This window comes from Streptomyces sp. 184 (genome assembly GCF_045781775.1).
Classification (GTDB): Bacteria; Actinomycetota; Actinomycetes; order Streptomycetales; family Streptomycetaceae; genus Streptomyces.
In genome coordinates this window covers 5,217,389-5,273,933 of the sequence record NZ_CP123230.1, presented here as the reverse complement: position 1 = coordinate 5,273,933, position 56,545 = coordinate 5,217,389, and the positions used below count along the sequence as shown (strand labels likewise).

Genomic DNA, 56,545 nt, shown 5'->3' with positions numbered 1-56,545 from the left:
GACAGCGACACCCCGAAGGCCGAGAGCGCGGCGTCGGTGGAGCTGAAGCTCCCCGGCAACGGGCAGCTCTTCGAGTTCGGCGACGCCGTCCCGTTCGAGATCGAGGTCACCGACCCCGAGGGCGGTGAGGTCGACTGCTCGAAGGTGACGCTCGACTACCTGCTGGGCCACGACTCGCACGCCCACCACCTCGCCTCCGCCTCGGGCTGCTCCGGCACCCTCCAGACCCCCCAGGACGGCGGGCACGACGTGAGCGCCAACATCTTCGGCGTCTTCACCGCCAAGTACACCGGCGCGGACGGCACCCCCGTCACCGACCAGCACCTCGCGCAGCCCCGGCACCGGCAGGCCGAGCACTTCAAGACCACCGAGGGCGTCGAGGTCGAGTCGGCCGAGACGGCGGAGGGCGGCTCGCGGGCCGGCGCGATCGACGACGGCGACTGGATCGCGTTCGACCCGTACCTGATCGAGGACGGCGACTTCACCGCCGGCGTGGCCGCCGAGGCCGCGGGCGGGACCATCGAGGTACGCGCCGACGCGCCGGACGGCGCGCTGCTCGGCACCGTCGAGGTGCCGGCGACCGGCGGCGCGGACACGTACCAGGACGTGACCGCCACCCTGGCCGACGCACCGGCGGAGACCACCACGCTCCACCTGGTCTTCACCGGCGCGAGCGACGCACCCTTCACCGTCGACTCCTTCACCCTCGGCTCCGGAGGCGAACAGTGACCGACACCAGGCGGCGGGCCCGGCGGCTGGCCATCCCGGCCGCGGCATGCATGCTGCTGGGCGCCGTGGCGGCGCTGCCGGCGACCGGCGCGACGGCGGCCCCGGCCCCGGAGCCGCGGGCCGCGGCGGACGCGGAAGCAGCCCCCTTCGACGTGCTGGTCTTCTCCAAGACGGCCGGCTTCCGGCACGACTCGATCGACGAGGGCGTCGCGGCGCTCACCCAACTGGGCACCGAGAACGACTTCACCGTCACCGCCACGGAGGACGCCGGCGCGTTCACCGCGGAGAACCTGTCGCAGTACGAGACTGTCGTCTTCCTGCACACCACGGGCGACGTGCTCGACGCGACCCAGCAGACGGCGTTCGAGGGCTACATCCAGGGCGGCGGCGGCTACATGGGCATCCACGCCGCCGCCGACACCGAGTACGACTGGCCGTTCTACGGCGAGCTGGTCGGCGCCTGGTTCGCCTCGCACCCCGCGATCCAGCAGGCCACGGTGAACGTCGAGGACCACGCCCACGACGCCACCGCGCACCTGGACGACCAGTGGGTCCGCAACGACGAGTGGTACGACTACCGGGCCAACGCGCGCGACACCGCGCACGTGCTCGCCACGCTCGACGAGGCGACCTACAACGGCGGGCAGATGGGCGAGGACCACCCCATCGCCTGGTGCCAGGAGTACGAGGGCGGCCGGTCGTTCTACACCGGCGGCGGCCACACCGCCGAGTCGTACGCCGAGCCGGACTTCGTACGCCACCTCCTGGGCGGCGTGCGCTGGTCGGCCGGCGCGATCGAGGCCGACTGCGGATGAGGCGCCGGGGCCCGCGCCCCGGCTGCCCCGAGACCCGTCGTCACCGCGAGGGGCGGTGACGACGGACCGGCCCCCGGGCCGGAGCGGCGAACGGGCGGCACGCCGAAGCCACCCCGCCGCCGAACCCAGGTGCCCGGCCACTCCCGGCCGGGCACCTGGTCCGTTCTCCGCCGGGCCGCCGCGCCCGCCCCGGCGGCCGTGCGGGCCGACGGCGCGCCGCGGCGCTAGGGCCTGTCGTCCAGCAACTCGCCCTCCAGCAGGCCCATCGTGAACTGGTCGTACCAGCGCCCGTCCCGCCGGAACACGGACCGCAGCCGGCCCTCCTCCACGAAGCCCGCCTTCTTGTAGACGCTGATCGCCGCGTGGTTCTCGGTCACCACCGTCAGCGAGATCTTGTGCAGCCGCATGTCCTCGAAGCCGAAGCGGCACATCGCCCGCAGCGCGTCCGTGGCGTAGCCGCGGCCCCAGTAGTCCTTCTCGCCGAGGTAGAGGTCCAGCTCGGCCAGGCCCGTCTCCGGTTCGGCGTCGCGCAGCCGGACGAGGCCGATCAGTGCGCCGTCGGCCAGCACCTCGACCGCGTAGAGCACGTCGTCGTACGCGTTCGGCGCGCGCTCCTCCAGCCGCCGGCGGACCCGGGCCAGCGACGCCGCGTAGCCGTCGTCCATCCAGCGCATCACGTCGGGGTCGTGGTTCCACCGCCACAGCGCGTCCGCCTCCGCGGGCTCGAACGCGCGCAGCTTCACCAGCTTTCCGAGGACCATCACGGTCGCGAGCCCTCCGGGGCGTCCTGGATCCGGCGCCAGGGCCGGTCGGCCTCCAGGGCGAAGGCCAGCTCCAGCAGCGTGCGTTCGTCGCCGTGCGCCGCCGAGAGCATCACGCCGACCGGTACGCCGCCCGCCGCGGCCGGCTCGGTGGCGGGGGCGGGCAGGGAGACGGCGGGGCTGCCGTTGATGTTGTTGATCGGGGTGAAGGCCACGTACGCCCGCAGCCGGTTCAGCAGCTCCTCGTACGGGACGTTGGGGGAGAGGTGCCCGAGCCGCGGGGTGGTGTGCGCGAGGACGGGGGAGAGCAGCACGTCGTAGCGGGTGAGGGCCGCGTCGTACGCGTCGTCCGCCGCGCGCCGCAGGCGGCGCAGGACTGCCGGGGTGGTGTGCATCCGGCGCAGGTACGTCGCCCGCAGGCCCTTGCTGAGCCCGTCCATCCGGCGGCCGTCGAAGTGCCGGTCGTACATGAACCGGCCGCCGGCGCCGGCGAGGAAGGCGAGCATGCCCCAGTAGGAGATGAAGTCCTGCTCGAAGCGGCCGTCGAGGGGCAGCGCGTACGGCTCGACGGTGTGCCCCTGGCCCTCCAGCGCGGTGGCGACGGCGGCGACGGCCGCGCGCGTGGCGGCGTCGGTCGTCGCGCCGGTCGGCGACTCGGCCACCAGGCCGATGCGCAGCCGGCGCGAGCCCGGGCCCTCGACCAGGCCGAGCGGGGGCATGCGCGGGTTGCGCCAGTGCCGTTCGACGGCGGCGAGGAACGCGGCGGTGTCGCGCACGGACCGGCTCAGGACGCCGTCGCCGACCATGTCGATGGGCAGCCGGCGGCCCGTCTCGTTGGGGACGACCCGGCCGCGGGTCGGCTTGAGGCCGACGAGCCCGCAGCAGGCGGCGGGGATGCGGATGGAGCCGCCGCCGTCGTTGGCGTGGGCGATCGGCACGGCGCCGGAGGCGACGAGCGCGGCGCTGCCGCCGGAGGAGCCGCCGGGGGAGTAGGAGAGGTGCCAGGGGTTGCGGACCGGCTCGTCGTTCTCGTACTCCGTGGTGGCGTTGAAGCCGAACTCCGGCAGCCGGGTCTTGCCGAGGAACGTCATGCCGGTGCTGAGGAACTGCCGTGTGAACGGCGCGTGCCGGGGCGCGGTGCGGGGGGTGAAGGCGGCGCTGCCGTGGCCGGTGGGCAGGCCGCCGTAGTCGGTGTTGTCCTTCAGCATCGTGGGCACGCCGGCGAGCGGGCCGGCGGCCGTGTCGTCCGTCTCGTACGAGTCGTAGGCCGGGACGGCGACGGCGTGCAGCTCGGGGTCGACGAGGCGGATGCGCTCGACGGCGGCGCGGGCCAGCTCCCCGGCGGTGACCTCGCCGTCGCAGACGAGGGCGGCGAGGGCGACGGCGTCATGCGCGCCGAGGGCGTCGTCGCGGAAGGCGTGGACGGGCGCGCGGTCCGGCGCACCGCCCGCGGGTGCGCCGCCCGGTGTGCCGCTCCCGGGCGCCGCGGCGGCGCGGGCCGGGACTTGCCGCCGGAGCCGGCCCGCGGGGCGGCGGGGCCGCGCTTGCGCGGGGCGGAACCGTTCTGCCTGTTCCGGGTGACGTCGTCGGTCATGGCCTGCCTCCCGGCTGGGTCGACGCTTCCACGGCGGTGGCCATCCGGTCCACCGCCTCGGTCAACACCTCCGGCGAGGTGGCGAAGTTGAGCCGCGCGTGGCCCGCGCCGCCCGTGCCGAACTGGATCCCCGACGCGAGCGCCACGCGCCCGCGGTCCAGGAACACCGCGGCGGGGTCGTCCCCGAGCCCCAGTGCGCGGCAGTCCAGCCAGGCCAGGAACGTACCGTCCGGGACGCGGTACTCCACGCCGGGCAGCCGCTCCGCCAGCAGCCGCCCGAGCAGCCGGCGGTTCCCGTCCAGCCCGGCGAGCAGCGCGTCGAGCCACGGGCCGCCGTGCCGGAGCGCCGCCACGTGCGCGATCGCCCCGAGGTGGCTGGCCCCGTGCGAGACCTCCTCGGGCAGCAGCGCCAGCTCACCGGCCGACTCCTCGCCCGCGACGGCCAGCGCCGCCTTGAGCCCCGCGAGGTTCCACGCCTTCGACGCCGACAGCAGCGCGAAGCCCCGGCCCGCGCCGGGCACGGTCAGATACGGCACGTGCCGGGCGCCGGTGCCCGGCGGCACCAGCGGGGCGTGGATCTCGTCGGCGACGACCCGGACCCCGTGCTCCTCGGCGAGCGCGGCGACCCGCGCCAGCTCGGCGGCGGTGTGCACGGTGCCGGTCGGGTTGTGCGGGCTGCACAGCAGGTACGCCGCGCGGTGCCCGCCCGAACGGGCCGCGGCGAACGCCGCCGCCAGGGCGTCGGTGTCGAGGCGCCGGTCCTCGCCGAGCGGGGCCTCGACGATCCGGCGGCCGAGGTTCTCGGTGAAGGCGTAGAACGGCGGGTAGACGGGGGAGTTGACGACGACGGCGTCGTCCGGGCCCGTGACCAGCTTCAGCACCTCGACGATGCCGAGCATCACGTCCGGCACGATGGCCATCCGCTCGACCGGCACCCGCCAGTCCCAGCGCCGCTTCGCGAACTCCGCCAGCGCCTCCGCGTACGGCCCGACGGTCGCGTACCCCGTGTCGCCCAGGTCGATGGCGCTCCGCACCGCCTCGGCGACGGGCTCGGCGAGCGACGTGTCCATCTCGGCGACCCACAGCGGCAGCACGTCGGGCGGATACGCCCGCCACTTCATCGACGTCCGCCGGCGCAACTCCGCGAGCGTCGGCCCCCGCAGCGGATCGGCCACCGGGCCGCCCGGCACGCCGGCGGTCATCGGCACCCGCCGGCCGGGCGGGTCGGGACGGGGCGGGCGAGAGGGCTGCGCGATCGGGCCATGTCCGCCATGGTAGGTCGGCCCACCGACACCGGACCTGCGAATTCACGCCTCGCGACGCGAGAGTTACCGACCGGTCGGGGAAGGGGCCGCGAGGCCGGGTCGAGCCGCCGCACCGGGCCGGAGCCGAGGGAGGTGCGCGCCGCGGTCACCGGCCGCGCCATCCACGGCGAACAAGGCGTGGAGGGGGTGAACGGGACCCGCGCAGGGGGCGTATCCGTAAAGGCCAGAACCGTTCCCCGCCCGTGCGGCCCCCACCGCACGGCGGGGTCCGGGCAGGAGCGGCTTCGAACGGAGTACTCATGAGCTTACGCAGACGGATCACGACCGTCGTGGTCGCGGTGGGGGCGTTGATCGCGATCAGCGCGGCCACCCCGGCCACCGCGGGCGGCGGGTCCGGGCAGACCCTGGGCGCGGGCGACTCCCGGTGCACCGACCAGGTGAGGTCGGACACCGGCGCGCGGCTGACCGGGCACCTCACCAACGGCACCGGCGAGTGGACCGTCCGGCGGGCCGGCACGGCCGGCGGCCCGGAGACGGTGGTCTTCCGCGGCCCGGCCGGTTCCGACTCCGGGCAGCAGACGCCGATCGACACGACGGTCGCCGCGACCGGAGGGGAGGACTTCTTCTACCGGGCGTGCATCGTCGTCGACCGGATCCAGAAGTACGGACACTTCAGCATCACCCACTACCGCATGTCGCTCACTTCCGGCAGTCCCCGCGCGGTGGACGACATCGGCCCGGACACGGCGACGCTCTCCTCGTCCGCCCAGGCGTGCGGGGACGAGACGTTCGTCGAGCCCGGTGACACCATCCGGCTGGAGGGCACGTCCAGCGGCCCGACCCAGTGGTTCGTCTCCGTCACGGGGAGCACGGACAACTACGAGGGCAACTGGGCCGTGCTCATCGAGGACGTCGAGGACATCGACCGGACGGTGGCCCTCGACCCGGAGATCACCGCCGTGACGGCGTGCGGCGGGAGCCGCGTCGCGGAGGGCGGAAAGGTCTCGCTGGCGTTCGAGATGTCCCTCGTCTAGCACGCCGGGAAGGCCCGCCCCCTCCGCACCCCGGGGGTGGCCTCCGCGAGGCGGCCACCCCTTCGCGTGCTTCCCGCGCGGCCGTGTGCCGTCCCGCGTACGGGCGGACTAGCCCTCCGCCACCTGCTCCAGCCACCCCAGGTGCGCCCCGTCGAACGGCGCCGTGCCCGCCGCCACCGCCGCCATCAGCCACTGCGCCGAGGCCGTCGCCCGCGCCACCGTCTCCTCCGAGTAGCCGTAGCGCAGCCGGTGTTCGGCGAACTCGTCCTCGTCCAGCAGCCGCGGCTCGCGCTGCCCGCGCCAACGGGCGACGTCGAGGTCCAGGTCGACCATCGTGACCTCGGCGGCCGAGCGCCAGCGCGGCGGAGTGGTGATGTCCGCGTAGAGGTCCGTGCGCCGCGGCGGGGCGTTGAACTCGGCGGTCCACCAGGCGTCCCGGGGGAAGAGCGCCACGTGCGCGCACTCGACCGTCACGGGCGGCCCCGTGCCCTTGCGCGTCGTGCCGCCGGCCGGCTGCCCGAGCCACACGCCGTGCTCGTCCTCGCCGAGGCGGCGCATGGTCGTGTTCCAGTGCAGGGTGCCGTCGTACTTGCGGTAGATCACGCGTACCAGGTCGGCCATTGCGGGATCATAGCCCCGCCCGCGCCCCGCCTTGCGGCGCCCCGGCGTCAGCCCGACGGCTGCCCGCTGAGCTGGGCGAACTGCAAGCGCAGCCCGTCCACCAGCGCCCGCAGCCCGGTCTCGAAGGCGCCCTCGTCCACCTCCTGGCGGTGCTCCGCCAGCAGGTGCGCCCGGCCCAGGTGCGGGTAGTCCTCCGGGTCGTACGCCGCGGGGTCGGCCACGAAGCCGCCCGCGAACGAGCCCAGCGCGGAGCCGGCCACGTAGTACCGCATCAGGGCGCCGACCCGGGTGGCCTGGGCGGGCGGCCAGCCGGCCTCGACCATGCCGCCGAACACGGCGTCCGCCAGCCGCAGCGCCGCCGGTCTGCGGCCGGGGCCCTGGGCGAGCACGGGCACGATGTTCGGGTGCGCGGCCAGCGCTCCCCGGTACGACCTGGCCCAGGCCAGCAGCGCCTCGGGCCACGGCGAGCCGTCCGCGAACATCGACAGGTCGACTTCCGCGACGACGGCGTCCACGGCGGCGTCCAGCAGCTCGTCCTTGGTCGTGAAGTGGTTGTACAGCGACGGCCCGCTGACCCCCAGCTCGGCGGCGAGCCGCCGGGTGGAGACGGCCTGGAGCCCTTCGGCGTCGACGAGGGCGAGCGCCGCCGTGACGATGCGCGCACGGCTCAGCAGGGGCTTGCGGGGGCGGGCCATGGCGCACATTTTAGAGCGCGCGACGCAGAAACTAGCGGCGCTAACCGCGAGGTCACGGCCGGGCCCGCGGGCCCGCCGCGGCCGGGCGCCGGGTGCCGCACCCGGTCCGTACGGCCCTAAGCGCTTGCTCAGCGTCGGGGGTAGGGTGTTCTCCGCGGCACCCGGGAGAGCGGAGAGCGAGCATGCAGGACGTCCAGGACCCCGCGGCCTGGGGCGACGTCGAGCCGGAGGCGGCGCAGCGGCTGCTCACCGCGGGGGTCGAAGCCTTCGCCGAGCGCGGCTACCACGCCACCACCACCCGCGACATCGCCGGCCGTGCCGGGATGAGCCCTGCCGCGCTGTACATCCATTTCAAGACCAAGGAAGAGCTGCTCTTCCGCATCAGCCGGGTCGGCCACGAGCGGGCCCGCGCGATCATCGCCGCGGCGGCGGAGTCAGACGGCCCGGCGCGGGAGCGGCTGGCGCGCGCCGTACGGGCCTTCGCGCGCTGGCACGCGGAGCACCACACCACGGCGCGCGTCGTGCAGTACGAACTGGCGGCGCTCGGCGAGGAGCACTACGCGGAGATCGTCGCGCTGCGGCGGGACATCGACCGGCTGGTGCGCGGGGTCATCGAGGACGGCGTACGGGACGGCGATTTCGCGGTGGACGACGTGCCGGGGACGGCGCTGGCGGTGCTGTCGCTGTGCGTGGACGTGGCCCGGTGGTTCAGCGCGGCGGGCAGCAGACCGCCGGACGAGCTGGGGGCGCTGTACGCGGACCTGGTCGGCCGGATGGTCGCGGCCCCGGCCCCGGCTCAGCCCCCGGACGTGCCGGGTGCCCGGCCGTAGGACGGCCCGGCGGGGGAGCGGTCAGAAGTAGTAGCGGACCACCGACTCCGCGACGCACACGGGCTTCTCGCCGCCCTCGCGCTCGACCGTGTACCGCACGGCGAGCTGCACGCCGTCCGCGACCTCGGTGACGTCCACGATCGTCCCCGACGCCCGCAGCCGGGAGTCCACGGGGACGGGCGCGGGGAAACGCACCTTGTTCGTGCCGTAGTTGACGCCCATGCGGACGCCCGCGACGTCGATGAGCTGCGGGCCGAAGAGCGGCAGCAGCGAGAGCGTGAGGTAGCCGTGGGCGATGGTGCCGCCGAACGGGCCGCCGGCGGCCCGCTCCGGGTCGACGTGGATCCACTGGTGGTCGCCGGTGGCCTCCGCGAACAGGTCGATGCGCCGCTGGTCGACCTCGAACCAGTCCGTGTGCCCCAACTCCTCGCCCACCGCGCCCTTCAGCTCCTCGACCGAGGTGAACGTGCGGGGCTCTGCCATGGCGTGCCTCCCGGGGCGGACGAGGGTGCGTCGGGAACGTCTAAGCGACTGCTTAGCATGGTCGCGGTACGGGCCCCTGTCAACGGCGCCGCACCCGCGTCGCCGTCACGGCGCCCCGGCGCCTCCGGGGTCGGAGCGCAGCACGGCGGCGGCCGCGACCAGCGCGGCGTTCCCGGCGGCGGGCGAGCCGTCCGGGAGCACGAGCGTGTCCTCCAGCCCGATACGGGTCGACAGGCCCAGCCTGGCCGCGAGCCGCAGCACCGGCCAGGCGCCGCCGTCCTCGCCGTGCAGCAGCACGGGCCGGGCGGGTGCTCCTGCCAGGGCGGCGAGCAGGTCGCGGGCGGTGCCGGGCGCGGAGTCGGGGTCGGGATCGGTGACCTCGGCGAGGACGCGGAGCACCCGCGGGGCGAGCGGGGAGGCGAGCAGGAGCGCCGCCGCGCCCGTACCCGACCAGATGCCGGCCTCCACGCCGACGCCGCGCTCCAGCAGCGCGGCGGCCACCTGGTCGGCGCCGGGCTCGTGCCAGTTGACCGAGGCGTGGTCCGGCAGCACGGTCCAGGAGCGGACGCGGGCGACCCGGACCGCGGGGTCGGGCTCCGCCCAGGCGCCGGTCGTCACCCCCACCGGCACCCCGGGCACGGCCCGCCGCACCGCGGTCACGGCGGCGGCGACGTCGGCCGCCACGACCGAGTCGGCCCCGGCGGGCGACTTGGGGTGCAGATGGACGTCCCGGGCCCCGGCCGCACACGCCGCCACCGCGGCGTCGGCCAGCGCCTGCGGCGTCACGGGCACCCCGCGGTGGTCGGCCGCGCTCCGCGGTCCGTTGAGGCAGACCTGCAACAACATCCAGCCACCGTAATCGCCGCCACTGACACCGTCCCGGGGCCGCGCCGGGAGCCGCGTCGCGCGGCGGTGCCCCGGCCCCGCAGTCCTCGGCCCGCCCGGTCCGTACCCTGCCAACGGCCCGCCCGCCGCGGCACCCTGGGCTTTCCCCCGCGCATACCGACCGGTTAGTCTGCCAGGGTCAGCAACCGTGGGGAGGCGGGCGCCGTGGGCAGCGTGCGGGACGCGCGAGCAGTGGTCACCGGAGGCGGCGCCGGCATCGGCGCCGCGCTGGCACGGCGGCTCGCCGCCGAGGGCGCCCGGGTCGCCGTCAACGACCTCGACGCCGCGAAGGCCCGTGCCGTCGCCGCCGAGATCGGCGGCGTCGCGCTGCCCGGCGACGCCTCCGGCGTCGTACCCGCCGCCCGCGGGGCCCTCGGCGGCGGCATCGACCTCTTCTGCGCCAACGCCGGCGTCGGCACCGGCGGCGGTCCCGAGGCCGCGGACGACGAGTGGGCCACCGCCTGGGACGTCAACGTCATGGCCCATGTGCGCGCCGCGCGCGAGCTGGTGCCGGAGTGGCTGGAGCGCGGCGAGGGCCGGTTCGTGGCCACCGTCTCGGCCGCCGGCCTGCTGTCGATGGTCGGCGCCGCCCCGTACAGCGTCACCAAGCACGCCGCGCTCGCCTTCGCCGAGTGGCTGTCCCTGACGTACCGCCACCGCGGCATCGCCGTGCACGCGGTCTGCCCCCAGGGCGTACGCACCGACCTGCTCCGCGCCACCGGCCCCGCCGGGGACCTCGTCCTCGCCCCCGGCGCCATCGAGCCGGAACAGGTCGCCGACGCCGTCGTGGCGGGCATCGCCGAGGAGCGCTTCCTGATCCTGCCGCACCCCGAGGTCGCCGGCTACAGCGCGGTCCGCGCCACCGAACCGGACCGCTGGCTGGCCGGAATGAACCGCCTCCAGCGGACACTGGAGGACGGACGGGGATGACGCGGGTGTCCCGCGGGCCTTCCGGTACGGCGGGACGGGCCGGGCCGCCCGGGCGACACTGTAGGGCAGGACGACGAAGGGGCGAGGACATGGCGACGACGACGGACGGGGAGAGCGGGACGGTGCCCGAGCGGCTGCTCGCCGCCGCCACGAGACTCTTCGCGGAGCGGGGTTTCGACCGCACCTCGGTACAGGAGTTGGTCGAGGCCGCGGGGGTCACCAAGGGGGCGCTCTACCACTACTTCGGTTCCAAGGACGACCTGCTGCACGAGATCTACGCCCGCCTGCTGCGGGTCCAGCAGGAGCGCCTCGACCATTACGCGGCGCTGGACGCCCCGGTCGAGCGGCGGCTGCGGGAGGCGGCGGCGGACGTCGTCGTCACCACCGTCGCCAACCACGAGGACGCGCTCATCTTCTTCCGCTCGATGCACATGCTGAGCCCGGAGAAGTTCAAGGAGGTACGGGCCGAGCGGCGCCGCTACCACGAGCGCTTCCGCAGCCTGATCGAGGAGGGCCAGGCCGCGGGCGTGTTCTCCACCGCGACCCCGGCCGACCTGGTGGTGGACTACCACTTCGGCGCGCTGCACCACCTGGGCAGTTGGTACCGCCCGGACGGGCCGATGTCGGCGCAGGAGGTCGGCGACCACCTGGCGGAGCTGCTGATGCGCGCCCTGCGCCCGTAGCGCCGGAAAGCCCCGGCCCGTACGGCATCCGCCGGTACGCGCCGTGGGGCCGCCCGCGCTCACGCGCCCGGCGCGTACTTCCGCAACTCGCGCCGGGCCAGCGACCGCTGGTGCACCTCGTCGGGACCGTCCGCCAGCCGCAGCGTGCGCGCCCCCGCCCACAGCTCGGCCAGCGGCGTGTCCTGGCTGACGCCCGCGGCACCGTGCAACTGCACCGCGCGGTCCAGGATGCCGACGACCTCCCGCGGCACGGCGATCTTGATGGCCTGGATCTCCGTGTGCGCGCCGCGGTTGCCGACGGTGTCCATCAGCCACGCGGTCTTCAGCACCAGCAGCCGCAACTGCTCCACCGCCACCCGCGCGTCCGCGATCCACGTCTGCACCACGCCCTGGCGCGCCAGCTCCTTGCCGAACGCCGAACGCTCCACCGCCCGGCGGCACATCAGCTCGATCGCCCGCTCCGCCATGCCGATCAGCCGCATGCAGTGGTGGATCCGGCCGGGGCCCAGCCGCGCCTGCGCGATGGCGAAGCCGCCGCCCTCCTCGCCGACCAGGTTCGCCGCCGGGACCCGTACGTCGTCGAGCACGATCTCGGCGTGGCCGCCGTGCAGATGGTCCTCGAAGCCGTAGACCCGCATGGCGCGGCGGACCGTGAGGCCGGGGGTGTCGCGCGGGACGAGGACCATGGACTGCTGGCGGCGCAGGTCGCTCCCGTCCGGGTCGGTCTTGCCCATGACGATGAACACGGCGCAGTCCGGGTTCATCGCCCCGGAGATGTACCACTTGCGGCCGTTGACGACGTACGAGGTGCCGTCCCGCTCGATCCGGGTCTCGATGTTCGTGGCGTCGGAGGAGGCGACGGCCGGCTCGGTCATCGCGAACGCCGAGCGGATCCGGCCCTCCAGCAGCGGCTCCAGCCACCGCGCGCGCTGCTCCGCGGTGCCGAACTCGGCCAGCAGCTCCATGTTCCCGGTGTCCGGGGCGCCGCAGTTGAGCGCCAGCGGCGCCAGGTGGGGGCTGCGGCCGGTGATCTCGGCCAGCGGCGCGTACTGGAGGTTGGTCAGGCCCGCGCCGTACGTGTCGTCGGGCAGGAAGAGGTTCCACAGCCCGCGCCGGCGGGCCTCGGCGCGCAGTTCGTGCACGACCGGCGGGTGCACCCACGGGTCGCCCTGCTCGGCGAGCTGCGCGGCGGCGACCGCCTCGGCGGGGTGGACGTGCCCGTCCATGAAGGCGAGCAGGCGCTCGCGCAGCTCCTCGGTGCGTGCGTCGGGTGCGAAGTCCATGGCCGGTCAGCCCTCCTGGAGCGTGGTGAGGCCGCCCGCGATGAAGCGGGGCACCAGCTCGCCGATGCGGTCGAAGCCGGTGCCGACGGTCCGGCCGAGCGTGAAGCGGTAGTGGATGCCCTCCAGGATCACGGCGAGCTTGAAGTACGCGAAGGCCGTGTACCACGAGACGCGGGAGACGTCCCGGCCGGAGCGCTCCGCGTACCGGGCGGTGATCTCGGCGGCGGTCGGGTGGCCCGGGGCGTCGGCGGTGGTGGGGATGGGGGAGTCGGGGGTGTCCACGGGGGCGCTGTACATGGCGAGCAGGCCGAGGTCCGCGAGCGGGTCGCCGAGCGTCGACATCTCCCAGTCGAGGACGGCGGTCACGGTGTCGCCGTCGTCCACGAGGACGTTGTCGAGGCGGTAGTCGCCGTGGACGACGGCGGGCGGGGCGGCGGGCGGCAGGTCGCGGGCCAGGGCGTCGTGCAGCTCGTCGATGCCGGGCAGCTCGCGGCTGCGGGAGGCGTCGAGCTGCTTGCCCCAGCGGCGCAACTGCCGCTCCAGGAAGCCGTCGGGGCGGCCGAAGTCGCCGAGGCCGACGGCGCCGGGGTCGACGGCGTGCAGGCGGACCAGGGTGTCGACGAGGTCGTGGACCACGGCGCGGATGCGCTCGGGGCCCAGCGGCGCCAGTTGCCCGGCCGTGCGGTACGCCGTCCCGGGGGCGGACTCCATGACGTAGAAGGGGGCGCCGAGCACGGAGTCGTCCTCGCAGAGCAGCAGCGTGCGCGGCACCGGGACGGGGGTGGGGTGCAGGGCGGTGAGGACGCGGTACTCGCGGGGCATGTCGTGCGCGGTGGCCAGCACGTGGCCGAGCGGGGGACGGCGGACGACCCAGTGGCCGCTGCCGTCGGTGACGTCGTACGTGAGGTTGGACCGGCCGCCCTCGATGAGCCGGGCGCCGAGCCCGCCGCCGACGAGCCCCGGGAGCCGTGCGTCGAGATGGCGGCGCAGGGCGTCGAGGTCGAGGCCGGGCGGCTGGTCGTCGCTCATACGGGGTCCCTCCGGGGGCGGCGGCGGTCGGCGGGCCCGGAGGCACGGACCCGGGCCCCCATAATGCCGACCGGTCGGTATGCCGTCCAGACCCGGGCGGCCCCTTGCCGCCCCGCTCCCGGCATGCCCACCCGTACGCACCCGCCGCGGGCGCTACGCATGGCAGGGCATCATCTCGCCGCCGTTCACCGCCGCCATGTCCGCGAAGTACTCCGCCGCGTCCAGCGGGTGCCCCTCCGGCTCGCCGGCCAGCTCGCTGTACGCCCGGTGCAGGTTCGCCACCAGGCGCTCCGGCTCCCGCAGCCCCGCGAACGCCTCCGGGTCCGCCGCCCGCGCCGTCTCCAGCGGCGTCCGGCCCGCCGCCCGGCCCTCCGCGGCCAGCGCGCCGACGTACCGCAGATACCGTTCCACGGTGTCGAACACCCCCGGGTCCGTCACCGGCCCGTGCCCCGGCACCACCGTCTCCGCGCCCAGCGACCGCAGCCGCTCCAGCGCCCGCAGCGACCCGGCGAGCGAGCCGAACGCGACGAACGGCGTCCCGCCGCACAGCGCTATGTCCCCCGCGAACACGATCCGCTGCTCCGGCAGCCACACCACCGTGTCGCCGACCGTGTGCGCGGGCCCCGGGTGCAGCAGCCGGATCTCCGTGCCGCCCGCGGTCAGCGTCATCGACTCCGTGTACGTCATGTCCGGCGCCGTCAGCCGCACGTCCCCGTACTCCACCTCCGGCCACACCAGCTCCAGATGGCGCCCCGACGCGAGCGCCTGCTGCCGGCACGCCGCGTGCCCGACGACGGTGGCGGGGGCGAAGACGCTGTTGCCGTACGTGTGGTCCCCGTGGTGGTGGGTGTTGACCACGAGCGCCGGGTCGGGCGCCCCGCTGGCGAGCACCGCCTCGCGCAGCAGCCGGGCCCGGGGCTCGGTGGCGGCGGTGTCGACGAGCAGCGTGGTCGTGCCGTCGCTGACGAAGCCCGCGTTGCTCAGGCACCAGCCGCCGTCCGGCTGGACGTAGGCGTGCACGCCGGTGGCGAGCTGCACGCTGTACGGCGTGCGGGCGGCGTCGACCGCGCGGTCCACGATCTGCGCCGGCGTGCCGTCGATGCCGACCGCCGCCCCGTGCTCGTCGGGCGCCAGCGGTTCGAGCGCCGCGAACTGCGCGTCGAGCACGTCATGCGGCACGAACAGCTCCTTGCGCTCCGCCAGCCGCTCGCCGACCAGCTCCCGCGAGCCGTCCAGGTGCAGGAAGTACAGCCCCGGCACGGCCGCCGCGAGCCGGTCGCGGTCCCGGCGGCGCAGGGCGGGGCGGCTGACGACGCCGCCGCTCGCGGCCCGCCTGCGCAGCCAGCCGGCGACGGCCTCGTCGGACGGCTCGCCGAACGCCTCGGCGCGGCCGGCCTCGCGGCCGACGTCGGCGCCGTCCGCGTACGGCACGTTCAACCGCTCCGCCAGCTCCCGGCCCACCGTGGTCTTGCCGCAGCCGGACACGCCCATGACGACGATCAGTGGCACGGTGACGGGCATGCGCGTGTCCCCCTAGAGAAAGGCTCCTGCCTGCGCTGTCGTACTCCTGCGAGCTTAGGACCAGCCGCCGGTACGGGAGCGGCGCGGCGGCGGCCCCGCGGCGTGCGGGCGGCGGCCCGCGGCGTCAGAAGAGCAGCACGGCCGCGGACGTCGCCGACGCCACCACGCACAGGCCCGCGCCCAGCGCGAGCCCCGGCGCCATCGCCGCCGGTACGTTGGCGGCCAGTTGCTCTATCCGCCGCTGACCCGCCGCCAGGAACACCAGCCACGTGCACAGCGCCAGCGACAGCCCGGCGTACCCGCCCGGCGAGCCGCCCTGCACCACCAGCCGCCGTATCTCCAGCACCACCACGACCGCGAACGCCAGTGTCGTACGCCGCCACGCGAAGCGCGTCCGCTCCGGCTGCGCCGCGGGGTCCCGGGCGTCGCTCACCGCCTCGTCCCGACCAGCACCGCCACGATCAGCGCCACCGCCGCCACCGCCGTGCCCACGGCGAGCAGCCCGGGGAAGCGGGACTCCGGCAGGTCCTCGCCGCGGCGCATCGCGCGCTCGCAGCGGATCCAGTGGTTGACGGCCCGGACCGCGCAGACCGCGCCGCCCGCGAGCAGCACGGCGGCGATGGTGGTGCGGGTGGGCCCGTTCATCTCGTCGAGGAACTGGTCCGCGGCGATGCCGCCGCCGACGAGCGCCAGCGCGGTCCGTACCCACGCGAGGAAGGTCCGCTCGTTGGCGAGGGAGAAACGGTAGTCCGGCGTCCTGCCCTCGCCGCGCAGCCGCCGGGGCGAGAACCACAGCCGCACGGCGGACGGACGCTCGGGGTCGCTCACGGCCTCGACCCTAACCGAACGCGTCCGCGCACCCCGCGGCCGACCCGCCCCGCCCGCGGCGTGCGGAAAGTGCCCCGCGTCCGGCGGTTGACGCGCGGCGGCGCAGTCAACAGGATCTGAACCGACCGGTAACCTTCGGAGGGGCGGCAGCCATGGTCTACGACGCCGACGTCATCGTGATCGGAGCCGGGCTCGCCGGGCTAGCCGCGACCGCGGAGCTGGCCGACGCCGGCCGCAAGGTCATCCTGCTGGACCAGGAGCCCGAGCAGTCCCTCGGCGGCCAGGCGCACTGGTCCTTCGGCGGCCTGTTCTTCGTCGACTCGCCCGAGCAGCGCCGCCTGCGCATCCGCGACAGCCGCGAGCTGGCCTGGCAGGACTGGCTCGGCACCGCCGGTTTCGACCGCGACGAGGACCACTGGCCGCGCAAGTGGGCCGAGGCGTACGTCGACTTCGCCGCCGGCGAGAAGCGCGCCTGGCTGCGGTCCATGGACATGTCGTTCTTCCCGGTCGTCGGCTGGGCCGAGCGCGGCGGCTACGACGCGGAGGGCCACGGCAACTCCGTACCCCGCTTCCACATCACCTGGGGCACCGGACCCGGCGTCGTCGCCCCCTTCGAGCGGCGCGTGCGCGAGGCCGCCGAACTCGGCCGCGTCGACCTGCGCTTCCGCCACCGCGTCACCGGCCTGGCCCGCAGCGCGGGCGCCGTCGACACCGTCACCGGGGAGATCCTGGAGCCCAGCGACGCCGCCCGCGGCACCGCCAGCGGCCGGGAGGTGGCCGACACCTTCGAGCTGCGCGCCCAGGCGGTGGTCGTCACCTCCGGCGGCATCGGCGGCAACCACGACCTCGTACGCGCCCACTGGCCCGAGCGCCTCGGCACCCCGCCCGAGAAGCTGCTCTCCGGCGTCCCCGCGCACGTCGACGGGCTGCTGCTCGACGTCGCCGGCGCCGCCGGCGGCCGGCTGATCAACCGCGACCGGATGTGGCACTACACCGAGGGCATCGAGAACTGGAGCCCCATCTGGGCCCGGCACGGCATCCGCATCCTGCCCGGCCCCTCGTCGCTGTGGCTGGACGCGACCGGCCGTCGGCTGCCCGTGCCGCTGTTCCCCGGCTTCGACACGCTCGGCACGCTGGCGCACATCATGAAGTCCGGCCACGGCTACACCTGGTTCGTCCTCAGCCAGAAGGTCATCGAGAAGGAGTTCACGCTCTCCGGCAGCGAGCAGAACCCGGACCTGACCGGCAAGAGCGTGCGCGACGTGCTGGGCCGGGCGCGCTCCGGGGCGCCCGGGCCCGTGCAGGCGTTCATGGACCACGGCGCCGACTTCATCGTCGAACGCGACCTCGGCACCCTGGTGCGCCGGATGAACGAACTGACCGGCGACAAGCTCATCGACGAGGAGGCGCTGCGCCGCACGCTCACCGCCCGCGACCGCGAGATCGACAACGCCTACACCAAGGACATGCAGATCACCGCGGTGCGCGGCGCCCGCAACTTCCTGGGCGACAAGCTCATCAGGGCCGCGTCCCCGCACCGCTTCCTGGACCCGAAGAACGGCCCGCTGATCGCCGTACGGCTGAACATCCTCACCCGCAAGTCCCTCGGCGGGCTGGAGACGGACCTGGCGTCGCGGGTGCTCGCCGACGGCGGGGAGCCGCTGCCGGGGGTGTACGCGGCCGGGGAGGCCGCCGGCTTCGGCGGCGGCGGCGTCCACGGGTACCGCTCGCTGGAGGGCACGTTCCTCGGCGGGTGCCTCTTCTCCGGCCGCACCGCGGGCCGCGCGGCGGCGAAGGCGGTGGGCTGAGCGGTGGGCTGAACGGTGGGCTGAACGGTGGGCTGAGGGGCGCACCGGACGGCGGCGGTACGCGGCGGGCGGTGCCGCCTACGGGTCCGTGCCCGGGGCCGGCGCCGGATCCGGTACGGCGCCGGGCGCCCTGGCCTTCGTCTCCGAGCGCCGCCCGCGCAGCAGTCCCGCCCCGCCGATGAGCCCCGTCGCCAGCAGCGTCACCAGCCCGAACGACACCGTCAGCGACGTCGCGTCCGCGACCTGCCCGATCGCCGCCGGGGCGATCAGCCCCGAGGCGTACATGATCGTCGCCACGCCCGCGATCGCCTGGCTCGGCGCGTTGGCGGACCGCGCCGCCGCCGCGAAGACCACCGGGACGACGACCGCTATGCCCAGGCCCAGCAGCCCGAACCCGGCCATCGCCTGCGCCGGGGCGGCGGAGGTGACGATCAGCACGCCGCCGAGCGTGGCCAGCACCCCGCCCGCGCGCACCGTGCGCACCGGGCCGAGGCGTTCCACGACCGCGTCGCCCACCAGCCGGGCCACCGCCATCGTCAGCGCGAAGCCCGTGGTGCACGCGGCGGCGAGGCCGGGGGAGGAGCCCATCTCGTCGCGCAGGTAGACCGCGGACCAGTCCAGGCTGGCGCCCTCGGCGAAGACCGCGCAGAACCCGACCGCGCCGATGAGCAGCGCCGAGCGCGGCGGCAGCGCGAAGTGGGGCGGCGGCTCCTCGTCGGTGTGCGCGGCGGGCGCGAGCACCCAGCGGCAGACGACGGCCGAGAGCGTGGTGAGGACGGCGGCGGCGATCGCGAAGTGCACCCGGCCGTCCAGGTCGGTGTGCGCGGCGACGGTGCCGGCGGCGGAGCCCGCGAGCGCGCCGCCGCTCCACATGCCGTGCAGCCCGGACATGATCGAGCGGCCGAGCCGCTGCTCGACGTCGACGCCGAGCGCGTTCATCGCGACGTCCGCCATGCCGGCGGTCGCGCCGTACACGAACAGGCCCGCGCACAGCGTCGCGAGCCCGGGGGCGAGGGCCGGGAGCACCAGCGCGAGACACCACATGACCATCAGCCCGCGCAGCGCGCGGCGGGCGCCGAAGGTGTGGCTGATCCGGCCCGCGAGCGGCATCGCCGTGGCGGCGCCGAGCGCGGGCATCGCGAGCGCGAGGCCGAGTTGGCCGGCGCTGATCCCGGCGTGGTCCTGCACCCAGGGGACCCGGGTGGCGAAGCTGCCGGTGACCGCGCCGTGCGCGGCGAAGACCGCCGCGACGGCGTACCGCGCCCGCCGTATCTCGCCCGTGCTCGCCACCCGGCCTCCTCCGCCCGCCCGTTGGACCCGTCGCCGGGCCCGGCCCCTCGGCCCGGCCCACGGTGCCCGTCCCTCCTGACCGGCCCGTATCCCCTGCCCGACCAGCTCGATTCCCGCCCACGATCGCACACGAACATCCGGCGGCCATCGCCCTGGTGCGATCTTTCCCGGCGTCCGGGGTCTTGCCTCCGGCCGCCGCGCCCTCTACGTTTTGCGATCGGACATCCCACCTCCTACGTCCCATGAGTCCGGAGTCGCCGCATGCGCACCTCGACCAGCCTTCTCTTCCTGTCCGCCACCGCCCTCCTCGGCACCCTGGCCGCGGGCCCCGGCACGGCGGCGGCCGACGCCGGCGCCGCGGCGTCCGGCAAGGCCCGCTGCACGTCCTCGGTCCCGTACAGATCCGGCGACGGCGGCTACGACACGTACCGCATCCCCGCCAGCGTCAAGACCCGTGGCGGGTCCCTCCTCGCCTTCGCCGAAGGCCGCGTCGGCGGCGCCGGCGACACCGGCAACATCGACGTCGTCGTCCGCCGCTCCGAGGACGGCGGCTGCACCTGGGGCCCCATGTCCGTCGTGGCCGCCGGCGGCGGCCACACCCGCGGCAACCCCGCGCCCGTCGTCGACCCGAAGACCGGCGACCTGGTCCTCGTCACCTCGTACAACAGCGGCGAGGTCACCGAGGCGCAGATCATGCGCGGCGAGGTCACGGCCGAGCAGAGCCGGCGGGTCTTCGTCCAGCGCTCCACCGACGACGGCCGCACCTTCGACGAGCCGCGGGAGATCACCGCCGACGTCAAGCTGCCGCAGTGGCGCTGGTACGCGACCGGGCCGGGGCACGCCGTCGCCCTCAAGCACGGCCCGCACCGCGGCCGGCTCGTCATCCCCTCCAACCACTCCACCTCCCCGCCCGCCGGCTCCGCCGACACCGGGCAGGAGGCCAAGTACTACGGCGCCCACGCCGTCTACAGCGACGACGGGGGCCGCACCTGGAAGCTGGGCTTCATCGACGACCAGTACGAGGGTGAGATCAACAGCAACGAGAACATCGCCGCAGAACTGCCCGACGGCCGCCTGTACTTCAGCACCCGCGACCAGAACGGCACCTCGGCCGGCAACCGCCTCGACGCCTACTCCCGCAACGGCGGCACCAGCCTGGAGCGGCCGTACCGGGTGCAGCCGGACCTGAACGAGGTGCCCGTCGTCCAGGCCAGCGTGCTCCAGCCGGCGGGGCGGCACGCGCCGCTGCTGTTCTCCGGCCCGTCGAACCCCGCGAAGCGGGAGAAGATGGCGGTCTGGCGCAGCGACGACGCGGGGCGCAACTTCACGAAGGTGACGACGCTGTCGCAGCAGCCGGCCGCGTACTCCGACCTGGTGCAGGTCAACGGCCGGACGATCGGGGTCCTGTACGAGACGGGGGCGGCCGGTTCGTACGAGACCATCGAGTTCCGCCGGCTCGACCTGCGGAACCTCGACTGACCGAACCGGCCGGCGGCATCCGCCGGTGACGGCGGCCGACGGTGCCTGACGGCCGGTCGGCCGTGTGCCGCTCGACCGCCGCCGGCGGCGCCGGGGCTTCCCCGGCGCACCGGCGGCGGCGGGCGCGACCTAAAATCCTCCCGTGGTGGCGATAGGCGTCCTCGGCCCGATCGCCGCCGATGTCGACGGCGCGCCCGCCGAACTCGGCGGCCCGCGCCAGCGCGCCGTCCTCGCGCTGCTGCTGACCGCCCGGGGCGCCACGCTCTCCGCGGACCGGATGATCGACGACCTGTGGAGCGGCGCACCGCCGCCGCGCGCGCGGGCCTCGCTCCAGGCGTACGTCTCCCACCTCCGGCGTGAACTGGAACCCGGCCGCTCCCGCCGCGCCCCGGCCCGGCTGCTGGTGAGCACCCCGCCCGGCTACGCCTTCCGGCCGCCGGAAGAGGCCGTGGACGCCTGGCGGTTCGAGCGGGCGCTCAGCCGCGCGCGGGGCCTCCTCGCGGACGACCCGGGGCGGGCGCGTACCCAGGCGGCGGCGGCGCTGCGGCTGTGGCGCGGCGAGGCGTACGCGGAGTTCGCCGACGCCCCGTGGGCGGCGGTCGAGGCCGCCCGCCTCGGCGGCCTGCGGCTCACCGCCCGCGAGACCCACGCGGCGGCCACCCTGCGCCTCGGCCGCCACGCGGAGGCGGTGGCGGAGGCGGAGGCGCTGACCGGCGAGGAGCCGCTGCGGGAGGAGGGCTGGCGCCTGCTGGTCCTGGCCCTGTGGGCGGACGGCCGCCAGGCCGACGCCCTGGCGGCGCTGCGCCGGGTGCGGCGGGGGCTGCGGGAGGAACTGGGGATAGAGCCTGGCCCGGAGCTGACGGCCCTGGAGGAGTCCATCCTCAACCGCCGCTGGGACGACCTGCGGGTCGGCCCCGACACGGCCGCCCGCCCCACGCCCCCGGAACCGCCGGGCCCGCCCGGCCCGGCCGCCGGCCCGCCCCTGCCCGTCGCCTCCGGCGAACTCCTCCCGGTCCGCGGCGACCTCCGCGGCGACTTCGCCTCCGGCGGCCGCGGTGCGCCGCTCCCCGCCGGCCTGGTGCCCGACGCACCCGCCCCCTTCGTCGGGCGTGCGGCCGAGTCGGCGGCGCTGGAGGCGGCGGCCGGGGAGGCGGCTGCCGGGGGTGTGCGGTTCGTGCTCGTGGCGGGGGAGGCGGGGGCCGGCAAGTCGCGGCTGCTGGGGCACTGCGCCCGGCGGCTCGCGGCCGGGGGATGGGTCACCGCCCTCGGCCGGTGCCCCGAGGCCGAGGGCGCCCCGCCCGCCTGGGCGTGGGAGGAGATCGCCGGCGAACTCGCCCGGTACGCGCCCCCCGACCCCGGGCTCGCCGACGACCTCGCGCCGCTGCTGGACCCCGGCCCGCGGCCCGCGGCGGGCCGCGCCAGCGACCGCTTCCGGCTGCACCGCGCCTGCCGCACCTGGTTCGCCGCCGCCACCCGCGAACGGCCCCTCGCCCTCTTCCTCGACGACCTGCACCGCGCCGACCGCGAGACCCTCGCCCTCCTCGCCGGGCTCGCCGAGGACCCGCCCGCCGGCCGGCTGCTGGTCGTCGCCGCCTACCGCCCCGAGGAGGGCGAACTCGCCGCCACGCAGGCCGTCCTCGCCCGCCGCGCCCCCGTGCGGCTGCCCCTCGACGGGCTCGCGCCGCCCGACGCCGTACGGCTCGTACGCGCCCTTGCCCCCGTCGACGCCGCGACCGCCGCCGCCCTCGCGGAACGTACCGGCGGCAACCCGTTCTTCCTGCTGGAGACCGCCCGCATGCTCACCGGCGGCACCGTCACCGCCGACGCGCTGCGGGCCGTCCCCGACGGCGTACGCGACGTGCTGCGGCGGCGCTTCGACCGGCTGCCGCCCGCCGCGCTGGCCGTGCTGCGGCTCGCCGCCGCGGCCGGCCGGGAGGCGGACGTCGAGGTGCTGGTCCGCGCCGCCGCCCTCGGCGCGGGCCCCGCCGCCGGCCCGGCCGGCGACGCCGCCGTCGACCCGCCCGGCGAAGCATCGTCGGGCCCGGTCGCGCTCCCGGCCGGCGGCATGCCCGCCGGTCCCGCCGCGGATCCGGCCGTACGCCCGGCCGGTGAGCCAAGCGCCGCGCACCCCGCCGCGGGCCACCGCGCCGCCCCCGCCTTTGCCCCCACCGCCGCCGCGGAAGACACGGTCCTCGACGGCCTCGACGCCGGTGTCGCCGCCGGGCTGCTCACCGAGCCCGGCCCCGGCCGCATCCGCTTCGCCCACGCCCTCGTACGCGACACCCTCTACGCCGACACCAGCGGCCTGCGCCGCGCCCGGCTGCACGCCGCTCTCGGCCGGGCGCTGCGCGAACTGCGCCCCGACGACGTCTCCGCCATCGCCCACCACCACCTCCGGGCGCCCGCCACCGCCACCGCCCGTACCGCCGTCGACTACGCCGTGCGCGCCGCGGAACTCGCCGGCCGCCGCTACGCGCACGACACCGCGGCCGGACTGCTCGCCCAGGCCGTCGCGTGCGTCGAGCGCCACCCCGCGGCGTTCGCCGACGAGGACGCCCCCGCCCGTATCGTCGCGCTGCTCGGGCTCCAGTTGCAGGCGCGGGCGCGCGGCGGCGCGGTGGTCGAGGCGCGGGCCGTCCGCGCCCGCGCCATGGACGTCGCCGAACGGCACGGCCGCGACGACCTGCTGGTGGAGGCGCTGACGGCCTGGACAGAGCCGAGCGCCTGGGAGCGCAAGACGTACGCGCACGAGGACACCCGCGCCGCCGCCGCGCTGCGCCGGCTGCTGGCGGACGGCACGCTGCCCGACGCCACCCGCTGCCGCCTGCTGGAAGCCCTCGCCGCCGCCGTCGACAGCGCCGCCGGCCCGGCGCACGCGGCGCGGGCGGCGGCGGCCGAGGCCGTCGACCTCGCCCGCGGGCTCGACGCGCCCGAACTGCTCGCCCAGGTGCTCGCGACCCGCAGCCGGGTCATGGACTGGGAGTTCGACCCCGCGCCGCGCGAGAAGGTCACCGCCGAGCTGGCGCAGCTCGCGGCGGACCACGACCTGCCCGGCTACGCGTGGTTCGCCGAGAACCTGGCCGCCGGGAACGCCGCGGTCCGCGGGGACATCGCGGCGATCCGCCGGCACGTCGACCGCGGTCTGGAGATCGCCGAGACCCACCGGCTGAGCGACCCGGCCGCGGTCGGGCACGTACAACTGGCCGCGCTGCGCATGGCCGAGGGCGACATCGAAGCGGCCGAGCGCGGCTACGCGGAGGCCGTCGGCCGGCTGCGCGCCAACGGCTCGCCGCACGCGGAGGCCATGTGGGCGGTGTCGCGCTTCGCGCTGTGCTGGCTGCGGGGCCGGCCCGCCGAGGCGCTGCCGGAGCTGGCGGCTTCGGCGCGGGTGTACGGGTCCCTCGCCGGCGACTCCCTCGCGCTGGCCCTGGTCGACGCCGGCCGCCCCGACGAGGCCCGTGCCGCCCGCGCCGAACGTCCGCCCATCCGGCACGACTTCTACTACTCGCTCTTCATGACCGCCCGCGCGCTGGCCGTGGTCGCGCTGGAGGAACGGGACGAGGCCCCCGGCCTGCTGGCGGAGCTGCTGCCGCTGCGCGACGTGGTCGCGGGGGCGGCGAGCACCTGCCTGGCCATGCGGCCCGTCGCCCAGACCCTCGGCGACCTCGCCCTGCTGCTGGACCGTACCGACGAGGCCGGCGAGCACTACGCGCACGCCGCCGTCGTCGCGCGCCGCTGGCAGGCACCGCACTGGCTGGCGGCGGCCGAGGACGCCCTGACCGCACTCGCCCGGCCGCGCTGAGGGCAGCCCCTACTCCCTCGTTCCAAGAGGTCTCCAAGTCGACTGCAAGAGGCCCCCGGCACCGTGTGCCGGGAATCGACTGGAACTGCGCAAGGAACGGTCATGACGCGACTGCTCGGCCGCCTCGGCGGCGCATGCGCGGCGCACCCCTGGCGGACGGTCTCCGCCTGGCTCGTCGCCGTCGCCGCGTTCTTCGCCCTGGCCGGGGCGTTCGGCGGCACCCCGCACGACAACTACCGCGTGGAGGGCACACCCTCCCAGGCGGGCACCGACTTCCTCACCGACGCCTTCCCGGAGATGTCCGGGACCAGCGCGCGCGTCGTCGTCCACGGCGACTCCGGCGACGGCCTGCCGGCCGGCGTGCTCGCCGAGGTGCGCACGCGGCTCGCGGACCTGGAGGGCGTGTCCCTGGTGGACGAGCCGGTGCTCTCCCGCGACGGAGACACGGCGCTGTTCACCGTCAGCTACCGCATCCAGGTCACCGACATCAAGGGCTCCGAGGGCACCGACGCGCTGCGCGACGCCGCCGCGCCCGCCGAGGACGCGGGCCTGGACGTCGAACTCGGCGGGCAGGTGCCGGAGAACGTCACCAAGCCCGCCATCACCGCCGAGCTGATCGGCGTCGGCGCCGCCCTGCTCATCCTGCTCTTCGCGCTGCGTTCGTTCACCGCCGCCGGGCTGCCGCTGGTCGTTGCCATCGCCGGCCTCGGCGTCGGGTTCGCGGGCGTCGCGCTGCTCTCCGCCGCCACCGACGTCAGCAACATCGCCCCCACCGTGGCCTCCATGGTCGCCCTCGGCGTCGGCATCGACTACGCGCTGCTGCTCGTCGGCCGGCAGGCGGAGGGGCTGCGCCGCGGGCTCGCGCCGCGCGCCGCGGCGGCGGAGGCCACGGCCACCGCAGGCGTCTCCGTGCTGATCGCCGGCGCCACCGTCCTGCTGTCCCTCTTCGGGCTCCGGCTCAGCACGGTCGCGGTCTTCGCGTCCTTCGGCTACGCCACCTTCTGCACCGTCGTCGCCGTGATGGCCGCCGCGCTGACGCTGGTGCCCGCACTGTGCGGGCTGGCCGGACACCGCGTCCTGCCCCGGGCGGAACGCCTCCGCCTCGTACGCCCCGAAGAGCCCGCGCGGTCCGCACCGTCCGACGGGCCGACGGAACCCGCGCCGCCCCGGCCCACCCTCACCGAGCGCTGGGCCCGCGCCGTCACCACGCGCCCCCTGGCCGCCGGCCTCGCCGCCCTCGTGGTGCTCCTCGCCCTCGCCGCACCGGTCCTCGGGATGCGCACCTGGCCGCAGGACGCCGGCAGCCAGCCGGACTCCAACACCACGCGGCGCGCCTACGACCTGGTGGCCGCCGAGTACGGCGAGGGCGCCAACGGCCCGCTCCAGATCGCCGTGGACCTCGCCCGGACGCCCGCGAACGCCCTGCCCGCGCTCCGCGACGACCTGGCCGCGGCCGACGGCGTCGCCGCCGTGTCGCCGCCGCGCGTCAACGAGGCAGGCGACGCCGCCGTCCTCGTCGTCACCCCCGCCACCGGACCGCAGGACGAGCGCACCCAGGACCTGCTGGACCTGCTGCGCGCCGACGTGCTGCCCGCGGGCGCCGAGGCCACCGGCGTGGTCGCCGTCTACGCCGACATCTCCGACCGGCTCGCCACCCGCCTGTGGGTGGTCGTCCCGTTCGTCGTCGGACTCTCGCTGCTGCTGCTCACCGTGCTCTTCCGGGCCCCGGTGGTGGCGCTGAAGGCGGCGGTGATGAACCTGCTGTCGGTCGCCGCGGCGTACGGCGTGATGACCGTCGTCTTCCAGACCGACACCGGCGCCCGGCTGCTGGGCCTGCCGCACGACGTGCCGGTGTCGAGCTGGGTGCCGATCCTGATGTTCACCATCCTGTTCGGCCTGTCGATGGACTACGAGGTCTTCCTGCTCTCCCGGATCCGCGAGGACTGGCTCGCCACCGGCGACCCGCACGGCAGCGTCGTGCGCGGCCTGGCGGCGACCGGGCGCGTCATCACCAGCGCGGCGGCCATCATGGTCGCGGTGTTCACCGGCTTCGCGATCGACCCCGACGTGACGGTGAAGATGATCGGCGTCGGCATGGCGGTGGCGGTGCTGCTGGACGCGACGATCGTGCGCATGGTGCTGGTGCCGGCCACGATGACGCTCCTCGGGCGGGCCAACTGGTGGCTGCCGCGCTGGGCCGACCGGCTGCTGCCGGAGCTGCACCTCGAACCGCCCGCGCCCGCCTCCGCCTCCGACACCGACGCCGCTGCCGCGGATGCGGCGGACCCCCGGGCCGGGGGCCGGATCCGCGTCGGCGGCGGGTGAGGAGACCGGCGGGAGGGGCTGCCGGGTCCACCCCCGTGGACCCGGCAGCCCCTCCCGCCCGCGTACGGCGCCAACTGAGCACCGTCAGAGCAGCCCCGCCGCGGCGAGGTGCTTCTCCACCCGCTGCACCTCCTCGGCGTCCAGCGGGATCTGCGGCAGCATCGTCGCCGGGCACGCGATGACCCCGCGCAGATGCAGGGCCGCCTTGAACGCGCCGAGGGCCGACGAACTCATGCCCATCCGCGCCGGGTCGCCGCTGCCGACCATCCCGAACAGCGCCAGCAGCCGCTCCTGCTCGGTACGGGCCGTCTCCCAGTCGGCCTCCCGCGCGCTGCGGTACAGCCGCACGTAGCCGTGCGGGTCGACGTTGCCGAGGCCGGGGACGACGCCGTGGGCGCCCATCGCCAGCGCGCTGTCCACCATCGTCTCGGACCCCGTGAGCGCCGAGAAGCCCGCCACCTTGTCCCGTACGCCGACGATGACGCGGCGCAGGCCCGTCTCGTCGCCGCTGGAGTCCTTCAGCCCGGCGAGCACCCCGTCGGCGGCGAGCCGGAGCACCAGGTCGTGGCCGAGCTTGGTGTGCACCGAGGCCGGCAGGTCGTAGGCGTAGACCGGCGCGCCGGTGCGGCCGGCGACCTCGCGGTAGTGCCGGTCGATCTCCGCCGGGTGGGTGCGGGTGTAGAACGGCGCGGTGACGACGAGCGCGTCCGCGCCGGCGTCGAGCGCCCCGCGGGCGTGGTCGAGCACGCGCGGGGTCGTCATGTCGATCGCGCCGGCGAGCACGGGCAGTTGCCCCCCGGTGTGCCGTACCACCGTGTCCACCACGACTCTGCGCTGCTCGTCCCTGAGGTACGCCGCCTCCGAGGAGGAGCCGAGCACGAAGAGTCCGTCGACGCCCCCCTCCACGAGGAAGTCCACCAGCCTGGTCAGCGAGGCGGTGTCCACCTCGGCATCCGGCGTCAGGGGGGTGCAGACGGGCGGTACGACACCGGTCAGGTGGGTGGGACGGGTCATGCGCTCTCCTTCGCTTGGATCACGAGATCACGGGTGCTCTCCGTGGCGGCCACCGGATGGTGGCAGCGGAACCGGTGGGCGTGCGCCGCCTGCGTGACCTCCGGCATGGCCGCGGCGCACTCCTCCGTGGCCTTCCAGCACCGGGTACGGAACGGGCAGCCGCTCGGCGGCCGGGTCGCCGACGGCACCGGGCCGACGAGGGGGATCGGGTCGATGGGGTCGAGCAGCCCCGGCGTCGCCGAGAACAGCGCCCGCGTGTACGGGTGCCGTGCGGTGTCCGTGCCGCGCTCCGCCGGGGAGTCGCTGCCGGAGCCCAGCGCCACCGCCGGCGCCTCCTCGACGATCCTGCCCAGGTACATGGTGATGACGCGGTCGCTCATCCGCCGCACCGTCTGGATGTCGTGCGAGACGAACACCAGCGCCAGGTTCAGCCGCTCCTTCAGATCCAGCAGCAGGTTGAGGATCTGGGCGCGTACGGACACGTCCAGCGCGGACGTCGGCTCGTCCGCCACCACCAGGTCCGGCTCCAGCGCCAGGGCGCGGGCGATGGCCACCCGCTGCCGCTGCCCGCCGGACAACTGCCCCGGCAGCGCGTCAGCGAGCACCGTCGGCAGGCCGACGAGCGCCATCAGCTCCCGTACCCGCTCGGCGCGCTGCGCCGCGGTGCCGCGGCGGTGCACGTCGAGGGGGTCGCGGAGGATCTGCCGGATCGGCAGCCGCCGGTTGAGCGCGGTAGACGGATCCTGGAAGATCATGCCCGTGCCGGTCCCGATGGCGGTGCGCCGCTCGCCGGCGCCCATCTCCCAGATGTCGCGGCCCCGGAACTCCACCGTGCCGGCCGTCGGCTGCTGGACCCCGACCAGCACCTTCGCCAGCGTCGACTTGCCGCAGCCGGACTCGCCGACCACGCCGACCGTCTCGCCCGCCGCGATCGCCAGGTCCGCGCCGGTCAGCGCGTACACCCGGTCCCGGGCGAACAGCCCGCCGGAGCGCGCCCGGTGCACCACGTGCGCGCCGCGCACGGTGATCAGCGCCGGCGCCACGCCGCCGCCCTCGACCAGGCCGTCGCCCTCGACCAGGGGCGCTCCCTTGGCCAGGTCGCCGATCGGCCCGGAGCCGCCGTCCTTCGCGCTCATCGCAGCGCCTCCTTCTCCGCCTCGCCCGCGGGGGACGGCGTCGGTCCGACAGCGGGCTCGACCGCCGGGTGGTGGCACGCCACCTCGTGCCTGCGTTCCTCGCCGACCAGTTCCGGCGCGGTGTCCAGACAGGTGGCGCTCGCCATCGGGCAGCGGTCCGCGAACCGGCAGCCCGCCGGGAAGTCGGCCGGCGAGGGCACGACGCCGCGGATCTGCGTCAGCCGCTCCTGGGCCGACTCCAGCGACAGCACAGAGCCCAGCAGCCCGCGGGTGTAGTGGTGGGCCGGCGCCTCGACCAGGTCGGCGGTGACGCCGGTCTCGACGATCTGCCCGCCGTACATCACCACCACCCGGTCGGTGACGTCGGAGATCAGCGCCAGGTCGTGGCTGACCAGGACGAGCGCGAAGCCCAGCTCCCTGCGCAGCCGCAGCAGCAGCTCGATGACCTGCGCCTGCACCGTGACGTCGAGCGCGGTGGTCGGCTCGTCGGCGACGATCAGCTTCGGGTTGCGCGACAGGGCCATGGCGATGAGCACCCGCTGCCGCTGCCCGCCGGACAGTTCGTGCGGATAGCTGCGCAGCGTACGGTCCGGGTCCAGGCCCACCAGCTCCAGCAGTTCGGTCGCGGTGCGGGTGCCGCCGCGCCGGATGAGCTGCTTGAGCTGGGCGCGGATGGTCATCGCCGGGTTCAGCGAGCTGAGCGCGTCCTGGTAGATCATCGCCATCTCGTGGCCGAGCAGCTTGCGGCGTACCCGCATCGGCGTGCCGATCAGCTCCCGCCCGTCGAAGACGACGCTGCCGCGGACCCGCGCGCCGTCCGGCTCCAGACCCATCACCGTCAGCGCCGTCAGCGACTTGCCGCAGCCCGACTCGCCGACGAGGCCGAGGACTTCACCGGGCCTGATGTCGAAGCTGATGCCGTCGACGATGTCCACGCCCGCGTGCCGCTTGTCGAAACCGATGGCCAGGTCCTTGACCGACAGCACCGGCTCCCCGCCGGGCAGCGGCCGGGCCCGTTCGCGCAGCCGCCGGGCGGCCTCGGCGAGGCCGGGCAACTGGAGCACCTTGCCGGTGCCGGGCGCGGGTGCCTCGATCCGGTCCTCGGCGACGGCCTCCTTGACCGGCACGCTCTCGGCCCGCCGGGAGGCCGGCGCCGCCCAGGCGTCCGAGATGCCCTCGGAGAGGATGTTCAGCGCCAGCACGGTCAGCAGCATCAGCAGGCCCGGGAAGACCGTGGCCCACCAGCCGCCGAGCAGCACCATGTTCTTGCCGTCCGCGATGACGCTGCCCCAGGACGGGTCCGGCGGCCGGACGCCCGCGCCGATGAAGGACAGCGACGCCTCGAAGACGATCGCCTCGGCGACCTGCACGGTGCAGAACACCAGGATCGGCGCGGCGCAGTTGATGGCGACGTGCTTGACGATGATGTGCGGCGTACGGGCCCCGATGACCCGTTCCGCGGTCACGTAGTCCTCGCCGTACTGGTCGAGCACGTTGGCCCGTACGACCCGCGCGATCGGCGGCACGTACAGGAACGCGATGGCGCACACCAGCACCGGGATGCTGCCGCCGAACACGGCGACGAGCACCGCGGCCAGCGCGATTCCCGGGAACGCCATGACGATGTCCAGGCAGCGCATCACGAACTCGTCCACCGCCTTGCGGGAGGTGGCGGCGACGGCGCCGAGGACCGCGCCGGCGACCAGCGCGAGCAGCGTCGCGCCCAGGCCGATGATCAGCGACCAGCGGGCCCCGTACATCAGCCGGCTGAGGATGTCGCGGCCGAGGCTGTCCTGCCCCATCCAGTGGTCGGCGGAGGGGTGCCCGGTGCCGCCGGCCTGCGCCTGCTGGTCGAGCGGGTCGTGCGGGGCGAGCAGCGGTGCGAACACCGCGACCAGCACGACCAGGGCGATCAGCCCGAGCGAGATCCGGGACGTCCAGGGCAGCCGCGCCAGCCCGCGGAGCCGCAGGCCGGGCCGGGACAGCCGCTCCGTGAGCTTCTGGCGGCCCCCGAGGGTGGTGAGCATCAGGCGGCGCTCCTCAGACGGGGGTTGACCAGCAGATAGAGGATGTCGATGACCAGGTTGACGACGACGAAGGCGACGGCGACGGTCAGCACCACGCCCTGCACGACCGCGGGGTCGCCGTTCTTCACCGCGTTGATCATCAACGTGCCCATGCCGGGCAGCGAGAAGATCGTCTCGATCACGACGGCGCCGCCGAGCAGGTAGCCCACCCGCAGCCCGAGCACGGTCAGCGGGTTGACCAGCGCGTTGCGCAGCACGTTGCGGCCGACCACGACGACCGGCGGCAGCCCGCTGCCGATCGCCGTGCGCACGTAGTCCTTGTCCAGCTCCTCCACCACCGCGGTGCGCACGATGCGGGTGAGCTGCGCGGCGACGTGCAGCGACAGCGCGATGGCCGGCAGCGTCATGGTCTTGAGCCAGCCCGTGAAGGAGTCGCCCGGATTGACGTACCCCCCGGAGGGGAACCACCCCCAGTCCACCGCCAGGTACTGGATCAGCAGCAGCGCCACCCAGAAGGCGGGCGCGGCGACGCCGACCAGCGACACGATGCGGATGAGCTGGTCCGGGATCCGGTCGCGGTAGATCGCGGCCGTGACCCCGAAGAGCACCGACAGCACGATGGCGAGGGCGAGGCCCATGAAGGTGAGCTGCATGGTCAGGGGCAGCGCGGTGGTCACCTGGTCGACGACCGGTCTGCCGTTGAGCACGCTGAGCCCCATGTCGCCCTGGACCAGGTCGCCGACGAACGCGGCGTAGCGGACGGGCAGGGGGTCGTTGAGCCCGTGTTCCTCGCGGTAGTCGTCGAGCTGCTGCTCGGTGGGGTTGGCACCCTGGAAGTGCGCCACCGCCGGGTCGATGTCCGAGAAGCGCATGACGAGGAAGACGAACAGCACGATGCCGAGCATCAGCGGGACGAGCAGGGCGATGCGGCGTAGCAGCATCCTGACGATCTGGGCCACGTACGTGAGCTCCTAGCCTTGACTGACCGTGACGTGCCGCCCTACGCGGGCTTGGCCTTGAGGAGGTTGATGCCGGGGTACGGCTGCGGCTGGATCCCGGTGATCTCGTCGGCGTCCCAGGCGGTGACCAGCTCGGTGTGGACCACGGGGTAGATGACCGCGTTCTCCGCGACGACGTCCAGGTACTCCTGCGTCATCTGCTTCTTCTTCTCCTGGTCGGGCTCGCGCGTGGCCGCGTCCATGAGCCGGAACAGGTTTTTGGCCTCCGACGCCCCGGCCCAGCGGGAGTAGCCCATCCAGATGTTGTCCGCGGTGTAGTTGTAACGGAGGATCAGATCCGCGTCGATGCCGAGCTGGTTGGGGTTCGAGGCGGAGGCGACGACCTGGTAGTTCGCCTTCTGGTCCAGCTTGGTGAAGAGGGCGGAGGTCTCCTGCGGGTCCAGCGTTGTCTCCACGCCGATGGCGTCCCAGGACGCCTTGATGGTCGGGATGCAGTCCGCGATCCAGCTCACGGTCGACGCCATGAGCGTGACCTTCAGCCCGCTGACCCCGGCCTCGTCCAGCAGCGCCTTCGCCTTGTCCGGGTCGTAGCCGTAGACCGTCTTGGCCTTGCGGTACGTGGGGTTGGCCTCGTCGAGGAAGGAGCTGGCGGCCTTGCCGTAGCCCTTCAGGCCCGCCTCGATCATCTTGTCGGTGTCGATGGCGTAGTGCAGCGCCTGGCGCACGCGGACGTCGTCGAAGGGCGCGCGGTCGGTGTTGAAGAGCAGGAACATGTGGTTCATGCCCGCCCCGCCCTCGACGGTGAGGCCGTCCTGCTCCAACTGCTTGACGTTCGCGTACGGGATGTTGTCGGCGATCTGCGCCCCGGCGCTCTCGCCGGAGATCTTCGCGACCCGGGGGGCGGCGTCCACGATGGACAGCCAGTTCATCTTCTTGAAGTTCGCCTTGCGCGGGCCGTTGTAGTCCGCGTACGCCTCGAAGGAGGTGTTCGACAGCGGCTGGTTGGCCGTCATCCGGTACGGGCCGGAGCCGATGGTGACCTCGGGCAGGCCGGTGTCGAGGTCCTTGAAGGCACCGGACTTGCCCAGGATGTGCTTCGGCATGATCTTCGCCAGGGTGAGCCGGGACAGCCCGTCCGGGAACGGGAAGGCGAGCACCAGGTCGACGGTGTTGTCCCCGGTCTTCTTGACCTCCTTCAGCCAGCCGGCGAAGAACCCGCGGGTGAGGGTCTGCGTCTCCGGGTCGAGTATCCGGTCGAAGGTGAACACCACGTCGTCGGCGGTGACCGGCTTGCCGTCGTGGAAGGTGGCGCCGTCGCGCAGGGTGAACGACCAGGTGGTGGCGCCGGCGTCGGCGGGCGGCTCGGTCGCCAGCGCCGCGTACGGCTCGCGGGTGATCGGGTCGGTGTCGAGCAGGCCCTCGAAGATGTGGTGGTTGCTGGCCACGGAGAACGCGGACGCGGTCAGCGTGGGGTCCCAGCTCTGGTCGTTGCCGTACCCGATGACGGCGGTGACGGAGTCGGCGCCGCCGCCCCCGCCGGTGTCGGAGGTCGAGTCCGGACCGCCGGAGCAGGCGGCCAGCGCCGGCGCCACGACGCCGAAGGCGCCCAGCGCCCCGCCGTACTTCAGCACTCGCCGGCGCTCGACGCCCGGCTCTGGTGATACGTCGCTCACGGTGCCTCCAGAAGGGGAAAAACAGGGGATGGCGCCGCGCCCGTCCCTGTCCCGGGGATAGGCGGGGTCGTGGGAGGTCCTACGTTCTACCTCTTGGCGGTGAACATAGAAGTTGGCCGGGAGGCAGGTCAAGAGGTCGGCGCCAAGCGTTATGCGGTGTCGACCCGGCTGGAGGCGGGCACGTCGCCCGGCCGGCCCCGCGTGGCAACGGTGTTGGCGGGCGGCCGGCGGTCGGCGGGTGCGCGGACGCGACGGCCGCGCCGACCGGGCGGGGGATCAGGCGACGAGCGCCCGAAAGGCGGAGAGCGGCGGGATCAGGGCGCCAGTAAGGCCGGCCCGCCCGAACCGCCCCCGGACGAGGCGGCGGCGGTGGCGGCGGTCAGGTTGCGGTGGCGGACCGAGGTGAGCCAGGACTCGACGCGGGACTGGTCCGGGGACTCCGGCAGCGGACTGGCCGGCAGGGCCTCGTCGAGGCGGGTGGACAGCTCCGCGGTCCACGCCATCACCTCGTCCCAGGCCAGCTCCCCGCGGCGGACCGCGAGCAGCCGCTCGCGGTACGGCCCGACGTCGACGCACAGCTCACCCGTACGCAGCAGGGCCTCCCCGCTCAGCAGCAGCCGCAGCAGGTGCACCACGTGCTTCCACCGCACCTCACCGGTGCGCTCCCGGCGCGCGCGGGCCCGGGTGAGCTGGCGGTACGCGTAGCGGCCGAAGGTGCGGTGGACGCCGCGGGAGAGGAACGCGGGGCGCAGCTCGCACAGTTCCGCGCCGAGCGGCGTGCACCGCTCGACCAGCGGGGAGTGGAGCACTTCGAGCAGGTTGGGGTTCCCGTCGAGCCCGAGCGCGCAGCAGCGCTCCACCTCCCAACTGAACTGCTCGGGCAGCGGCCCCTCCCAGTGCGGCGGCGGCTTCTCCAGCCGCCACCACCACTCGGTCGGCGCGACGTACACCCCGCGCCGGTCGGTGTCGGACGCCGGCGTCGCCAGGCCGAAGGCGTGCGAGCCCGCCACCACCGCCAGGATGGTGTGCTTCTCGACCAGCACCTCGCCGCGCTCCACCCGGCCATACTCGCCGGGTGCGACCGCCTCCCGCCAGGGGTTTTACGTCCCGGACCGCTGCCCTGCGCTCAGGACACCTGCGGCATCACCTCGGCGGCGATCAGCTCCAGGTGGTCCAGGTCCGCCAGGTCGAGGATCTGGAGGTAGAAGCGCTGCGAGCCGGCGGCCCCGTAGCGGCCGAGCTTCTCGACCACCTCCGCCGGGGTGCCCGCCAGGCCGTTCTCCTTCAGCTCCGGCACCTGCCTGCCGATGGCCTCCGCACGGCGGGCCACCTCGGCGTCGTCCTTGCCGACGCAGGCGACGAGCGCGTTGGAGTACACCAGGTCGGACGGTGTCCGGCCGGCGGTCTCTGCCGCCTCGCGGACCCGGGCGAACTGCCGCTCGGTGTCCTCCAGCGAGCTGAACGGCACGTTGAACTCCGTCGCGTAGCGGGCCGCCAGCGCCGGGGTCCGCTTCGCGCCCATGCCGCCGATCAGCACCGGCAGCGGCGCCTGCACCGGCTTGGGCAGCGCGGGGGAGTCCTTCAGCTCGTAGTGCGTGCCGGAGAAGCTGAAGGTGTCGCCCGTCGGCGTCCGCCACAGCCCGGTGATGATCGCGAGCTGCTCCTCCAGCCGGGCGAACTTCTCCTTCGGGAACGGGATCCCGTACGCGGTGTGCTCGTCCTCGAACCACCCGGCGCCGATGCCCATCTCGACCCGCCCGCCCGACATCTGGTCCACCTGCGACACCTGGATGGCAAGCGGGCCCGGCAGCCGGAAGGTGGCGGCGGACATCAGCGTGCCGAGCCGGATCCGGCGCGTCTCGCGGGCCAGGCCCGCCAGCGTCACCCAGGCGTCCGTCGGTCCGGGCAGGCCGCTGACGTCGCCCATCTTCAGATAGTGGTCGGAGCGGAAGAAGGCGTCGAAGCCGAGGTCCTCGGTGGCGCGGGCCACGGTCAGGAGTGTGTCGTACGAGGCGCCCTGCTGCGGTTCTGTGAAGATGCGGAGATCCATGGGGCCCATTGTGCTTCAGCCGTGCCCCGCGGCTTCCCGGGGCACGTCGGCGGTGCATAGAGTGCTGTCACCGCACTGCCCGGCTTGCCGCTAGGGGGTCAGGATGACGGTCGTCTACCGCGCACCCGAAGGGGACGACGGACTGGAGTTCACGGTCCGGCTGACGCCCGAGGAGACCACGGCGCTGACCCGCGAGGCCCGGCTGCTGGCGGAGATCGTCGACAGTTGCCTGTGGGCCCTCGGCATGCTCCGTACGGGCGTGAACTCCCGCGACGCCGGCGGCCCGCAGCCGATCCCCGGCGACTGGTACGCCGCCCTGCGCGACCTGGAGCACATCGCGCCCCGGATCGAGGGCACCCGGGACGCGGTGATCCGCGCGCTCGCCGCGTCGGGGGAGGGCACCGACCGGCTGGCGCACGCGATGCACACCGAGGAGGAGGCGGTCGTACGGCGCCGCGCCGACGTGCTCGGCAACCCGCCGTCGGAGTGGGAGACCTGGGCGGCGAAGGGCGCGGCGGAATAAGGCCCCGTGCGCCTCAGGCCCGCTCCACCAGCACCGCCGAACCCTGCCCCACCCCGACGCACATCGTCGCCAGCCCCCGCCGCGCGCCCGTACGCGCCATCCGGTGCAGCAGCGTCGTCAGGATCCGCGCCCCCGAGCAGCCCAGCGGGTGGCCGAGCGCGATGGCCCCGCCGTCGGGGTTGACCGTCTCCTCGTCGAGCCCCAGTTCGTCCACGCAGGCCAGCGACTGGGCCGCGAACGCCTCGTTCAGCTCGGCCGTCTCGACGTCGGCCACCGACCAGCCCAGCCGGTCCAGCGCCTTGCGCGTGGCCGGGACCGGGCCGATGCCCATGACGTCGGGGTGGACGCCGGCGGAGGCGCCGGCCGCGTACCGTCCGAGGGAGGTCAGGCCCAGTTCCGTCAGCGCCTCCTCGCTGACCAGCAGCAGCGCCGCCGCCCCGTCGTTCATGGGCGAGGAGTTGCCCGCGGTCACGCTGCCGCCCGCCCGGAACACCGGCTTCAGCTTCGCCAGCCGCTCCGCGGAGGTGTCCTCGCGGATGCACTCGTCCGCCGTCACCGCCTCGCCGTCGCCGGGCCGTACGACCGGCAGCAGCTCCGCGTCGAAGTGCCCCGCCGCCCGCGCCGCCGCGGCCCGCCGGTGGCTGCGCAGCGCGAACTCGTCCTGCCGCGCCCGCCCCACGCCGTACCGCTCGGCGGCCTCCTCCGCGGTCTCGCCCATCGCGAGCAGCCCGTGCAGCTCCCGCATCCGCGGGTTGACCAGCCGCCAGCCGAGCCGGGTGTCGGCCGTCGCCATCGCCCGCGGCAGCGCCTCGTCGGGCCGCGGCAGCACGAACGGCGCGCGGCTCATCGACTCCGAGCCGCCCGCCACCACCACGTCCGCCTCGCCGGCGGCGATCGCGCGGGCGGCGGTCGTGACGGCCTCCAGGCCGGAGGCGCAGAGCCGGTTGAGGGTGGCGCCGGGGACGGACTCGGGCAGCCCGGCGAGGAGGACGGCCATGCGGGCGACGTTGCGGTTGTCCTCGCCGGCCTGGTTGGCGGCGCCCCAGTAGACGTCGTCGATACGGGCCGGGTCGAGCGCCGGGACGCCGTCGAGGAGTCCGCGGAGCACCCCCGCGGCGAGGTCGTCGGGGCGTACGGCGGACAGCGACCCGCGCAGCTTCCCGATCGGCGTGCGGCGGGCGGCGGCGAAGTGAACGGTGCGCACGGCGGGCCTCCCCATCGAAACTAGCGGCGCTAGTTTCGGACTATAGCCCGCACGCCGCCCTCGCGAGAAGGACGCACGCCGACGTGCGCCGACGTGCGATACGCCCCCCTTCGCCGGTGATCGCCTACGATCGAACACGTTGTCCGCACGCCGCGAAGCCCGATGCGAGGAGAGCGCGATGAGCAGTGCCAAGGTTGCCGACCAGCTCCTGGAGGTCCTGCTCCAGTACGGGGTGAAGCGCATCTACGGCGTGGTCGGCGACAGCCTCAACCCGCTCGTCGACGCCATCCGCCGCAGCGACGGCGCCATCGAGTGGGTGCACGTGCAGAACGAGGAGGCCGGCGCCTTCGCCGCCGCCGCCGAGGCGCAGGTCACCGGGCAGCTCGCCGCCTGCGCGGGCTCCTGCGGACCCGGCAACACCCACCTCATCCAGGGCCTGTTCGACGCCCAGCGCAGCGGTGCCCCGGTCCTGGCCATCGCCTCGCACATCCCCGCCACCCAGATCGGCAGCGGCTTCTTCCAGGAGACCCACCCGGAGAAGCTCTTCGACCAGGCGTCGGGCTACTGCCAGATGATCTCCCAGCCCGAGCAGATGCCCCGCATCGCCCGGATCGCCGCCCAGCACGCCGTCGGCGCCAACCAGGTCGCGGTCCTCGTCCTGCCCGGTGACATCGCCGACAAGCCGGCCGCCAACCCCACGGGCCACACCGTCCCCTGCGTCCGCCCCGCCGCGATCGTCCCCGACCCGCAGACCGTGCGGGAGCTGGCCGACGCCCTCAACGGCGCCGACCGCGTCGCGCTGTTCGCCGGCGCGGGCGTACGCCACGCGCACGCGCAGGTCATGCGGCTCGCCGAGACCCTCAAGGCGCCCGTCGGGCACACGCTGCGCGGCAAGGAGTGGATCCAGTACGACAACCCGTACGACGTCGGCATGATCGGCCTGCTCGGCTACGGCGCCTGCTACGACGCGCTCCAGGAGGCCGACCTCGTCGTCATGCTCGGCACGGACTTCCCGTACGACGCCTTCCTGCCGCAGGCCAAGACCGTCCAGATCGACATCGACGCCACCCGCCTCGGCCGCCGTACGCCCCTGGAGATCGCCGTGCACGGCGACGTCGCCTCCACGCTGGACGCGGTGCAGCCGCTGCTGCGCGAGAAGGGCGAGCGGCGCTTCCTCGACGCCACGCTGCGCAAGCACGAGCGGATCCTGAGCAAGGTCGTCGAGGCGTACACCTCCAAGGTCGACAAGCACGTGCCGATCCACCCCGAGTACGCCGCCCGGGTGCTGGACCAACTGGCCGCGGACGACGCGGTGTTCACCGTCGACACCGGGATGAACAACGTCTGGGCCGCCCGCTACCTCACGCCCAACGGACGCCGCCGCGTCATCGGCTCGTTCACCCACGGCTCCATGGCCAACGCCCTGCCGCACGCCATCGGTGCCGCCTTCGCCGACCGCGCCCGCCAGGTCGTCTCGCTCTCCGGCGACGGCGGCCTCGGCATGCTCCTCGGCGAGCTGATCACCGTCAAGCAGTACGACCTGCCGGTCAAGACCGTCGTGTTCAACAACTCCTCGCTGGGGATGGTCAAGCTGGAGATGCTGGTCGACGGCCTGCCCGCCTACGGCACCGACCACGGCAAGGTCGACTTCTCCGCCGTCGCCCGCGGCATCGGCATCCCCGCCTGGCGGGTGGAGAAACCCGGCGAGATCGAGGGCGCGCTGCGCGAGTCGCTGGCGGCGAAGGGCCCCGCGCTGATCGAGCTGATCACGGACTCCAACGCGCTGTCGATCCCGTCGCGGATCACGCTGGAGCAGGTGCGCGGCTTCGCGCTCGCGGCCGGGCGCACGGTCCTGGAGGGCGGCGTCGGCACCATGCTCGACCTCGCCCGCTCCAACCTCCGCAACATCCCCCGCCCCTGACCGCGTGCCTGACCGCGCGGGCGCTCGTGCCGTACGAGCCGGGCGCCCGCCCGGTCCGTACGGCCGGGGCCCTCAGGTCAGCCAGGGCAGGTCGCCGAAGTAGCCGCCCTTCGCCGGCGGCGTGAGCATCGCGAGCCGCGAACGGTACGTCAGCGGCCCGCCCTCGCACCGCGCGACGGCCCGCGCCCGCAGCTCCCACCGGCCCGCGGGCGCGCCCTTCGGCGGTGTCACCCGCCAGCGGGTGACCACCTCGGTGCCCGGCGCCAGCCGGCCGCGCGGCCGGCGGGTCGCGGCGCGCACCCTCCAGCCCTCCGGGACCTGCAAGTGCACCCGCGGCTCGGTCCACAGGCGGTCGGACCCGTTGTGCAGGGTGGCGGTGACGGTCAGCACGCGGCCCGGCTCGGCGTAGGGCGGGGCCCCGATGCGTACGCCGAAGGGCTCGCGGTCGTACGTGTCGTGCCACTCCCGGCGCATGACGTCGACCAGCCGGGCGGCGACGTCCGGCCGGTCCGCGGCGCGGTCGACGGACTCGGTCGGGTCGTCCGCCAGGTTGTACAGCTCCACCTGCCAGCGGCCGTCGGGCGCCGCGCGGTCCTTGCCGGGCGCGAAGCGCACCGCCTTCCAGTCGCCGGCGCGCACCGCCTCGGAGATCCGGCCGATCCGGTCGTGGTCGGCGGCGCGGGCCAGCGGCGTCGAGGCCCGCTCGTTGCGGTACCAGTACAGGTACTCGTGGCGGGGCGCCGGCCCGGTCCCGGTGAGCAGCGGCGCGAGGGAGAGCCCGTCGACGTCCCGGGGCGCGGGGGCGCCGCCCAGCTCCGCGAGGGTGGGCAGCAGGTCTATGTGGGGCGTGGGCCGGTTCACGACGCCGGGCCGGATGCGGTACGGGGACCAGGCGATGAGCGGCACCCGGATGCCGCCCTCGTACAGGTTCCGCTTGTAGCCGCGCAGCGGACGCTCGCGCTGGAAGAGCGCGGGCGTCACACCGCCCTCCTCGTGCCGCCCGTTGTCGCTGGTGACGATCACCACGGTGTCCTCGGCGATGCGCTGCTCGTACAGCTCCTCGATCACCGCGCCGACCATCCGGTCGAAGTTGGCGACCTGCGCGGCGTGCCCCTTGTCCTCCGGCTTCCAGTCCGTGTCGCTGTACTCGCCGGTGTCCGGCACGGTGCTGGGGGCGTGCGGCACGTTGGGGGAGAGGTAGAGGAAGAACGGCTCCTCGGAGTGGGTCCGGATGAACTCCAGGGCGCGCGCGGAGAACTGCTGGGGCGCGTACGTGCCGCGCCCGCCGTCCCCGTTGCCCGCGAGCGGCACGCGGCGGCTGTTGTGCCACAGGTACTGCGGGAAGTAGAAGTGCGCGTGCCGGTGGGTCAGATAGCCGTAGAACTCCTCGAACCCGCGGTAGTTGGGGTGGCTGTGCTGGTCCGGCTCCTCGGGGCCGAAGCCCCACTTGCCGATGCACGCCGTGCGGTAGCCGCGCGCCCGCAGCAGCTCGGCGACGGTGGTGTCGCCGTCGCCGATGGAGGGCTGGATGCCGCGCATCGGGTTCTCGCGGACGCGGGCCCGGCCGCTGTGCAGCCCCGTCAGCAGCGAGGCGCGCGACGGCGCGCAGACGGGCGCGGAGGCGTACGCTGCGGTGAACCGCAGGCCGTCGGCGGCGAGTCGGTCGAGGTGGGGGGTGCGGATGAGCCGCTGGCCGTACGAGCCGAGTTCGCCGTAGCCGAGGTCGTCGGCGACGATCAGGACGATGTTGGGGCGGTCGCCGCGAGGGCTGCCCGGCGCGGCGGCGAGCGGGGCGGGGGTCAGTGCCGCGACGCCGAGGCCCGCGGCCGAGGCCGCGAGGAACTGCCGTCGGGTGGTCAACCGGCTCCCCCTCTCGGACGACTGATGCCGATGCACAGCGCCGTCCGGAGGCGGAGGCGGGGCCGGCACGCAGTGTCCCGGGCGCGTCACCGCTGCCGGGTGAGCCGGTCCGGCAGCCGGATCCGCTGCGGCGGAAGCCGGGCCAAAACGGGCGAAGGCGCCCGTATCCGGGTACGGGTCGGGCGCCTGACTGCCGCGCCGTCTGGTCGGGACGGCGGATCGCCGCGCAGGGGTGACCTACGGATCAGTTCCCCCCGGACTGCGTCTACCCCGTGCGCTTGCGTACGGCTTGACGTTTCGAGGGGGACCTTACCACCAACGATCGACGCTTCCGCGCGCGTTGGGGACCCCCGGAGCGCGTGCGTCCGGTTGATTCGTACCCGCTACTCGCGTCCCTCGCGCCCCTCACGCCACTCGCGTACCAGCGTGTCGGCATCCAGCGGCGCCAGCTTCAGCGGCGGGCCGACGGCGGGCGCGCGGTGCGCCGCGAGGATCTTCTCGTTGACCTCCGCGACGATCTCGCGCACCTCCTTCTCGCTCCGCGCCCTGGTCACGGCGGCGAGCGCGGCCTCGGCCTCCTTGCGCACGGCGAGGGAGGGCGGCAGCGCGGACAACTGCTCGCGCGCCATCTTCGCCCTGACCCACCACAGCTCGTCGTACGGCCGGTCGAGGTCCGGCAGCGGCTTGCCCCTGCCGGGGAGGTCGTCGAACTCGCCGCGCTCCGCCGCCTCGCGGATCTGCCGGTCGATCCAGGACTCGAAGCTCACACCCGGCGGCTTGCGTTCGGTCATGTGGGGTGCTCCCTCCGCTTGCGGCGGTCGCCGACGGCCGTTCTCCCACCTCAACGGTAGCGGCGGCGCCCCGGGCCGCGGCGGGCGGGCGGCGTCCCGCCGATGGCGGCTCTCGGCTTGCGCACACCTTGGTAACAATTCAGACAATGGGCTCGGAAGGTGTCCATCCGGCCCCGATAGGGAGACCCTCGTGCCCCGTCTGCGTTCCGCGCGCCGTGCACCGCTGCCGTCGCGCCGTGTCCCGCGCCCCGTGCGCCCCACGCCGCGGCTGCCGCGCTCCGCGCACCTCGCCGGAGTCGCGGCGGTGGCCCTGGCCCTGTCGGTCTCGGCGGCGTCCTGCGCCGCCCCCGGACAGGGCGGCCGGGCCAGCGCCGCCGACCCGTCGGCGGAACTGGTGCTCCAGCCCGTCGCCGACCGCGGGCACAACCCGTTCACCCCGAGCACCGCGACGCCCGACGGCGCCGACCCGTCGCCCTCGCCCACCGCCTCGCCGCCCGACAGCGCGCCGCCGGCGGACCCGGGCAGGCACCAGTCGGTGTCGGGCGGGACGGCCGGGCTCTACGGCGGCGTACGGAACGTCCCGAGCTGCGACATCGACAGGCAGATCGCCTTCCTCGGCCGGGACCCCGACAAGCAGGCGGCGCTCGCGCAGACCCTGCGGGTCGACGAGGCGGACCTGCCGGGCTACATGCGCGAGCTGACCACCGTGCTGCTGCGCGCCGACACCCGCGTGACCGGCTACGGCTTCGCGGACGACGAGGCGACCGCGTACCAGTCGGTGATGCAGGCCGGCTCCGCGGTGCTGGTCGACGACACGGGCGTGCCGCGGGTGCGGTGCGCGAGCGGCAGCCCCCTGACGGCGCCCGAGAAGCTGTCGGGCAACCTCCGCTACGGCGGCACGGGCTGGCGCGGCTACCGGCCGTCGCGGACCGTCGTGGTCACCCCGGCGAAGCAGGCGCTGTCCAAGCTCGTGATCGTGGACGTCTCGACGAACCTGTGGTTCGAGCGGCCGGTCGGCGGGCGGCCCGGCGAGGACCGGAAGCTGGCGCAGCCGCCGCCGAACCCGTTCGCGCCGCCGTCGCCGGAGCCGAGCGGCAGCCCGAGCAGCCCCAGCGCCGAGCCCACGAAGAGCCCCGGGGAGCCGACCGAGGTGCCGACCGACGGACCCGGGACCGAGTCCGGGCAGCCGAGCACCGCCCCGCCGCTGCCGGGCGGCGCCGAGGACCCGGACCACGAGCGGGTCTCGGCCGGCGCGTCGGCCGGGTCAGGCGGGGGAGACGCGTCGGCACGGTGAGCTTGCCGGCTCCGCCGCCGCTCCTGCCGCTCCCGCCGCTCCTGCCCCTCCCGCTGCTCCCGCTGCTCCCGCCGCCCTCGTCGCCGTACGGGGCGCGGCGGGCCGGCGGCGCACCGGCGCCAGCGTGAACCCGCGCGGCATCAGCGTCAGCCGCTCGGCTATCTCCAGCCGGTAGCCGGGGTCGCCGCGCAGTTCGTACCGGCGCAGCAGCAGCCCGAGCACGAGCGTCGCCTCGTGCAGCGCGAACTGCCGCCCGATGCACGCCCGCTCGCCGGTGCCGAAGGGCTTGAAGACGTGCCCCGGCCGGGCCCGTACCCGCTCCGGCAGGAAGCGGTCCGGGTCGAAGCGGTCCGCCGCGCCCCACACCGCCGGGTCGCGGTGCAGCCCCGGGATCAGCACCATGGCCCACGCGCCCGCGCGCATCGGGTGGACGCCGCCCAGCACCGTGTCCGTACGCGCGGCGCGGGTGAACGCGGGCGCCGTCGGCCACATCCGCAGCGACTCGTCCAGCACCCGGCGCACGTAGCGCAGCTTGCTGACCTGCCGGTACGACGGCTCCTCGGCCGGCCCCCACACCTCGTCCACCTCGGCGCGGGCGCGGGCCGTCACCTCGGGGTGGCGGGCGAGGTAGTACAGCGCGAAGGACAGCGCGCCCGACGTCGTCTCGTGCCCGGCGACCAGGAACGTGATGATCTGGTGGCGGATGTTCTCGGGCGACAGCCGCTCCCCGGTCCGCGGATGGCGGGTGTGCAGCATCAGCCCGAGCAGGTCCTGCGCGTCCGGGTCCGGGCGCTCGGTGCGCTCCCGTACGACCTCGTCCACGACGGCGGCGAGATACGCGGCGTCGGCGGCGCCCCGGCGGCCGGAGCCGCGGTTCTTCACCGGGCTGAGCGGCCGGGGCACGTTGCCGCCCTGGGCGTGGCGCAGCGAGCGGACCATGGCGGCGATGAAGGGGTGCTGCTCGGTGCGCTCGAAGGAGCCGAAGTCGTAGCCGAAGCCGGTGTTCGCGATGGTCTCCAGGGTCAGCTTCGTCATGTCGGCGGAGACGTCGGCCGCGGTGCCGGCGGCGGCGTGCGCGTCCCACCCCCGGGTCAGCCGGCGGGCCATCGCGAGCATCACCGGGTGGTAGCGCTCCATCGCCTCGCGGGTGAAGGCGGGCGCGAGGATGTCGTGGCCGAGCTGCCAGTTGGGCTCGTGGCTGTGCGCGGTGAACAGGCCGTCGCCGCCGACGTCGCGCAGGTTGTGCACGGCGAGCACGACGCGCTTGGTGAAGCGCGACTCGTCCGCCAGCTCGGCGACCAGGTCGGCGCCGGAGACCACCACGATCTCCAGACCGAAGATCTTGCGCCGGAAGATCGGCCCCAGCTCCCGGGCCATCCGCAGCGAGTCCTGCACGGGCGTGCCGGGGTCGATGCCGAACACGTCGCCCAGCACCGGCAGCCGGCGGCGCGGGTGGGGGATGCGGTCCAGCTCCGGCCAGGGTCCGGGGCGGGTGCGTAAGAACGGCGTGGCCATCGTGCGCCTCCCTTATTGAACTCGATTCAGTACGCAGCGTGCGGCAGCGCTGAACCGGTGTCAAGTAAGGTGGCGCGATGGCTCGTTCCGGCTCTCGCGGTACGCAGACGGGGCGCCCGCGCACCCGCATGGGAACCGAGGAGCGGCGCCGCCAGCTCCTGCGGATCGGCGCCGAGCTGTTCGCCGAGCGGCCCTTCGACGACGTGTGGATCGAGGAGGTCGCCGAGCGCGCCGGCGTCTCGCGCGGACTGCTCTACCACTACTTCCCGACCAAGCGGCAGTTCTACGCCGCCGTCATCCGGCACGAGGGCGAGCGCCTGCTGCGGATGACCGAGCCCGACCCCGCCACGCCCGTCGGCCGGCAGGTGCAGCAGGGGCTGGAGGCGTACCTGCGCTACGCCGAGGAGCACGCACGCGGCCTGCGGGCCTTCCACCGCGCCTCGGCCGCGGGCGACCGGGAGATCCACGAGATCCACGAGCAGCTCCTCGCCGAGCAGGAGCGGCGGATCGTCACGGTGCTCGACGCCCAGGCCGCCGCCGGCCTGATCGACGGACCGGCGCCCGCGGCGCTGCGCCTGGCGGTGCACGGCTGGCTGGCGTTCGTCACGGCCGCGGTCCTGGACTGGCTGGAGCGGGGGGAGCCGTCGCGGGCGGAGGTGCGCGAGGTCTGCACGCGGGCGCTGCTCGGCGCGCTCGCGGGGGCGCGGGGGACCGAGTCGGGGGACTGAGACGGGGGTCCGGGACGGGGGGACGAAACGGGCGGCCGAGCCGCTGGGCGGGCCGCCGCAAGCGACCCCCGCGCGGGCCTCCGCACCCCGCTGACCACCCGATTCGTGGGGCGCGGGCAGCCGGCGTACGCTGGGATTATGGCCGCGCGAGCACTTGATGCCACCGGGGCCGCGGAACTCGTTCACGCCGCGACCGCGGCCCCCTCCATGCACAACGCGCAGCCGTGGCTCTTCCGCTGCCACCTCGGCCACCGGACCGTCGAGGTCCGCGCCGACCCGGCCCGCGCCATGCCGGCCTCCGACCCCGACCGGCGCTCCCTGCACGTCGGCTGCGGCGCCGCCCTGTGCAACCTGCGTACCGCCGCGGCAGCCGCCGGCTGGCGGACCGAGACCGCGCTCTTCCCCGACCCGGACGACGCGCTGCTGCTCGCCGTCGTCCGGCTCACCGACGCCGCCCCCGACGCGGCTCTGGCCTCGCTGGAGCCGCAGATCGCCCGGCGGCACTCCAGCCGCTGGCCGTTCGCGGACGAGCCCGTACCGCCCGGCGACGTCGCCGACCTCGTCGAGGCGGCGCGGGCCGAGGGCGCGGCGCTGGTGTTCCCCGACGCCTGGCACGCGGCGTCCCTGCTGGACCTGGTGCAGGACGCCGAGGTACGCGCCGCCGAGGAGCCGGACCGCGCCGCGGAGCTGGCCCGCTGGACGCACCCGGTGCCGGACACGGCCGACGAGGGCGTCCCCGGCTACGCCTACGGCCCCCGCCGCCGCGGCGGCGCCGCCCCCGTACGCGACTTCGCCGGCCGCAGCGAGCCGCCGGGGCGCAGCAGCGCGCCCTTCGAGGCCGCGCCGAACGTCGCCCTGCTGGGCACCGCGCAGGACACCCCCGCCGACTGGCTGCGCGCGGGCCAGGCCCTGGAGCGCGTGCTGCTGACCGCCACCCGCGCCGGACTCGCGGCCTCGCTGACGAGCGAGGCGCTGGAGTGGTCCGACCTGCGCGCGCTCGTACGCGACCCGCTCACCGACGTCGGCCAGGTCCAGATGGTCCTGCGCGTCGGCTACGGCCCGCGGGGCCCGACGACGCCGCGCCGGCCGCTGACCGAGGTCATGGAGATCGTCGGCAACCCGCGCCTGTAACCCGCGCCTGTTAACCCGCGTCCGAAAGGGGCCGGAACGACGAACGGCAAGGAGCACCGCGCTCCTTGCCACTCTCAACTTATAGCGCACCCCGGGGCTTGCGGCAAGGCCCGGGGCCTGTTGCAGAATCTCCCGCCGAAGCCATGACCTGCGGAAACGGGAGACTCATGAACGACGTGATCATCGCCGGCGGCGGCCCGACCGGGCTGATGCTGGCGGCCGAACTGCGGCTGCACGGCGTGCGCGTGGTCGTGCTGGACAAGGCGGCCGAGCCGACGAAGGTCGTGCGCGCGCTCGGGCTGCACGCGCGCACCGCCGAGGTGCTTGACCAGCGCGGCCTGCTGGAGAAGTTCCTCGCGCTCGGCACGCGGCACCCGGTCGGCGGCTTCTTCGCCGGCATCGCCAAGCCCCCGCCGGCGCGGCTGGACAGCGCGCACGCGTACGTCCTCGGCCTCCTCCAGACGATCACCGACCGGCTGCTGGAGGAGCACGCCGCCGAGGCCGGCGCCGAGATCCGCCGCGGCTGCGAGGTGGTCGGGCTGAGCCAGGACGACGACGGCGTGAGCGTCGAGGTCGCCGGATCCGGCGGCGCCGGCACCCCGCTGCGCGCCCGCTACCTCGTCGGCTGCGACGGCGGTCGCAGCACGGTGCGCAAACTGCTCGGCGTCGGCTTCCCCGGCGAGCCCAGCAGGGTCGACACGCTGCTCGGCGAGATGGAGCTGACGGCGTCGCCGGAGACGGTCGCCGCCGTCATGGCCGAAGTCCGCAGAACCCAGCTCCGGTTCGGCCTCATGCCGCTTCAGGACGGGTTGTACCGCGTCGGCGTACCGGCCGCGGGGGTGGCCGGGGACCGCTCGGTGCCGCCCGCCTTCGACGAGTTCACGGCGCAGCTACGCGCCGTCGCCGGCACCGACTTCGGCGTGCACTCCCCGCGCTGGCTCTCCCGCTTCGGCGACGCGACCCGGCTGGCCGAGCGCTACCGGGTGGGCCGGGTGCTGCTGGCCGGGGACGCGGCCCACATCCACCCGCCCGTCGGCGGGCAGGGACTCAACCTCGGCGTCCAGGACGCCTTCAACCTCGGCTGGAAGCTGGCCGCGGCGCTCGCCGGCTGGGCCCCCGCCGGGCTGCTGGACAGCTACCACGACGAGCGCCACCCGGTGGCCGCCGGTGTGCTGGACTTCACCCGGGCGCAGATGGAGCTGATGTCCACCGAGCCCGGCCCGCGGGCCGTGCGCCGGCTGATGGCGGAGCTCATGGACTTCGAGGAGGTCCACCGCTACCTGATCGAGCGGGTCATGGCGATCGGCATCCGCTACGACTTCGGCCCGGGCCCCGAACTGCTCGGCCGCCGGCTGCGGGACGTGAAGCTGAGCCGCGGCCGGCTGTACGAGCTGACGCGCACCGGCCGCGGACTCCTGCTCGACCGGACCGGGCGGCTGTCGGCGGCGGGCTGGGCGGACCGCGTGGACCACGTCGTCGACGACGCGCCGGAACTGGACGCAGCCGCCGTGCTGCTGCGCCCCGACGGGCACGTGGCCTGGGCCGGCGAGGACCAGGCCGATCTCCTCGACCACCTGCCGAGGTGGTTCGGCGCGCCCGCCGCCGGGTGACCCGGAGCCGGTCGCTAGTACTCGGCCAGCAACTGCTCCAGCATCGCCTGGCTCGCCTCCTGCTTCTCCGCCGCGGCGCACAGGCCGTCCATCGTCAGCAGATAGCGCTCGACGTCGTTGCGCTTGTCGAGGTAGAGGGCGCTGGTCAGTTGCTCGATGTACGCCACGTCCGGCAGGTCCGGCTCCGCGAAGCGCAGGATCGTCAGGGGGCTGACGACGGCGGCGAAGCGGCCGGTGGCCAGCCGGGCGACCTGGACCGTGATGTTCGACAGCTCCAGGATCCCCAGCAGGTGCTTGATCTGCGCGCGCATCACCGTGCGCCCGCCGAGCGGACGGCGCAGCGCCGCCTCGTCCAGCACCACCCAGTAGCGCGCCGGCTGCTCGGCGTGGCCGAGGATCTGCTGCCTGCGCAGCCGCAGGTCGACGTGGCGCTCTATGGCCGCCTCGTCCGCGTTCGGGTACGCCACCTGTGCGAACGCCCGCGCGTAGTCGGCGGTCTGGAGCAGGCCGGGGATGCGCTGGGCCTGGTAGGAGCGGATCAGCGAGGCGGCCTCTTCGAGGCCGAGGAACGTCTCCATCCAGGTGGGCGTGACGTCGCTGTACTGGTGCCACCAGCCGGTGGTGTTGGCGCCGCGGGCCAGCGCGAGGTAGTGCTCGCGCTCGGCCTCGTCGTCCACCCCGTACAGCGTGAGCAGGGCGGCGATGTCGTGCTCCTTGCAGCCGCCGCGGCCCAGCTCCAGCCGGCTCAGCTTGGGCTGCGAGGCGCCGATGGTGCGCGCGGCTGCCTGGAAGGTGATGCCGCGCTGCTCGCGCAGCCGCCGCAGTTGGTTGCCGAGGATGATGCGGCGGACGGTGGGGCCGCCTCGGGACGGGGCCGGCAGAGAGTTCGTCTCCGACATGCTTGGCGCGTGCATCGGGCTCCCAAGGATGATCAGGTCGCGCCCTTCAGTCTCGCATCGAAGGAGTCAACGTGTACAGGGAAAGCGATTGTTAAAGTTGAATATGCCTCTGGTACGCGGCAGTTACGCCTACGGGCCGTCAGGACCGAAAAAGGCGGACCGGGCGCAACCGGCCGGCCGGGCCGCCGGGGCCGCTCAGGGGCGCCGCGCGAGCACCGCGCGGGCGCGCGGGCTGCCGTCCGGCCGCCGCCCCAGCTCCGCCAGCGCCGCCGTCGCCACGGTGAACCCGGTGCGCTCCAGGTCTGCGACCACGTCGGGCAGCCGGAACGTCCGGTAGTACATGACGAAGGGCGGGCGCCACAGCGCGTTGCGCACCCGCATCACCGTGTCGAACCCCCACAGCGCCCAGTATCCCCGGGACCCGACCGGCGGCGGCGCGGGGACGGGGAACGCGAAGTACCCGCCGGGGCGCAGCGATCGGAAGACCTGCCCGAAGAGCGCCGGGCGCTCGGCGGGCAGGAAGTGGCCGAAGGCGCCGAAGCTCACGGCCAGGTCGAAGGCGGGCGCGAACGGCAGGGCCAGCGTGTCCGCCCGCACCCAGTGCGTCGGCGGCCGGCCGGCGGCGGCCGTATCCGCGTCCGAGCCCGGGTACGAGTCCCCGTCTCCGTCCCCGTCTCCGTACGCGCCGCGCGCCTCGGCGAGCATCCCGGCGCTGAAGTCGACGCCGACGACGCGCTCCGTACACAGCCTGCGCAGCACTCCCGCGCCCGCGCCCGTGCCGGTGCAGACGTCGAGGCCGCGCACGAACGGCCCCAGCGGCTCGACGGTGGCGGCGAACGCCTCCAGAACGCGGTCGGGGGTGCGGAACGGGGTGCTGTCGAACTTCGGCGCCAGCAGGTCGTAGCCGCGTTCCGTGGAGGACATCGCCTGCACGGTCAGCTCGAGAAGGGTCGGGCCCTCGGGACTGAACATCGGTGGTCAGCGTAGTGCGTCGGCCGCCCCCCACCGGTGTACGTGTCCTGCCCGCCGGGCCGTTGACACGCCCGGACGGCCGGTCCCAGACTCGGACCGGAGGTGGCGAACCACTGTGCGCAGGACGAACACCCCGGGGAGCAGGGCGCCATGGCGGAGATCCTGACCTTGCGGGACGCGGTGGCCGAGCTGGTCCACGACGGCGACACCATCGCGATGGAGGGCTTCACGCACCTGATCCCGTTCGCCGCGGCGCACGAGGTCATCCGCCGGGGCGCCACCGACCTGACGCTCGTACGGATGACCCCGGACCTGGTCTACGACCAGCTCATCGGCGCGGGGCTGGCCCGCAAACTCGTCTTCTCCTGGGGCGGCAACCCCGGCGTCGGCTCGCTGCACCGCTTCCGCGACGCGGTCGAGAACGGCTGGCCCCGGCCGCTGGAGGTCGAGGAGCACAGCCACGCCGGCATGGCCAACCGCTACGTCGCCGGCGCCGCCGGCCTGCCGTTCGCCGTCCTGCGCGGCTACCGCGGCACCGGGCTCGCGGCCCGTACCCCCACCGTCGCCACCGTCACCTGCCCGTTCACCGGCGAGGAGCTGGCGGCCGTGGCCGCGGTCAACCCCGACGTCGCCGTCATCCACGCCCAGCAGGCCGACCGCGCCGGGAACGTGCAGCTCTGGGGGCTGACCGGGGTGCAGAAGGAGGCCGTGCTCGCCGCCCGGCGCTCGCTGGTCACCGTCGAGGAGGTCGTCGGCGAACTGCGCCCCCGGCCCGGCGCCGTCGTGCTGCCGGGCTGGACCGTCACCGCCGTCGCGGAGGTGCCGGGCGGCGCCCACCCCTCGTACGCGGCGGGCTATTCCGTACGCGACAACGCCTTCTACCGCGACTGGGACGCACTCTCCCGCGACCGCGCCGCATTCGCCGCCTGGCTGGAGGAGCACGTACGCCGTGGCGGAGCGCCCCGGTGACGCCGCCCGCGCGGCCGGGCGCCGGGCCCGGGTGGAGCTCCGACGAGCTGATGGAGGTCAACGCCGCCCGGGCGCTGGCCGGCGCCCGCACCTGCTTCGTCGGCATCGGCCTGCCCAGCACCGCCGCCAACCTCGCCCGCCGCACCGCCAACCCCGGCCTCGTCCTCGTCTACGAGTCCGGCGCGGTCGGCGCCAAGCCCGGCCGGCTGCCGCTCTCCATCGGAGACGGCGAACTCGCCGACACCGCCGACGCCGTGGTCTCCGTACCCGAGGTCTTCAACTACTGGCTCCAGGCCGGCCGGATCGACGTCGGCTTCCTCGGCGCCGCCCAGCTCGACCCGTACGCCAACATCAACACCACCGCCGTACGCGCCGGCCCCGGCCGCCCCGACCTGCGGCTGCCGGGCGCGGGCGGCGCCCCGGAGATCGCGGCGAACTGCGGCGAGGTCCTCATCGTCCTCCGCCACACCCGCCGCAGCTTCGTCCCCGCCCTGGACTTCCTCACCTCGATCGGCCACGGCACGGGCCCCGGCGACCGGGCCCGCCTCGGCCTGCCCGGCCGCGGCCCGAGCGCGGTCGTCACCGACCTGGGCATCCTGCGCCCCGCGCCGGACACGGCGGAACTGGTGCTGACCGACCTGCACCCCGGCGCGACCCTGGCGCAGGCCCGCGCCGCCACGGGCTGGGACCTGCGCACGGCACCGGTCGTACGCACCACGCCGGAGCCCACGGCCGCCGAACTGACGGCACTGCGCGCGCTGAAGTCCGGCGCCTGACCCGCGCCGCCGCGGCCGGCCGTCCGCCAGGCGCTAGAACGGATAGTGCGGCTGCCGCGTCGCCAGCGTGACCCACCGCGTGTTGCTGAACGCCTCCAGGCCCCACCGCCCGCCGAACCGGCCGAACCCGCTGGCGCCCACCCCGCCGAACGGCGCCATCGGCTCGTCCGCGACCGACTGGTCGCCGACGTGCACGATGCCGGTGCGCACCCGGCGGGCCACCCGCAGGCCGTGCGTGCCGTTCTCCGTGAGGATCCCGCACGTCAGCCCCCGGTCCGTGTCGCCGGCCAGGGCCACCGCCTCGTCGTCGTCCGCGAACTCCGCCAGCGACACCACCGGGCCGAACGCCTCCTCGCGGTGCAGCGCCGCGTCCCGCGGCACCCCGGCGAGGACCGTCGCCGGGTACACCGCCCCCGCCGGCTCCCCGCCGCCCGCCAGCACCGCCGCGCCCCGCTCCACCGCGTCCGCGACCAGCCCCGCGACGCGACGGGCCGCCGTCTGGCTGATCAACGGGCCGATGACGGTGGCGGGTTCGCGCGGGTCCCCGGCGGGCAGCGACGCCGCCTTCGCGGCCAGCTTCTCTGTGAACTCGGCGGCCAGCGACGCGTGGACGAGGATCCGGTCGCCTGACATGCAGATCTGCCCCGAGTTGTGGAACGCGCCGAACGCCGCCGCGTGCACCGCGTGGTCCACGTCCGCGTCGTCGAGCACCACGATCGCGTTCTTCCCGCCCAGCTCCAGCAGCGCCGGCTTCAGGTGCCGGGCGGCGTGCGCGCCGACGATCCGGCCGACGTCCGTGGAGCCGGTGAAGTTCACGGCCCGTACCCGCTCGTCCGCGATCAGCGCCTCGGCGACGCCCGCGGCGTCCGCGGGGTCGTTGGTGAGCACGTTGAGCACCCCGTCCGGCAGCCCCGCCTCGCGCAGCACGCCGGCGACGAACAGCCCGCCGCAGACCGGCGCCTGCTCGCTCGCCTTCAGCACCACCGTGTTGCCCGCGCCGAGCGCCGCCGCGACCGCCCGGGTGCCGAGGATCAGCGGGGCGTTCCAGGGCGCGAACGCGGCGACGACGCCCAGCGGTTCCCGTAACGCGAGGCTGAGCGCGCCCTCCTCGTTCGTGGCCAGCACCTCGCCGCGCGGCCGGGACATCGCGGCGGCCGTCTCGCGCAGGAAGTCCGCGGCGAGCCCGACGTTGAACCGCGCCCACGGCCCCGTCGCCCCCACCTCCCGCGCCATCAGCGCCACCGCCTCGTCGGTGCGCGCCTCCAGCAGGTCGGCCGCCCGCCGGAACACCCGCCGGCGGGCGGCGGGCCCGGTCGCGGACCACCCGGCGAAGGCCGCGTCCGCGGCGCCCACCGCGCGCTCCGCGTCCGCCGCGCCGGCCGCGGCGACGGTCGCGAACACCTCGCCGGTGTACGGGTCGAAGTCCTCGGTCGTACGCTCCGAGGCGGCCGGCACATCCCTGCCGCCGATCAGGAGGTCACGGTGCACGCTCATGGCTCCCCCTCCGGTGCCCACCCCTCGTGTGCGCGAGGCGAACGACAATTCTCACAGGGAACTTAGATGCGACGCGAGCGGCGAGGCAAGATATGAACGTGCAGGGCCGGGAACCACACTTCGTCCAGTCCTTCGACCGAGGGCTCGCGGTCATCCGCGCGTTCGACGCGGACCACCCCGAGCTGACCCTCAGCGACGTCGCGCGCGCCTGCGACCTCACCCGCGCCGCCGCCCGCCGCTTCCTGCTCACGCTGCTCGACCTCGGCTACGTCCAGAGCGACGGCCGGCTCTTCCGCCTCACCCCGCGCGTGCTGGAGCTGGGCTACGCCTACCTGTCGAGCTTCTCGCTCCCGGAGATCGCAGAACCCCACCTCGAACGGCTGGTCGCCGAGGTGCGCGAGTCGTCCTCGCTGTGCGTGCTGGACGGCGACGACATCGTCTACGTCGCCCGTGTGCCCACCAGCCGCATCATGACCGCCGCCATCACGGTCGGCACCCGCTTCCCCGCGTACGTGACCTCCGTGGGCCGCGTCATCGTCGCCCACCTCCCGCAGCCGGAGATCGACGACCGCCTCGCCCGCGCCCGCCTCGACCCGCTGACCCCGCGCACCGTCACCGCCGCGGAGACGCTGCGCGCCGAGCTGACGCGGGTGCGCCGGCAGGGGTACGCGATCGTGGACCAGGAGCTGGAGGAGGGCCTGCGCTCGGTCGCGGCCCCGGTCCGGGACCGCGACGGCACGGTCGTCGCGGCCGTCAACATCCCGGTGCACGCGAGCCGGAACTCGGTCGAGTCGGTACGCCGCGACCTGCTGCCGCACCTGCTGGCGGCGGTCGCCAGGATCGAGGCGGACCTGCGGGTGACACGCGCCCGGCCCTGACCCGCGAGGGGCGCCGCCGCGAGCGCTACGCGGGCGCCGGCCCCGAGGGCTCGTCCGCCGCGGCCCGGCCGGCGGGAGCGGCCCCGGGCAGCAGGCGGGTGCGCGGCACGGGTGAGGGCAGCAGCCACAGCACCGCCAGCGCGGCGCCGGCCGTCGCCACCCACAGCGTCGGCCGCAGCCCGAGGGCGCTGCCCAGCGCCCCGCCCGCGAGCGCGCCGAGCGGGCGGACGCCGAAGTTGACGGTCTGGAAGGCGCCGAGTACCCGGGAGCGCAGCTCGTCGGGGATGGCCGCGGCGAAGTAGGAGTTGGCCGAGATGTCGAGGATCATCACGCCGAACGCGGAGGCGGACTCCGCGGCCAGCAGCATCCCGACGACCACCGGGGTGGGCCCGCCGGCCAGCGGGACCAGCGTCAGCGGCACGCTGAACCCGGCGAACCCCGCGGTCATCGCGGGCCCCACCCCGAACCGCGCCACGATCCGGGCCGCGAGGACCGCGCCGGCCAGGCCGCCGATCCCGCCGGCGCCGAGCGCGGCGCCGAGGAGCCCCGGTCCGAGGCCCAGCTCCCCGGTCGCGTAGAGGACGAACAGCGCCTGGAAGATGAAGTTGAAGAAGTTGAGCGTCGCCGTCGCGGCAGCGCAGGCGCGCACCGCGGGCGCCCCCAGAACCCACCGGATCCCGGCCGACGCCCGGCTCTTCTCCCGTGCGGCGGGCGGCGGTTCCGCGGGGGAGATCCGGCCGAGGAAGAGCGCCGAGACGAGATAGCTGAGCGCGTCGAGGAGCAGCGCGAACGGCGCCGTGGCCACCTGCACCAGACCGCCGCCCACCCCGGGCCCGGCCGTGAACGCCAGCGCCCGGCTGCCGTTGAGCAGCGAACTGCCCTGGACGTAGCGCTCGACGGGCAGCAGGGCGACGTACACGGTGCCGGCGCAGACGTTGAACAGCGCGCCGAGGGTGCCGACCGCGAAGGCGGCGGCGTACAGGTGCGTGAGCGTCAGCGCGTCGAGCGCGTACGCCACGGGGACCGAGGCCACGGCCACCAGCCGGCCGAGGTCGGCGGCGATCATCACCCGGCGGCGGCTGCGCCGGCGGTCGGCCCAGGCACCTGCGGGGATCGAGAAGAGCAGCGCGGGCAGCAGCGCGGCGGCGGTGAGCAGGCCCATCTCGGCGGCGCCGGCGCCGAGGAGCAGCACGGCGGCGAGGGGGAGGGCGATGCGGTGGACCTCGTCGCCGAGGAGGGAGACGCTCTGGGCGGCCCAGTAGCGGCGGAAGGGGCGGTCGCGCAGCAACTCGGGTACGGCGGGCAGGCGGCGGGCGCGTATCACGACGGGCGCGGCGGACGCCCGGCGGCGGGTTCGGCTTCGGCAGGGCCCGCGGGTTCGGCGGGTTCGGCCGGATCGGCAGTCGAGTCAGACGGACCCGCCGCCTCCGCCGCCTCCTCCGCCTCCGGCACGTCGGCCGGGTCGACGAAGGCCAGGCGCAGCAGGCTGACCAGCCGGGCGCCCTCCGGGCGGCGCGCGGGGTCCTCGTGGCGGTCGTCGTAGCGGGACAGCAGCCGTGCCATCTCCTTAGTCAGCCCGGTCAGCTCCTCGGGCGTGAGGTAGAGGTTCCAGTCGCCGGAGTGCTCCGCGGCCTGCCACACGCGGGGCAGCCGGTGGCGGACGGCGAGCGCGGCGCTCAGCTTCCGCACGTACGCGTCCACCTGCGCCATCGTGAGATCCGCGACGGCCTCGGTCGCGGCGGGGTCGTCGTACGCGGCCTCCCAGTGCGTCGTACGCGCCGTGGCCCGCCACGGCTTCTCGCGCCCGCGTCCGCCGCCGCTCTGCTCGACGAACCCGTACTTGGCGAGCATCCGCAGGTGGTACGAGCACCCGGCGACGGACTCCCCGGTCAGCTCCGCGGCCCGGGTGGCGGTGAGCGGCCCGTGGCGGCGGAGCAGGCCGACCAGCTCCATCCGGGTGGGGTGGGCGTAGGCGCGCAGGGCGCGGGCGTCGGTGAGGTCGATGCGGTCCGGCATGCTTCTAAAGATATCTTTAGAAAGGTTTCTTCAGAAGACCGGTGGGCCGGTGGAGGGGAAGATGGTGACCGATGGACCTGGAGAGCGTCGCCGACGAGCTGTACGCGCTGCCGCCGGGCGAGTTCACCGCCGCCCGCGGCCGGCACGTCGCCGCGGCGCGTACGGCCAGGGAGCCGGCGCTCGCCAAGCAGATCGCCGCACTGCGCCGGCCGACGCTCGCCGCCTGGGCCGGCAACCTGCTGGTGCGCTCCGCGCCCGAGCAGGTCGACGCGCTGCGCCGGCTCGGGGAGGGCCTGCGCGCGGCGCAGGACCGGCTCGCGGGGGAGGAACTGCGCGAGCTGACCCGCCAGCGCAACGCCCTGGTCGCCGAACTCGCCCGCGAGGCCCGCCGGCTCGCCGCCGAGGCCGGCCAGCC

47 protein-coding genes and 2 pseudogenes (2 of these 49 cut by a window edge) are annotated in these 56,545 nt (G+C 75.0%); 20 read left to right on the top strand and 29 right to left on the bottom strand.

Annotated features, from left to right (window positions below):
- Positions 1–729 carry the 3' end of a PQQ-dependent sugar dehydrogenase gene (locus tag QBL21_RS22310; RefSeq protein WP_407566513.1) on the top strand. 1,494 nt of this gene lie to the left of the window's left edge, so the window shows 729 of its 2,223 coding nt (coding positions 1,495–2,223); its start codon lies beyond the left edge, outside the window; its stop codon occupies positions 727–729.
- 50 nt (positions 730–779) lie between these two features.
- Positions 780–1,538 (top strand): annotated as a pseudogene (locus QBL21_RS22305) (ThuA domain-containing protein); the annotation flags it as partial.
- Between the two features lie 230 nt (positions 1,539–1,768).
- Here the strand turns inward: QBL21_RS22305 and QBL21_RS22300 are convergent.
- The 3 genes and pseudogenes from QBL21_RS22300 to QBL21_RS22290 form a co-directional block, all read right to left on the bottom strand.
- Complete coding sequence (locus QBL21_RS22300; protein WP_407566512.1) at positions 1,769–2,305, bottom strand: GNAT family N-acetyltransferase; 537 nt, start codon at positions 2,303–2,305, stop codon at positions 1,769–1,771.
- Positions 2,305–3,899: pseudogene (locus tag QBL21_RS22295) on the bottom strand (amidase). Before QBL21_RS22295 ends, QBL21_RS22300 begins: the two are co-directional and overlap by 1 nt.
- On the bottom strand, positions 3,896–5,101 hold the full coding sequence (locus QBL21_RS22290; protein WP_407563996.1) for a MalY/PatB family protein: 1,206 nt from the start codon (positions 5,099–5,101) through the stop codon (positions 3,896–3,898). Before QBL21_RS22290 ends, QBL21_RS22295 begins: the two are co-directional and overlap by 4 nt.
- A 362-nt stretch (positions 5,102–5,463) precedes the next feature.
- Here QBL21_RS22290 and QBL21_RS22285 point away from each other — a divergent pair, with 362 nt between their 5' ends.
- Positions 5,464–6,198 (top strand): hypothetical protein, encoded by a 735-nt coding sequence (locus tag QBL21_RS22285; protein ID WP_407563995.1) that lies wholly within the window; start codon positions 5,464–5,466, stop codon positions 6,196–6,198.
- Positions 6,199–6,306: 108 nt separating this feature from the next.
- Here QBL21_RS22285 and QBL21_RS22280 read toward each other — a convergent pair whose 3' ends face one another.
- Positions 6,307–6,819, bottom strand: a complete 513-nt coding sequence (locus QBL21_RS22280; RefSeq protein ID WP_407563994.1) for a DUF402 domain-containing protein — start codon at positions 6,817–6,819, stop codon at positions 6,307–6,309.
- A 47-nt stretch (positions 6,820–6,866) separates the two neighbouring features.
- A complete protein-coding gene (locus tag QBL21_RS22275) occupies positions 6,867–7,514 on the bottom strand; it encodes a TetR/AcrR family transcriptional regulator (RefSeq protein WP_407563993.1) in 648 nt (215 codons plus the stop codon).
- 182 nt (positions 7,515–7,696) lie between these two features.
- Here QBL21_RS22275 and QBL21_RS22270 point away from each other — a divergent pair, with 182 nt between their 5' ends.
- Complete coding sequence (locus QBL21_RS22270) at positions 7,697–8,344, top strand: TetR/AcrR family transcriptional regulator (RefSeq protein ID WP_407563992.1); 648 nt, start codon at positions 7,697–7,699, stop codon at positions 8,342–8,344.
- 21 nt (positions 8,345–8,365) lie between these two features.
- Here the strand turns inward: QBL21_RS22270 and QBL21_RS22265 are convergent, their stop codons facing one another.
- Complete coding sequence (locus tag QBL21_RS22265) at positions 8,366–8,827, bottom strand: MaoC family dehydratase (protein ID WP_407563991.1); 462 nt, start codon at positions 8,825–8,827, stop codon at positions 8,366–8,368.
- Positions 8,828–8,932: 105 nt separating this feature from the next.
- On the bottom strand, positions 8,933–9,673 hold the full coding sequence (locus QBL21_RS22260; RefSeq protein WP_407563990.1) for a 3-keto-5-aminohexanoate cleavage protein: 741 nt from the start codon (positions 9,671–9,673) through the stop codon (positions 8,933–8,935).
- 204 nt (positions 9,674–9,877) lie between these two features.
- On the opposite strand from QBL21_RS22260, the gene QBL21_RS22255 reads away from it, so the two are divergent.
- Both QBL21_RS22255 and QBL21_RS22250 read left to right on the top strand, forming a co-directional pair.
- The gene (locus QBL21_RS22255; protein ID WP_407563989.1) at positions 9,878–10,642 is read left to right on the top strand and encodes an SDR family oxidoreductase; all 765 of its coding nucleotides are present in this window, start codon (positions 9,878–9,880) and stop codon (positions 10,640–10,642) included.
- Positions 10,643–10,731: 89 nt separating this feature from the next.
- On the top strand, positions 10,732–11,325 hold the full coding sequence (locus QBL21_RS22250; protein ID WP_407563988.1) for a TetR/AcrR family transcriptional regulator: 594 nt from the start codon (positions 10,732–10,734) through the stop codon (positions 11,323–11,325).
- Positions 11,326–11,384: 59 nt separating this feature from the next.
- Here the strand turns inward: QBL21_RS22250 and QBL21_RS22245 are convergent, their stop codons facing one another.
- From QBL21_RS22245 to QBL21_RS22225, 5 genes are all read right to left on the bottom strand, one after another.
- A complete protein-coding gene (locus QBL21_RS22245; protein WP_407563987.1) occupies positions 11,385–12,608 on the bottom strand; it encodes an acyl-CoA dehydrogenase family protein in 1,224 nt (407 codons plus the stop codon).
- Between the two features lie 6 nt (positions 12,609–12,614).
- Entirely contained in the window at positions 12,615–13,637 is a 1,023-nt protein-coding gene (locus tag QBL21_RS22240; RefSeq protein ID WP_407563986.1) for a phosphotransferase family protein, read from the bottom strand.
- A gap of 153 nt (positions 13,638–13,790) precedes the next feature.
- Positions 13,791–15,158, bottom strand: coding sequence for an MBL fold metallo-hydrolase (locus tag QBL21_RS22235; protein ID WP_407563985.1), 1,368 nt, complete (start codon positions 15,156–15,158; stop codon positions 13,791–13,793).
- A gap of 124 nt (positions 15,159–15,282) precedes the next feature.
- The gene (locus QBL21_RS22230) at positions 15,283–15,591 is read right to left on the bottom strand and encodes a DUF202 domain-containing protein (RefSeq protein WP_407563984.1); all 309 of its coding nucleotides are present in this window, start codon (positions 15,589–15,591) and stop codon (positions 15,283–15,285) included.
- Positions 15,588–15,986: a YidH family protein gene (locus QBL21_RS22225; RefSeq protein ID WP_407563983.1), complete on the bottom strand. Its 399-nt coding sequence runs from the start codon at positions 15,984–15,986 to the stop codon at positions 15,588–15,590. The genes QBL21_RS22230 and QBL21_RS22225 overlap by 4 nt, the downstream gene beginning before the upstream one ends.
- Before the next feature lie 152 nt (positions 15,987–16,138).
- On the opposite strand from QBL21_RS22225, the gene QBL21_RS22220 reads away from it, so the two are divergent.
- Positions 16,139–17,794, top strand: coding sequence for an FAD-binding dehydrogenase (locus QBL21_RS22220; RefSeq protein WP_407563982.1), 1,656 nt, complete (start codon positions 16,139–16,141; stop codon positions 17,792–17,794).
- A gap of 78 nt (positions 17,795–17,872) precedes the next feature.
- Here the strand turns inward: QBL21_RS22220 and QBL21_RS22215 are convergent, their stop codons facing one another.
- Complete coding sequence (locus QBL21_RS22215) at positions 17,873–19,084, bottom strand: MFS transporter (RefSeq protein ID WP_407563981.1); 1,212 nt, start codon at positions 19,082–19,084, stop codon at positions 17,873–17,875.
- Between the two features lie 261 nt (positions 19,085–19,345).
- Here QBL21_RS22215 and QBL21_RS22210 point away from each other — a divergent pair, with 261 nt between their 5' ends.
- The 3 genes from QBL21_RS22210 (at position 19,346) to QBL21_RS22200 (ending at position 26,690) form a co-directional block, all read left to right on the top strand.
- Positions 19,346–20,563, top strand: a complete 1,218-nt coding sequence (locus tag QBL21_RS22210) for an exo-alpha-sialidase (RefSeq protein WP_407563980.1) — start codon at positions 19,346–19,348, stop codon at positions 20,561–20,563.
- Positions 20,564–20,705: 142 nt separating this feature from the next.
- Positions 20,706–24,365 carry a BTAD domain-containing putative transcriptional regulator gene (locus QBL21_RS22205; protein ID WP_407563979.1) on the top strand — a complete coding sequence of 1,220 codons (3,660 nt, stop codon included), beginning with the start codon at positions 20,706–20,708 and terminating at the stop codon, positions 24,363–24,365.
- 102 nt (positions 24,366–24,467) lie between these two features.
- Positions 24,468–26,690 (top strand): MMPL family transporter, encoded by a 2,223-nt coding sequence (locus QBL21_RS22200; RefSeq protein WP_407563978.1) that lies wholly within the window; start codon positions 24,468–24,470, stop codon positions 26,688–26,690.
- A gap of 84 nt (positions 26,691–26,774) precedes the next feature.
- Here QBL21_RS22200 and QBL21_RS22195 read toward each other — a convergent pair whose 3' ends face one another.
- From QBL21_RS22195 to QBL21_RS22165, 7 genes are all read right to left on the bottom strand, one after another.
- Positions 26,775–27,704, bottom strand: a complete 930-nt coding sequence (locus QBL21_RS22195; protein WP_407563977.1) for a dihydrodipicolinate synthase family protein — start codon at positions 27,702–27,704, stop codon at positions 26,775–26,777.
- Positions 27,701–28,840: an oligopeptide/dipeptide ABC transporter ATP-binding protein gene (locus tag QBL21_RS22190; RefSeq protein WP_407563976.1), complete on the bottom strand. Its 1,140-nt coding sequence runs from the start codon at positions 28,838–28,840 to the stop codon at positions 27,701–27,703. The genes QBL21_RS22195 and QBL21_RS22190 overlap by 4 nt, the downstream gene beginning before the upstream one ends.
- Positions 28,837–30,867, bottom strand: a complete 2,031-nt coding sequence (locus tag QBL21_RS22185) for a dipeptide/oligopeptide/nickel ABC transporter permease/ATP-binding protein (protein WP_407563975.1) — start codon at positions 30,865–30,867, stop codon at positions 28,837–28,839. The genes QBL21_RS22190 and QBL21_RS22185 overlap by 4 nt, the downstream gene beginning before the upstream one ends.
- Positions 30,867–31,808, bottom strand: coding sequence for an ABC transporter permease (locus QBL21_RS22180; RefSeq protein ID WP_407566511.1), 942 nt, complete (start codon positions 31,806–31,808; stop codon positions 30,867–30,869). Before QBL21_RS22180 ends, QBL21_RS22185 begins: the two co-directional genes overlap by 1 nt.
- 59 nt (positions 31,809–31,867) lie before the next feature.
- Positions 31,868–33,457, bottom strand: coding sequence for an ABC transporter substrate-binding protein (locus QBL21_RS22175; protein ID WP_407566510.1), 1,590 nt, complete (start codon positions 33,455–33,457; stop codon positions 31,868–31,870).
- A 356-nt stretch (positions 33,458–33,813) separates the two neighbouring features.
- Entirely contained in the window at positions 33,814–34,557 is a 744-nt protein-coding gene (locus QBL21_RS22170) for a DNA polymerase beta superfamily protein (protein ID WP_407563974.1), read from the bottom strand.
- Between the two features lie 68 nt (positions 34,558–34,625).
- Positions 34,626–35,549 (bottom strand): LLM class F420-dependent oxidoreductase, encoded by a 924-nt coding sequence (locus QBL21_RS22165; RefSeq protein WP_407563973.1) that lies wholly within the window; start codon positions 35,547–35,549, stop codon positions 34,626–34,628.
- Between the two features lie 103 nt (positions 35,550–35,652).
- Here QBL21_RS22165 and QBL21_RS22160 point away from each other — a divergent pair, with 103 nt between their 5' ends.
- The gene (locus QBL21_RS22160; protein WP_407563972.1) at positions 35,653–36,072 is read left to right on the top strand and encodes a hypothetical protein; all 420 of its coding nucleotides are present in this window, start codon (positions 35,653–35,655) and stop codon (positions 36,070–36,072) included.
- A 13-nt stretch (positions 36,073–36,085) separates the two neighbouring features.
- Here QBL21_RS22160 and QBL21_RS22155 read toward each other — a convergent pair whose 3' ends face one another.
- Complete coding sequence (locus QBL21_RS22155) at positions 36,086–37,276, bottom strand: thiolase family protein (RefSeq protein WP_407563971.1); 1,191 nt, start codon at positions 37,274–37,276, stop codon at positions 36,086–36,088.
- Between the two features lie 178 nt (positions 37,277–37,454).
- Here QBL21_RS22155 and QBL21_RS22150 point away from each other — a divergent pair, with 178 nt between their 5' ends.
- A complete protein-coding gene (locus QBL21_RS22150) occupies positions 37,455–39,197 on the top strand; it encodes a pyruvate dehydrogenase (protein WP_407563970.1) in 1,743 nt (580 codons plus the stop codon).
- Positions 39,198–39,269: 72 nt separating this feature from the next.
- Here the strand turns inward: QBL21_RS22150 and QBL21_RS22145 are convergent, their stop codons facing one another.
- Positions 39,270–41,057, bottom strand: a complete 1,788-nt coding sequence (locus tag QBL21_RS22145) for a sulfatase-like hydrolase/transferase (RefSeq protein WP_407563969.1) — start codon at positions 41,055–41,057, stop codon at positions 39,270–39,272.
- A 383-nt stretch (positions 41,058–41,440) separates the two neighbouring features.
- Complete coding sequence (locus tag QBL21_RS22140; protein WP_407563968.1) at positions 41,441–41,848, bottom strand: DUF1992 domain-containing protein; 408 nt, start codon at positions 41,846–41,848, stop codon at positions 41,441–41,443.
- A 250-nt stretch (positions 41,849–42,098) separates the two neighbouring features.
- Here QBL21_RS22140 and QBL21_RS22135 point away from each other — a divergent pair, with 250 nt between their 5' ends.
- Positions 42,099–43,142 (top strand): DUF6777 domain-containing protein, encoded by a 1,044-nt coding sequence (locus QBL21_RS22135; protein WP_407563967.1) that lies wholly within the window; start codon positions 42,099–42,101, stop codon positions 43,140–43,142.
- Here QBL21_RS22135 and QBL21_RS22130 read toward each other — a convergent pair.
- Positions 43,113–44,657, bottom strand: a complete 1,545-nt coding sequence (locus tag QBL21_RS22130) for a cytochrome P450 (protein WP_407563966.1) — start codon at positions 44,655–44,657, stop codon at positions 43,113–43,115. The genes QBL21_RS22135 and QBL21_RS22130 overlap by 30 nt on opposite strands.
- A 77-nt stretch (positions 44,658–44,734) precedes the next feature.
- On the opposite strand from QBL21_RS22130, the gene QBL21_RS22125 reads away from it, so the two are divergent.
- The 3 genes from QBL21_RS22125 (at position 44,735) to rox (ending at position 48,126) form a co-directional block, all read left to right on the top strand.
- Positions 44,735–45,385 (top strand): TetR/AcrR family transcriptional regulator, encoded by a 651-nt coding sequence (locus QBL21_RS22125; protein WP_407563965.1) that lies wholly within the window; start codon positions 44,735–44,737, stop codon positions 45,383–45,385.
- Positions 45,386–45,523: 138 nt separating this feature from the next.
- The gene (locus tag QBL21_RS22120; RefSeq protein WP_407563964.1) at positions 45,524–46,516 is read left to right on the top strand and encodes an Acg family FMN-binding oxidoreductase; all 993 of its coding nucleotides are present in this window, start codon (positions 45,524–45,526) and stop codon (positions 46,514–46,516) included.
- A gap of 167 nt (positions 46,517–46,683) precedes the next feature.
- Complete coding sequence (rox, locus tag QBL21_RS22115) at positions 46,684–48,126, top strand: rifampin monooxygenase (protein ID WP_407563963.1); 1,443 nt, start codon at positions 46,684–46,686, stop codon at positions 48,124–48,126.
- Between the two features lie 14 nt (positions 48,127–48,140).
- Here rox and QBL21_RS22110 read toward each other — a convergent pair whose 3' ends face one another.
- Together QBL21_RS22110 and QBL21_RS22105 are read right to left on the bottom strand one after the other, a co-directional pair.
- Positions 48,141–49,025 carry a helix-turn-helix domain-containing protein gene (locus QBL21_RS22110; protein WP_407563962.1) on the bottom strand — a complete coding sequence of 295 codons (885 nt, stop codon included), beginning with the start codon at positions 49,023–49,025 and terminating at the stop codon, positions 48,141–48,143.
- Between the two features lie 195 nt (positions 49,026–49,220).
- Entirely contained in the window at positions 49,221–49,997 is a 777-nt protein-coding gene (locus QBL21_RS22105; protein WP_407563961.1) for a class I SAM-dependent methyltransferase, read from the bottom strand.
- Positions 49,998–50,147: 150 nt separating this feature from the next.
- On the opposite strand from QBL21_RS22105, the gene QBL21_RS22100 reads away from it, so the two are divergent.
- The gene (locus QBL21_RS22100; protein WP_407566509.1) at positions 50,148–50,966 is read left to right on the top strand and encodes a CoA transferase subunit A; all 819 of its coding nucleotides are present in this window, start codon (positions 50,148–50,150) and stop codon (positions 50,964–50,966) included.
- A 50-nt stretch (positions 50,967–51,016) separates the two neighbouring features.
- Positions 51,017–51,742 (top strand): CoA-transferase subunit beta, encoded by a 726-nt coding sequence (locus QBL21_RS22095; protein WP_407566508.1) that lies wholly within the window; start codon positions 51,017–51,019, stop codon positions 51,740–51,742.
- A 33-nt stretch (positions 51,743–51,775) separates the two neighbouring features.
- Here QBL21_RS22095 and QBL21_RS22090 read toward each other — a convergent pair whose 3' ends face one another.
- On the bottom strand, positions 51,776–53,236 hold the full coding sequence (locus QBL21_RS22090) for an aldehyde dehydrogenase family protein (RefSeq protein ID WP_407563960.1): 1,461 nt from the start codon (positions 53,234–53,236) through the stop codon (positions 51,776–51,778).
- 92 nt (positions 53,237–53,328) lie between these two features.
- Here QBL21_RS22090 and QBL21_RS22085 point away from each other — a divergent pair, with 92 nt between their 5' ends.
- Positions 53,329–54,114, top strand: a complete 786-nt coding sequence (locus QBL21_RS22085; protein WP_407563959.1) for an IclR family transcriptional regulator C-terminal domain-containing protein — start codon at positions 53,329–53,331, stop codon at positions 54,112–54,114.
- A 25-nt stretch (positions 54,115–54,139) separates the two neighbouring features.
- Here the strand turns inward: QBL21_RS22085 and QBL21_RS22080 are convergent, their stop codons facing one another.
- A complete protein-coding gene (locus tag QBL21_RS22080; RefSeq protein WP_407563958.1) occupies positions 54,140–55,438 on the bottom strand; it encodes an MFS transporter in 1,299 nt (432 codons plus the stop codon).
- Entirely contained in the window at positions 55,435–56,130 is a 696-nt protein-coding gene (locus QBL21_RS22075; RefSeq protein ID WP_407563957.1) for a winged helix-turn-helix domain-containing protein, read from the bottom strand. Before QBL21_RS22075 ends, QBL21_RS22080 begins: the two co-directional genes overlap by 4 nt.
- Before the next feature lie 71 nt (positions 56,131–56,201).
- On the opposite strand from QBL21_RS22075, the gene QBL21_RS22070 reads away from it, so the two are divergent.
- A protein-coding gene (locus QBL21_RS22070; protein ID WP_407563956.1) for a hypothetical protein crosses the window boundary here: on the top strand, positions 56,202–56,545 show its start. Its footprint extends 550 nt past the window's final position; 344 of the gene's 894 nt are visible here — the first part of the coding sequence; the start codon lies at positions 56,202–56,204; its stop codon lies off the right edge, out of view.

Bases quoted from the DNA above. Each gene is read 5' to 3' on its own strand.
- QBL21_RS22185 (WP_407563975.1), bottom strand. From the start codon at position 30,867: ATGCTCACCACCCTCGGGGGCCGCCAGAAGCTCACGGAGCGGCTGTCC.
- QBL21_RS22190 (WP_407563976.1), bottom strand. From the start codon at position 28,840: ATGAGCGCGAAGGACGGCGGCTCCGGGCCGATCGGCGACCTGGCCAAG.
- QBL21_RS22180 (WP_407566511.1), bottom strand. From the start codon at position 31,808: ATGCTGCTACGCCGCATCGCCCTGCTCGTCCCGCTGATGCTCGGCATC.
- QBL21_RS22160 (WP_407563972.1), top strand. From the start codon at position 35,653: ATGACGGTCGTCTACCGCGCACCCGAAGGGGACGACGGACTGGAGTTC.
- QBL21_RS22120 (WP_407563964.1), top strand. From the start codon at position 45,524: ATGGCCGCGCGAGCACTTGATGCCACCGGGGCCGCGGAACTCGTTCAC.
- QBL21_RS22105 (WP_407563961.1), bottom strand. From the start codon at position 49,997: ATGTTCAGTCCCGAGGGCCCGACCCTTCTCGAGCTGACCGTGCAGGCG.
- QBL21_RS22265 (WP_407563991.1), bottom strand. From the start codon at position 8,827: ATGGCAGAGCCCCGCACGTTCACCTCGGTCGAGGAGCTGAAGGGCGCG.
- QBL21_RS22165 (WP_407563973.1), bottom strand. From the start codon at position 35,549: ATGGATCTCCGCATCTTCACAGAACCGCAGCAGGGCGCCTCGTACGAC.
- QBL21_RS22285 (WP_407563995.1), top strand. From the start codon at position 5,464: ATGAGCTTACGCAGACGGATCACGACCGTCGTGGTCGCGGTGGGGGCG.
- QBL21_RS22210 (WP_407563980.1), top strand. From the start codon at position 19,346: ATGCGCACCTCGACCAGCCTTCTCTTCCTGTCCGCCACCGCCCTCCTC.
- QBL21_RS22300 (WP_407566512.1), bottom strand. From the start codon at position 2,305: ATGGTCCTCGGAAAGCTGGTGAAGCTGCGCGCGTTCGAGCCCGCGGAG.
- QBL21_RS22090 (WP_407563960.1), bottom strand. From the start codon at position 53,236: ATGAGCGTGCACCGTGACCTCCTGATCGGCGGCAGGGATGTGCCGGCC.
- QBL21_RS22280 (WP_407563994.1), bottom strand. From the start codon at position 6,819: ATGGCCGACCTGGTACGCGTGATCTACCGCAAGTACGACGGCACCCTG.
- rox (WP_407563963.1), top strand. From the start codon at position 46,684: ATGAACGACGTGATCATCGCCGGCGGCGGCCCGACCGGGCTGATGCTG.
- QBL21_RS22150 (WP_407563970.1), top strand. From the start codon at position 37,455: ATGAGCAGTGCCAAGGTTGCCGACCAGCTCCTGGAGGTCCTGCTCCAG.
- QBL21_RS22140 (WP_407563968.1), bottom strand. From the start codon at position 41,848: ATGACCGAACGCAAGCCGCCGGGTGTGAGCTTCGAGTCCTGGATCGAC.
- QBL21_RS22270 (WP_407563992.1), top strand. From the start codon at position 7,697: ATGCAGGACGTCCAGGACCCCGCGGCCTGGGGCGACGTCGAGCCGGAG.
- QBL21_RS22240 (WP_407563986.1), bottom strand. From the start codon at position 13,637: ATGAGCGACGACCAGCCGCCCGGCCTCGACCTCGACGCCCTGCGCCGC.
- QBL21_RS22220 (WP_407563982.1), top strand. From the start codon at position 16,139: ATGGTCTACGACGCCGACGTCATCGTGATCGGAGCCGGGCTCGCCGGG.
- QBL21_RS22275 (WP_407563993.1), bottom strand. From the start codon at position 7,514: ATGGCCCGCCCCCGCAAGCCCCTGCTGAGCCGTGCGCGCATCGTCACG.
- QBL21_RS22125 (WP_407563965.1), top strand. From the start codon at position 44,735: ATGGCTCGTTCCGGCTCTCGCGGTACGCAGACGGGGCGCCCGCGCACC.
- QBL21_RS22195 (WP_407563977.1), bottom strand. From the start codon at position 27,704: ATGACCCGTCCCACCCACCTGACCGGTGTCGTACCGCCCGTCTGCACC.
- QBL21_RS22260 (WP_407563990.1), bottom strand. From the start codon at position 9,673: ATGTTGTTGCAGGTCTGCCTCAACGGACCGCGGAGCGCGGCCGACCAC.
- QBL21_RS22110 (WP_407563962.1), bottom strand. From the start codon at position 49,025: ATGTCGGAGACGAACTCTCTGCCGGCCCCGTCCCGAGGCGGCCCCACC.
- QBL21_RS22200 (WP_407563978.1), top strand. From the start codon at position 24,468: ATGACGCGACTGCTCGGCCGCCTCGGCGGCGCATGCGCGGCGCACCCC.
- QBL21_RS22075 (WP_407563957.1), bottom strand. From the start codon at position 56,130: ATGCCGGACCGCATCGACCTCACCGACGCCCGCGCCCTGCGCGCCTAC.
- QBL21_RS22085 (WP_407563959.1), top strand. From the start codon at position 53,329: ATGAACGTGCAGGGCCGGGAACCACACTTCGTCCAGTCCTTCGACCGA.
- QBL21_RS22130 (WP_407563966.1), bottom strand. From the start codon at position 44,657: ATGGCCACGCCGTTCTTACGCACCCGCCCCGGACCCTGGCCGGAGCTG.
- QBL21_RS22095 (WP_407566508.1), top strand. From the start codon at position 51,017: ATGGAGGTCAACGCCGCCCGGGCGCTGGCCGGCGCCCGCACCTGCTTC.
- QBL21_RS22245 (WP_407563987.1), bottom strand. From the start codon at position 12,608: ATGGACTTCGCACCCGACGCACGCACCGAGGAGCTGCGCGAGCGCCTG.
- QBL21_RS22100 (WP_407566509.1), top strand. From the start codon at position 50,148: ATGGCGGAGATCCTGACCTTGCGGGACGCGGTGGCCGAGCTGGTCCAC.
- QBL21_RS22250 (WP_407563988.1), top strand. From the start codon at position 10,732: ATGGCGACGACGACGGACGGGGAGAGCGGGACGGTGCCCGAGCGGCTG.
- QBL21_RS22235 (WP_407563985.1), bottom strand. From the start codon at position 15,158: ATGCCCGTCACCGTGCCACTGATCGTCGTCATGGGCGTGTCCGGCTGC.
- QBL21_RS22290 (WP_407563996.1), bottom strand. From the start codon at position 5,101: ATGACCGCCGGCGTGCCGGGCGGCCCGGTGGCCGATCCGCTGCGGGGG.